This is a genomic window from Stenotrophomonas sp. YJH_SMC_133 (genome assembly GCF_059370655.1).
The window spans coordinates 283,916-339,180 of sequence record NZ_JCAFTW010000001.1; the positions used below are offsets into that span (position 1 = coordinate 283,916).

55 protein-coding genes and 6 tRNA genes (2 of these 61 running past the window's edge) are annotated in these 55,265 nt (G+C 66.1%); 34 read left to right on the forward strand and 27 right to left on the reverse strand.

Annotated features, from left to right (window positions below):
* The 12 genes from nuoL to pnp all read left to right on the forward strand — a co-directional run.
* A protein-coding gene (nuoL, locus tag AC5P78_RS01240) for an NADH-quinone oxidoreductase subunit L (RefSeq protein WP_138969936.1) crosses the window boundary here: on the forward strand, positions 1-2,034 show its 3' portion. The gene continues 126 nt to the left of window position 1, outside the view; only the last 2,034 of its 2,160 coding nucleotides appear in the window; its start codon lies off the left edge, out of view; the stop codon is at positions 2,032-2,034.
* A gap of 23 nt (positions 2,035-2,057) precedes the next feature.
* Entirely contained in the window at positions 2,058-3,566 is a 1,509-nt protein-coding gene (locus AC5P78_RS01245; RefSeq protein WP_005410452.1) for an NADH-quinone oxidoreductase subunit M, read from the forward strand.
* A gap of 15 nt (positions 3,567-3,581) precedes the next feature.
* Positions 3,582-5,042 carry an NADH-quinone oxidoreductase subunit NuoN gene (gene nuoN, locus AC5P78_RS01250; protein WP_005410451.1) on the forward strand — a complete coding sequence of 487 codons (1,461 nt, stop codon included), beginning with the start codon at positions 3,582-3,584 and terminating at the stop codon, positions 5,040-5,042.
* Between the two features lie 129 nt (positions 5,043-5,171).
* Positions 5,172-5,248 (forward strand) — tRNA-Met (locus AC5P78_RS01255).
* 82 nt (positions 5,249-5,330) lie between these two features.
* Positions 5,331-5,407: transfer RNA gene (locus tag AC5P78_RS01260), tRNA-Met, on the forward strand.
* A gap of 366 nt (positions 5,408-5,773) precedes the next feature.
* A complete protein-coding gene (gene rimP, locus AC5P78_RS01265) occupies positions 5,774-6,364 on the forward strand; it encodes a ribosome maturation factor RimP (protein WP_005410450.1) in 591 nt (196 codons plus the stop codon).
* A 4-nt stretch (positions 6,365-6,368) separates the two neighbouring features.
* On the forward strand, positions 6,369-7,880 hold the full coding sequence (nusA, locus tag AC5P78_RS01270; RefSeq protein WP_005410449.1) for a transcription termination factor NusA: 1,512 nt from the start codon (positions 6,369-6,371) through the stop codon (positions 7,878-7,880).
* Between the two features lie 92 nt (positions 7,881-7,972).
* A complete protein-coding gene (infB, locus tag AC5P78_RS01275) occupies positions 7,973-10,618 on the forward strand; it encodes a translation initiation factor IF-2 (RefSeq protein WP_005410448.1) in 2,646 nt (881 codons plus the stop codon).
* Between the two features lie 132 nt (positions 10,619-10,750).
* The gene (rbfA, locus tag AC5P78_RS01280) at positions 10,751-11,134 is read left to right on the forward strand and encodes a 30S ribosome-binding factor RbfA (RefSeq protein WP_005410447.1); all 384 of its coding nucleotides are present in this window, start codon (positions 10,751-10,753) and stop codon (positions 11,132-11,134) included.
* Positions 11,135-11,241: 107 nt separating this feature from the next.
* Positions 11,242-12,150, forward strand: a complete 909-nt coding sequence (gene truB / locus AC5P78_RS01285) for a tRNA pseudouridine(55) synthase TruB (protein WP_005410446.1) — start codon at positions 11,242-11,244, stop codon at positions 12,148-12,150.
* 172 nt (positions 12,151-12,322) lie between these two features.
* Positions 12,323-12,583 carry a 30S ribosomal protein S15 gene (rpsO, locus tag AC5P78_RS01290; protein WP_005410445.1) on the forward strand — a complete coding sequence of 87 codons (261 nt, stop codon included), beginning with the start codon at positions 12,323-12,325 and terminating at the stop codon, positions 12,581-12,583.
* Between the two features lie 151 nt (positions 12,584-12,734).
* Positions 12,735-14,843 carry a polyribonucleotide nucleotidyltransferase gene (pnp, locus tag AC5P78_RS01295; RefSeq protein WP_005410444.1) on the forward strand — a complete coding sequence of 703 codons (2,109 nt, stop codon included), beginning with the start codon at positions 12,735-12,737 and terminating at the stop codon, positions 14,841-14,843.
* A 127-nt stretch (positions 14,844-14,970) separates the two neighbouring features.
* Here pnp and AC5P78_RS01300 read toward each other — a convergent pair whose 3' ends face one another.
* Positions 14,971-15,957: a tetratricopeptide repeat protein gene (locus AC5P78_RS01300; RefSeq protein WP_223846433.1), complete on the reverse strand. Its 987-nt coding sequence runs from the start codon at positions 15,955-15,957 to the stop codon at positions 14,971-14,973.
* Positions 15,958-16,173: 216 nt separating this feature from the next.
* Here AC5P78_RS01300 and AC5P78_RS01305 point away from each other — a divergent pair, with 216 nt between their 5' ends.
* Positions 16,174-17,364 (forward strand): glycoside hydrolase family 18 protein, encoded by a 1,191-nt coding sequence (locus tag AC5P78_RS01305; RefSeq protein ID WP_012480874.1) that lies wholly within the window; start codon positions 16,174-16,176, stop codon positions 17,362-17,364.
* A gap of 90 nt (positions 17,365-17,454) precedes the next feature.
* Complete coding sequence (locus AC5P78_RS01310) at positions 17,455-17,847, forward strand: VOC family protein (protein WP_005410442.1); 393 nt, start codon at positions 17,455-17,457, stop codon at positions 17,845-17,847.
* Positions 17,848-17,976: 129 nt separating this feature from the next.
* Here AC5P78_RS01310 and AC5P78_RS01315 read toward each other — a convergent pair whose 3' ends face one another.
* The 3 genes from AC5P78_RS01315 to AC5P78_RS01325 are packed head-to-tail and all read right to left on the reverse strand — an operon-like array spanning position 17,977 to position 20,106.
* The gene (locus tag AC5P78_RS01315) at positions 17,977-19,536 is read right to left on the reverse strand and encodes a PepSY-associated TM helix domain-containing protein (protein ID WP_005414066.1); all 1,560 of its coding nucleotides are present in this window, start codon (positions 19,534-19,536) and stop codon (positions 17,977-17,979) included.
* Positions 19,537-19,546: 10 nt separating this feature from the next.
* Positions 19,547-19,810 (reverse strand): hypothetical protein, encoded by a 264-nt coding sequence (locus AC5P78_RS01320; RefSeq protein WP_033835141.1) that lies wholly within the window; start codon positions 19,808-19,810, stop codon positions 19,547-19,549.
* The gene (locus AC5P78_RS01325) at positions 19,810-20,106 is read right to left on the reverse strand and encodes a hypothetical protein (protein ID WP_099527107.1); all 297 of its coding nucleotides are present in this window, start codon (positions 20,104-20,106) and stop codon (positions 19,810-19,812) included. Before AC5P78_RS01325 ends, AC5P78_RS01320 begins: the two co-directional genes overlap by 1 nt.
* Before the next feature lie 429 nt (positions 20,107-20,535).
* On the opposite strand from AC5P78_RS01325, the gene thrS reads away from it, so the two are divergent.
* The 9 genes from thrS to AC5P78_RS01370 all read left to right on the forward strand — a co-directional run bounded on the left by thrS (position 20,536) and on the right by AC5P78_RS01370 (position 28,361).
* On the forward strand, positions 20,536-22,437 hold the full coding sequence (gene thrS / locus AC5P78_RS01330; protein ID WP_005410438.1) for a threonine--tRNA ligase: 1,902 nt from the start codon (positions 20,536-20,538) through the stop codon (positions 22,435-22,437).
* A gap of 48 nt (positions 22,438-22,485) precedes the next feature.
* Positions 22,486-23,028 (forward strand): translation initiation factor IF-3, encoded by a 543-nt coding sequence (gene infC, locus AC5P78_RS01335; protein ID WP_005410437.1) that lies wholly within the window; start codon positions 22,486-22,488, stop codon positions 23,026-23,028.
* Positions 23,029-23,293: 265 nt separating this feature from the next.
* Entirely contained in the window at positions 23,294-23,491 is a 198-nt protein-coding gene (rpmI, locus tag AC5P78_RS01340) for a 50S ribosomal protein L35 (RefSeq protein WP_005410436.1), read from the forward strand.
* Positions 23,492-23,502: 11 nt separating this feature from the next.
* Positions 23,503-23,862 (forward strand): 50S ribosomal protein L20, encoded by a 360-nt coding sequence (rplT, locus tag AC5P78_RS01345; protein ID WP_005410435.1) that lies wholly within the window; start codon positions 23,503-23,505, stop codon positions 23,860-23,862.
* A 192-nt stretch (positions 23,863-24,054) separates the two neighbouring features.
* Complete coding sequence (locus AC5P78_RS01350) at positions 24,055-25,050, forward strand: phenylalanine--tRNA ligase subunit alpha (protein ID WP_005417865.1); 996 nt, start codon at positions 24,055-24,057, stop codon at positions 25,048-25,050.
* Between the two features lie 120 nt (positions 25,051-25,170).
* Positions 25,171-27,552 (forward strand): phenylalanine--tRNA ligase subunit beta, encoded by a 2,382-nt coding sequence (gene pheT / locus AC5P78_RS01355; RefSeq protein WP_138969935.1) that lies wholly within the window; start codon positions 25,171-25,173, stop codon positions 27,550-27,552.
* A gap of 27 nt (positions 27,553-27,579) precedes the next feature.
* The gene (locus AC5P78_RS01360; RefSeq protein WP_005410432.1) at positions 27,580-27,879 is read left to right on the forward strand and encodes an integration host factor subunit alpha; all 300 of its coding nucleotides are present in this window, start codon (positions 27,580-27,582) and stop codon (positions 27,877-27,879) included.
* Positions 27,860-28,216 carry a MerR family transcriptional regulator gene (locus AC5P78_RS01365; RefSeq protein ID WP_005410431.1) on the forward strand — a complete coding sequence of 119 codons (357 nt, stop codon included), beginning with the start codon at positions 27,860-27,862 and terminating at the stop codon, positions 28,214-28,216. Before AC5P78_RS01360 ends, AC5P78_RS01365 begins: the two co-directional genes overlap by 20 nt.
* Before the next feature lie 68 nt (positions 28,217-28,284).
* Positions 28,285-28,361 (forward strand) — tRNA-Pro (locus AC5P78_RS01370).
* Between the two features lie 64 nt (positions 28,362-28,425).
* Here the strand turns inward: AC5P78_RS01370 and AC5P78_RS01375 are convergent.
* The 3 genes from AC5P78_RS01375 to AC5P78_RS01385 form a co-directional block, all read right to left on the reverse strand.
* Positions 28,426-28,866, reverse strand: a complete 441-nt coding sequence (locus AC5P78_RS01375) for a GNAT family N-acetyltransferase (RefSeq protein WP_012480872.1) — start codon at positions 28,864-28,866, stop codon at positions 28,426-28,428.
* The gene (locus tag AC5P78_RS01380; RefSeq protein WP_005414058.1) at positions 28,863-29,216 is read right to left on the reverse strand and encodes a DUF6713 family protein; all 354 of its coding nucleotides are present in this window, start codon (positions 29,214-29,216) and stop codon (positions 28,863-28,865) included. The genes AC5P78_RS01375 and AC5P78_RS01380 overlap by 4 nt, the downstream gene beginning before the upstream one ends.
* 86 nt (positions 29,217-29,302) lie before the next feature.
* Positions 29,303-29,812: a DUF3011 domain-containing protein gene (locus tag AC5P78_RS01385; protein WP_005410428.1), complete on the reverse strand. Its 510-nt coding sequence runs from the start codon at positions 29,810-29,812 to the stop codon at positions 29,303-29,305.
* A 243-nt stretch (positions 29,813-30,055) separates the two neighbouring features.
* On the opposite strand from AC5P78_RS01385, the gene AC5P78_RS01390 reads away from it, so the two are divergent.
* A complete protein-coding gene (locus tag AC5P78_RS01390; RefSeq protein WP_032965929.1) occupies positions 30,056-30,451 on the forward strand; it encodes a hypothetical protein in 396 nt (131 codons plus the stop codon).
* 24 nt (positions 30,452-30,475) lie between these two features.
* On the opposite strand, the gene AC5P78_RS01395 is transcribed toward AC5P78_RS01390, so the two are convergent.
* Complete coding sequence (locus AC5P78_RS01395; RefSeq protein ID WP_005410426.1) at positions 30,476-31,168, reverse strand: aspartate/glutamate racemase family protein; 693 nt, start codon at positions 31,166-31,168, stop codon at positions 30,476-30,478.
* A 156-nt stretch (positions 31,169-31,324) separates the two neighbouring features.
* Here AC5P78_RS01395 and AC5P78_RS01400 point away from each other — a divergent pair, with 156 nt between their 5' ends.
* Positions 31,325-31,966, forward strand: a complete 642-nt coding sequence (locus tag AC5P78_RS01400; RefSeq protein ID WP_005410425.1) for a LysE family translocator — start codon at positions 31,325-31,327, stop codon at positions 31,964-31,966.
* A 94-nt stretch (positions 31,967-32,060) separates the two neighbouring features.
* Complete coding sequence (locus AC5P78_RS01405; RefSeq protein ID WP_005410424.1) at positions 32,061-32,234, forward strand: DUF1328 domain-containing protein; 174 nt, start codon at positions 32,061-32,063, stop codon at positions 32,232-32,234.
* A 22-nt stretch (positions 32,235-32,256) separates the two neighbouring features.
* Here AC5P78_RS01405 and AC5P78_RS01410 read toward each other — a convergent pair whose 3' ends face one another.
* The 4 genes from AC5P78_RS01410 to AC5P78_RS01425 form a co-directional block, all read right to left on the reverse strand.
* The gene (locus AC5P78_RS01410; protein ID WP_138969934.1) at positions 32,257-32,589 is read right to left on the reverse strand and encodes an SMR family transporter; all 333 of its coding nucleotides are present in this window, start codon (positions 32,587-32,589) and stop codon (positions 32,257-32,259) included.
* Between the two features lie 13 nt (positions 32,590-32,602).
* Positions 32,603-33,175 (reverse strand): TetR/AcrR family transcriptional regulator, encoded by a 573-nt coding sequence (locus AC5P78_RS01415; RefSeq protein ID WP_138969933.1) that lies wholly within the window; start codon positions 33,173-33,175, stop codon positions 32,603-32,605.
* Positions 33,176-33,263: 88 nt separating this feature from the next.
* On the reverse strand, positions 33,264-33,497 hold the full coding sequence (locus AC5P78_RS01420; protein WP_005410421.1) for a DUF1653 domain-containing protein: 234 nt from the start codon (positions 33,495-33,497) through the stop codon (positions 33,264-33,266).
* Between the two features lie 12 nt (positions 33,498-33,509).
* Positions 33,510-33,794 carry a hypothetical protein gene (locus AC5P78_RS01425; protein ID WP_005410420.1) on the reverse strand — a complete coding sequence of 95 codons (285 nt, stop codon included), beginning with the start codon at positions 33,792-33,794 and terminating at the stop codon, positions 33,510-33,512.
* 404 nt (positions 33,795-34,198) lie between these two features.
* Between AC5P78_RS01425 and AC5P78_RS01430 the strand changes: the two genes are divergently transcribed.
* From AC5P78_RS01430 to AC5P78_RS01440, 3 genes are all read left to right on the forward strand, one after another.
* Complete coding sequence (locus AC5P78_RS01430) at positions 34,199-34,405, forward strand: hypothetical protein (protein ID WP_005410418.1); 207 nt, start codon at positions 34,199-34,201, stop codon at positions 34,403-34,405.
* A 131-nt stretch (positions 34,406-34,536) separates the two neighbouring features.
* Entirely contained in the window at positions 34,537-35,094 is a 558-nt protein-coding gene (locus tag AC5P78_RS01435) for a DUF3011 domain-containing protein (protein WP_049397303.1), read from the forward strand.
* 168 nt (positions 35,095-35,262) lie between these two features.
* Entirely contained in the window at positions 35,263-35,466 is a 204-nt protein-coding gene (locus AC5P78_RS01440; protein WP_005410416.1) for a hypothetical protein, read from the forward strand.
* 80 nt (positions 35,467-35,546) lie between these two features.
* Here the strand turns inward: AC5P78_RS01440 and dxs are convergent, their stop codons facing one another.
* From dxs to AC5P78_RS01475, 7 genes are all read right to left on the reverse strand, one after another.
* A complete protein-coding gene (gene dxs, locus AC5P78_RS01445; RefSeq protein ID WP_032964317.1) occupies positions 35,547-37,454 on the reverse strand; it encodes a 1-deoxy-D-xylulose-5-phosphate synthase in 1,908 nt (635 codons plus the stop codon).
* 105 nt (positions 37,455-37,559) lie between these two features.
* On the reverse strand, positions 37,560-38,225 hold the full coding sequence (locus AC5P78_RS01450) for an HNH endonuclease (protein WP_005410414.1): 666 nt from the start codon (positions 38,223-38,225) through the stop codon (positions 37,560-37,562).
* Positions 38,226-38,769: 544 nt separating this feature from the next.
* Positions 38,770-40,560, reverse strand: a complete 1,791-nt coding sequence (locus AC5P78_RS01455; protein ID WP_049395300.1) for an acyl-CoA dehydrogenase C-terminal domain-containing protein — start codon at positions 40,558-40,560, stop codon at positions 38,770-38,772.
* A 65-nt stretch (positions 40,561-40,625) separates the two neighbouring features.
* The gene (locus AC5P78_RS01460) at positions 40,626-41,102 is read right to left on the reverse strand and encodes an LEA/WHy family protein (protein ID WP_049395301.1); all 477 of its coding nucleotides are present in this window, start codon (positions 41,100-41,102) and stop codon (positions 40,626-40,628) included.
* A 169-nt stretch (positions 41,103-41,271) separates the two neighbouring features.
* Positions 41,272-41,823 (reverse strand): lipocalin family protein, encoded by a 552-nt coding sequence (locus tag AC5P78_RS01465; RefSeq protein WP_049395302.1) that lies wholly within the window; start codon positions 41,821-41,823, stop codon positions 41,272-41,274.
* Between the two features lie 194 nt (positions 41,824-42,017).
* Positions 42,018-42,093, reverse strand: a tRNA-Phe gene (locus AC5P78_RS01470).
* Between the two features lie 73 nt (positions 42,094-42,166).
* Positions 42,167-42,242: transfer RNA gene (locus AC5P78_RS01475), tRNA-Phe, on the reverse strand.
* Between the two features lie 337 nt (positions 42,243-42,579).
* Here AC5P78_RS01475 and curA point away from each other — a divergent pair.
* Positions 42,580-43,605, forward strand: coding sequence for an NADPH-dependent curcumin/dihydrocurcumin reductase (gene curA, locus AC5P78_RS01480; RefSeq protein WP_012480862.1), 1,026 nt, complete (start codon positions 42,580-42,582; stop codon positions 43,603-43,605).
* 73 nt (positions 43,606-43,678) lie between these two features.
* Here the strand turns inward: curA and AC5P78_RS01485 are convergent, their stop codons facing one another.
* Positions 43,679-44,521, reverse strand: coding sequence for a bifunctional transcriptional activator/DNA repair enzyme AdaA (locus AC5P78_RS01485; protein ID WP_049395564.1), 843 nt, complete (start codon positions 44,519-44,521; stop codon positions 43,679-43,681).
* A 132-nt stretch (positions 44,522-44,653) separates the two neighbouring features.
* Here AC5P78_RS01485 and AC5P78_RS01490 point away from each other — a divergent pair, with 132 nt between their 5' ends.
* Both AC5P78_RS01490 and AC5P78_RS01495 read left to right on the forward strand, forming a co-directional pair.
* Complete coding sequence (locus AC5P78_RS01490; RefSeq protein ID WP_049395563.1) at positions 44,654-45,415, forward strand: SDR family oxidoreductase; 762 nt, start codon at positions 44,654-44,656, stop codon at positions 45,413-45,415.
* Positions 45,416-45,519: 104 nt separating this feature from the next.
* A complete protein-coding gene (locus tag AC5P78_RS01495) occupies positions 45,520-45,693 on the forward strand; it encodes a hypothetical protein (protein WP_005414043.1) in 174 nt (57 codons plus the stop codon).
* A 61-nt stretch (positions 45,694-45,754) separates the two neighbouring features.
* Here AC5P78_RS01495 and AC5P78_RS01500 read toward each other — a convergent pair.
* From AC5P78_RS01500 to AC5P78_RS01515, 4 genes are all read right to left on the reverse strand, one after another.
* A tRNA-Ala gene (locus AC5P78_RS01500) sits at positions 45,755-45,830 on the reverse strand.
* 94 nt (positions 45,831-45,924) lie between these two features.
* Complete coding sequence (locus tag AC5P78_RS01505) at positions 45,925-46,851, reverse strand: alpha/beta hydrolase (RefSeq protein WP_049395562.1); 927 nt, start codon at positions 46,849-46,851, stop codon at positions 45,925-45,927.
* Complete coding sequence (locus AC5P78_RS01510; protein WP_049395561.1) at positions 46,841-47,734, reverse strand: alpha/beta fold hydrolase; 894 nt, start codon at positions 47,732-47,734, stop codon at positions 46,841-46,843. Before AC5P78_RS01510 ends, AC5P78_RS01505 begins: the two co-directional genes overlap by 11 nt.
* Before the next feature lie 21 nt (positions 47,735-47,755).
* Complete coding sequence (locus AC5P78_RS01515; RefSeq protein WP_138969930.1) at positions 47,756-48,811, reverse strand: sugar phosphate isomerase/epimerase family protein; 1,056 nt, start codon at positions 48,809-48,811, stop codon at positions 47,756-47,758.
* 101 nt (positions 48,812-48,912) lie between these two features.
* Here AC5P78_RS01515 and AC5P78_RS01520 point away from each other — a divergent pair, with 101 nt between their 5' ends.
* Together AC5P78_RS01520 and AC5P78_RS01525 are read left to right on the forward strand one after the other, a co-directional pair.
* On the forward strand, positions 48,913-49,494 hold the full coding sequence (locus AC5P78_RS01520; protein WP_099490306.1) for a TetR/AcrR family transcriptional regulator: 582 nt from the start codon (positions 48,913-48,915) through the stop codon (positions 49,492-49,494).
* Between the two features lie 208 nt (positions 49,495-49,702).
* Positions 49,703-52,033 (forward strand): TonB-dependent receptor, encoded by a 2,331-nt coding sequence (locus tag AC5P78_RS01525; protein WP_049395557.1) that lies wholly within the window; start codon positions 49,703-49,705, stop codon positions 52,031-52,033.
* An 88-nt stretch (positions 52,034-52,121) separates the two neighbouring features.
* Here the strand turns inward: AC5P78_RS01525 and AC5P78_RS01530 are convergent, their stop codons facing one another.
* The 3 genes from AC5P78_RS01530 to rnd form a co-directional block, all read right to left on the reverse strand.
* The gene (locus AC5P78_RS01530; RefSeq protein ID WP_099527711.1) at positions 52,122-54,194 is read right to left on the reverse strand and encodes a DUF4034 domain-containing protein; all 2,073 of its coding nucleotides are present in this window, start codon (positions 54,192-54,194) and stop codon (positions 52,122-52,124) included.
* Positions 54,195-54,439: 245 nt separating this feature from the next.
* Complete coding sequence (locus AC5P78_RS01535; protein ID WP_232092418.1) at positions 54,440-54,667, reverse strand: hypothetical protein; 228 nt, start codon at positions 54,665-54,667, stop codon at positions 54,440-54,442.
* A gap of 68 nt (positions 54,668-54,735) precedes the next feature.
* Positions 54,736-55,265 carry the 3' portion of a ribonuclease D gene (rnd, locus tag AC5P78_RS01540; protein ID WP_059034936.1) on the reverse strand. Its footprint extends 550 nt past the window's final position, so the window shows 530 of its 1,080 coding nt (coding positions 551-1,080); the start codon falls outside the window, past its right edge — the gene reads right to left on this strand; its stop codon occupies positions 54,736-54,738.

Sequence of the window (55,265 nt, forward strand, 5' to 3'; positions counted from 1 at the left end):
GGCGTCGCGGTAGCCTGCGGCCTGTCGATGTACACGTTCTACCAGCTGATGTGGGGCGGCGCGCAGCCGTTCAACCAGAACATCTACACGTTCTTCGAAGTCGGCCAGTATTCGGCGCACGTCGGCTTCATGGTCGACAAGCTGACCGCGATGATGATGGTGGTGGTGACCTTCGTGTCGCTGCTGGTCCACATCTACACGATCGGCTACATGCAGGACGACCCGGGCTACCAGCGGTTCTTCAGCTACATCTCGCTGTTCACCTTCTCGATGCTCACCCTGGTGATGAGCAACAACTTCCTGCAGCTGTTCTTCGGCTGGGAAGCGGTGGGCCTGGTGTCGTACCTGCTGATCGGCTTCTGGTTCAAGCGCCCGACCGCGATCTTCGCCAACATGAAGGCGTTCCTGGTCAACCGCGTCGGTGACTTCGGCTTCCTGCTGGGCATCGCCGGCGTGCTGTGGGTGTTCGGCACCCTGGACTATTCGCAGGTGTTCTCGCAGGCCGGCATGCTGGCTGACCCGCGCGCCCAGCTGCAGATCTGGGACGGCACGCTCCTGGGCATGCAGCTGCTGAACGAGCCGGTGATCTGGTCGATCGCCACCGTCATCTGCATCTGCCTGTTCATCGGCGCCATGGGCAAGTCGGCCCAGGTCCCGCTGCACGTGTGGCTGCCGGACTCGATGGAAGGCCCGACCCCGATCTCGGCACTGATCCACGCCGCGACGATGGTGACCGCCGGTATCTTCATGGTCACCCGCATGTCGCCGCTGTTCGAGCTGTCGCAGACGGCGCTGAACTTCGTGCTGTTCATCGGTGCCACCACCGCGTTCTTCACCGGCCTGATCGGCATCGTGCAGAACGACATCAAGCGCGTCGTCGCGTACTCCACGCTGTCGCAGCTGGGCTACATGACCGTCGCCCTGGGCGTGTCGGCCTACTCGGCCGCCGTGTTCCACCTGATGACCCACGCCTTCTTCAAGGCCCTGCTGTTCCTGGGCGCCGGCTCGGTCATCATCGCGATGCACCACGAGCAGGACATGCGCAAGATGGGCGGCCTGCGCAAGTACATGCCGATCACCTTCATCACCATGTGGATCGGTACGCTGGCCCTGGTTGGTACGCCGTTCTTCTCCGGCTTCTACTCGAAGGACACGATCATCGAGGCGGCCGAGATCCACGCCCACATGCAGAACAGCTGGGTGGCCACCTATGGCTACTGGGCGGTGCTGGGTGGCGTGCTGGTGACCAGCTTCTACAGCTTCCGCCTGCTGTTCATGACCTTCCACGGCAAGGAGCGTTTCCGCGACGCGCACGACGATCATGGCCACGGCCATGACGATCACCACGCCGCCGATGCCCACCATGGCGATGCCCATGACGACCACGGCCATGGCCACGGTCCGCATGAACCGCATGAAACCCCGTGGGTGGTGACCCTGCCGCTGATCCTGCTGGCCATCCCGTCGATCGCCATCGGTTTCTTCAGCATCGGTCCGATGCTGCACGGCACCGACTGGGCCGGCAACCATGCGCACGAGGCGATCAAGGGCCAGGCGCAGACGTTCTTCACCGGCATCGTCGACTTCTACGATCCGGCCAAGAACACCGTCGCGTTCCTGGGTGAAGAGTTCCATGGCCCGGTCGCGTTCGCGCTGCACGGCATGATGCTGCCGCCGTTCTGGCTGACCCTGGCGGGCTTCCTGCTGGCTGCGCTGTTCTACCTGTGGAAGCCGGACCTCTCGGGCAAGGCACGCAAGACCCTCGCCCCGATCGTTTCGGTGCTGGAAAACAAGTACGGCTTCGACAAGCTGTGGATCGATGGCTTTGCCGGTGGCAGCGTCAAGCTGGGCAAGGTCTCGCGCTGGATCGACAGCAACATCGTCGACGGTGTGGTCAATCTCTCGGCACGTGTTGTGGACGTTGCAGCCGGCGTGCTGCGTCGTACCCAATCCGGTTTCCTCTATCACTACGCCTTCGCGATGATCATCGGCCTGATTGCCCTGCTGGGCGTGCTGATGCATTACCTGCGTTGATGACCTGTACGGAATAAGAAGACGTGTCGAACTGGCCTCTACTCAGTGTCCTCATCTGGCTGCCGATCATCGGTGGCGCCCTGATCCTTGCGATCCGTGATGCACAGACTGCCCGCTGGGCGTCGCTGGGCGTCGCGGTGCTCACCTTCGTTGCAAGCCTCTCGCTGCTGAGCGGCTACAACGCGGGCATCGACGGCCTGCAGTTCGTCGAGACCCATGCCTGGATCCCGGCGTACAAGATCGGCTACAACCTGGGCGTGGACGGCATTGCCGTGGCGCTGATCCTGCTGACCACCCTGGTCAGCGTGCTTGCCCTGATCGGCGCCTGGAGCGCCATCGACAAGCGCGTCAACCAGTACGTGGCGGCCTTCCTGATCCTGGAAGGCGTCACCGTCGGCATCTTCGCCGCGACGGACGCGATGCTGTTCTACGTGTTCTTCGAAGCCATGCTGATCCCGATGTTCCTGATCATCGGTGTCTGGGGTGGCCCGCGCCGCATCTACGCAGCACTGAAGTTCTTCCTGTACACCTTCCTCGGCTCGGTGCTGATGCTGGTGGCGCTGATCTACCTGTACATGAAGGGCGGCAGCTTCCAGCTGGCCGACCTGTACGCGCTGCCGCTGTCGGCCAAGGAACAGACCTGGATCTTCTTCGCCTTCCTGATCGCCTTCGCGGTCAAGGTGCCGATGTTCCCGGTCCACACCTGGCTGCCGGACGCCCACGTGGAAGCGCCGACCGCCGGTTCGGTGATCCTGGCCGCCATCGCCCTGAAGATCGGTGGCTACGGCTTCCTGCGCTTCAACCTGCCGATCGTCCCGGACGCGTCGCAGGAATGGGCCTGGCTGGTGATCGCGCTGTCGCTGATCGCGGTGATCTACGTCGGCCTGGTCGCCCTGGTGCAGGACGACATGAAGAAGCTGATCGCCTATTCGTCGATCGCGCACATGGGCTTCGTCACCCTGGGTACCTTCATCGCCCTGTGGCTGGTGCGTGAAGCAGGCAACGCCGATGCTGCCCGCCTGGGCCTGCAGGGCGCCATGGTGCAGATGATCTCGCACGGCTTCGTGTCCGGTGCGATGTTCTCCTGTGTCGGCGTGCTGTACGACCGCATGCACAGCCGCCGCATCGCCGATTACGGCGGCGTGGTCAACGTGATGCCGTGGTTCGCCACCTTCGCCATGCTGTTCTTCATGGCCAATGCGGGCCTGCCGGGCACCAGCGGTTTCGTCGGCGAGTTCATGGTCATCCTGTCGGCCTTCCAGCGTAATCCGTGGATCGCACTGGGCGCGGCCACCACCCTGATCATCGGCGCCGCCTACACCCTGTGGCTGTACAAGCGCATCTTCTTCGGCGAAGTGGCCAACAGCCACGTGGCCGAACTGAAGGACATCAACGGCCGCGAATGGCTGGTGCTGGGCGTGTTCGCCATCGGCGTGCTGGCCCTGGGCATCTACCCCAAGCCGCTGACCGACCTGATGGAGCCCTCGATCGCGAAGCTGGCGATGCAGATCGCATCCAGCAAGCTGCTGTAATTCCAGGATTTGATGATGACCACCTCGCCGCTGCTGCCATTGACCGCCGCTGACCTGCCACCGCTCGCTCCCGAGCTGGTGCTGATCGGCAGCGCCTTCGCCCTGATGATCCTCGACCTGTTCGTCAGCAACCGGAACAAGATCGTCACCCACCTGTTCTCGCTCGCTGCGCTGGCCGTGGTGCTGTTCATGCTGGCCACCGGCGTGGGCGGGCAGGGCGAGGTCTTCCATGGCATGTTCGTGCGCGATACCGCCGCGGACGTGATGAAGACCGGGATCGTGCTGCTCAGCGGCCTGACCCTGGTCTACGGCTGGCGCTACCTGCGTGACCGCAACCTGTTCCAGGGCGAGATCCCGGTGCTGATCCTGTTCGGCACCGCCGGCATGATGATCCTGGTCTCGGCCGGCAGCCTGCTGATGGTCTACCTGGGCCTGGAACTGCTGGCGCTGTGCTCCTACGCACTGGTTGCCAGCAACCGTGAGAACGGTCTGGCCTCGGAAGCGGCGATGAAGTACATCGTGCTGGGTTCGCTGGCCTCGGGCCTGCTGCTGTACGGCATGTCGCTGATCTACGGCGCCACCGGCAGCCTGCACCTGGACGTCATCCGTGACGCCATCCCGCACTCGGAAGAGCGCGTGCTGCTGATCACCGGTGCGGTGTTCATGATCGCCGGCGTCGCCTTCAAGCTGGGCGCCGCACCGTTCCACATGTGGCTGCCGGACGTGTACCAGGGTGCCCCGGCACCGATCGCACTGTTCATCAGCTCGGCGCCGAAGCTGGCCGCCTTCGGCATGGCCTACCGCCTGCTGGAAATGGGCGTGGGTCCGCTGTCGACCGAACTGCAGCTGCTGATCGCCGGCCTGGCCGCGGTCTCGCTGGTCATCGGCAACCTGATGGCCATCGCGCAGAGCAACCTCAAGCGCATGCTGGCGTTCTCCACCGTCTCGCACATCGGCTTCCTGCTGATGGGCATCGCCGGTGGTGGCGCGCAGGGCTATGCCGCCGCGCTGTTCTACGCACTGGCCTACGCCATCATGTCCACCGCCGCCTTCGGCGCGATCATCGCGCTGTCGCGTGCCGGTTTCGAAGCCGAGAACATCGAGGACTTCAAGGGCCTCAATGCCCGCAACCCGTGGATGGCCGGCCTGGTGCTGTGCATCATGGCGTCGCTGGCCGGCATTCCGCCGTTCCTGGGCTTCTGGACCAAGCTGGCGGTGCTGGGCGCGGCCGTCAACGGGGGCCTGCTGTGGCTGGCCATCCTCGGCGTGCTGTGTGCCGTGGTCGGCTGCTTCTACTACCTGCGCGTCATCAAGGTCATGTACTTCGATGAGCCGGTGGGCGAGGCCATGCCGCGCAGCAACGACCGCGTGCTGGGCCTGGTGCTGGGCGTGAACGCGCTGGCGCTGCTGGCGCTGGGCCTGGCCTGGAACCCGATCATGGTCTGGTGCCAGCAGGCATTTGCGCATCTTGCATAAAAGTTGACACAAAGCTGCGCGATTCGTGTAATATGCGCAGCCTGAGTTGTCACTGCAGCGGTTCAGCCAGAACATCGTTGCGGTAGCCCTCCTCGAAAGCGAGCAGGGCAGCAGTTCAAACACTTCCGGTGCGGGGTGGAGCAGTCTGGCAGCTCGTCGGGCTCATAACCCGAAGGTCGCAGGTTCAAATCCTGCCCCCGCTACCAACTTCAGATCGGCGCCAACCGGTTTGATGAATGAGGGAAAGCTTGCATTTTTTGGAGCCAAAGCTCATAATTCCGCTTCTGATGCGGGGTGGAGCAGTCTGGCAGCTCGTCGGGCTCATAACCCGAAGGTCGCAGGTTCAAATCCTGCCCCCGCTACCAAGTAAAGAGATCGCCTTCGAAGTCCTGCTTCGAAGGCGTTTTTCTTTGGGTGGCTGCGTCGTTTCTGCGTGATCGGGGTCAGATCCCTTTTCCGCGGGAAAGGGATCTGACCCCAGGTCCGCACCTTGCACCAGCGCGGTGCAGCCGCTATCATCAGCGGCCTAGCAGTACCCCTGAAGGCGGCCTCCCGGCGGGAGTCCGGACCCGGAAGGAGGGCCGCAACCGGCAGGCACTGCAGGTTGCAACCGGAATCCAGTCACCGGAGTCTTTCCGGAAAAGGGGCCCAGCGGGCCCTTTGTCGTTTCCGGGGCGTCATGTTTTCACGCCGGCCAAGGCCGGCACCCAACCAAGAGATCAAGGCAGGCTGTGAGCGACAAGGCAACCGACATCGCGAATCTGCTCGCCCCGACCGTTGTGTCGCTGGGCCTGGAGCTGCTGGGCGTTGAGTATCTGCCGGCCCCCGGCGGTGCGACCCTGCGCCTTTACATCGACGTGCCGCTGGCTGAACAGCCCGAGCGCATCATCAATGTCGACGACTGTGAGCGGGTCAGCCGCGAAGTGTCGGCGCAGCTGGACGTCGAAGACCCCATCAGCGGCAATTACACGCTGGAAGTGTCCTCGCCGGGCGTGGATCGCCCGCTGTTCAACCTGGAGCAGTTCGCTCGCCACCAGGGCGAATCGGCCAAGGTCACGCTGAAGCTGCCGCAGGACAACCGTCGTCGCCTGCAGGGCCGTATCGAGGCAACCGACGAGGCCGCAGGCACCATCACCTTCATCGTCGACAAGACCGAAGTGGTGGTGTCGGCCGACAACATCGACAAGGCACGGATCATGCCCGACTGGGTGGCGCTGGGGCTGGCCCCGAGCAAGCCGACCGGTCCGGCGCCGAAGCGTCCGAAGCCGAACACGAATTCTTCTTCCAACGAGCCGGCGGCAAAGAAGCCGCGCGCGGAGTGAGCCAATGAGCAAGGAACTGTTGCTGGTAGTCGACGCGGTCGCCAACGAGAAGGGCGTGCCGCGTGAAGTGATCTTCGATGCCATCGAGGCCGCCCTGGCCTCGGCAGCGAAGAAGCGCTATCCCGACGAGGAAGTGCTGACCCGCGTGGTCATCGACCACAAGGATGGCAGCTACGAAACCTTCCGCCGCTGGGAAGTGGTGGCCGACGACGTGGTCATGGAATCGCCGGACCGCCAGATCCGCCTGATGGACGCCGTCGACGAAGCCGAAGGCGTGGACGTCGGCGACTACATCGAAGAGCAGATCGAGAACCCGGACTTCGGCCGCATCGCCGCCCAGGCCGCCAAGCAGGTCATCGTCCAGCGCGTGCGCGAAGCCGAGCGCCAGCAGGTCGTGGATGCGTGGAAGGATCGCGTCGGCGAACTGATCACCGGTGTGGTCAAGCGCGCCGAGCGCGGCAACATCTATGTCGACCTCGGTGGCAATGCCGAAGGCTTCATTCCGAAGGACAAGGGCATTCCGCGCGACGTGCTGCGCGCTGGTGACCGCGTGCGCGGCTACCTGGCCGAAGTCCGTTCGGAACCCCGTGGCCCGCAGCTGTTCATCAGCCGCGCCGCCCCGGAATTCATGATCGAGCTGTTCAAGCTGGAAGTGCCGGAAGTCGGCCAGGGCCTGGTGGAAATCAAGGCCTGCGCCCGTGATCCGGGCGACCGCGCCAAGATCGCCGTGCTCGCCCACGACCAGCGCACCGATCCGATCGGTGCCTGCATCGGCATGCGCGGTTCGCGCGTGCAGGCCGTGTCCAACGAGCTCAATGGCGAGCGCGTGGACATCGTGCTGTGGAACGACAACCCGGCCAACTTCGTCATCAACGCGATGGCGCCGGCCGAAGTGCAGTCGATCATCGTCGATGAAGACAAGCACTCGATGGACCTGGCCGTTGCCGAAGACCGCCTGGCCCAGGCGATCGGCAAGGGCGGCCAGAACGTGCGCCTGGCCAGCCGCCTGACCGGCTGGCAGCTCAACGTGATGACCCAGGACCAGGTCACCGCCAAGTCGGAGGCCGAGCAGGCTTCGGCCCGCCAGCTGTTCATGGACAAGCTGGAAGTGGACGAGGAAATCGCCGGCATCCTGGTCAGCGAAGGCTTCGGCACCGTCGAGGAAATCGCATATGTCCCGGTCGGCGAACTGCTGGCCGTGGAAGGTTTCGACGAAGACATCGTCGAAGAGCTGCGCGCTCGTGCCCGCGATGCGCTGCTCAATGAGGCCCTGGCAGTCGAAGAAGGCCTTGAAGACGGCCAGCCGGCGCAGGACCTGCTGTCCCTGAAGGGCATGGACGAAGCCACCGCATATGCGCTGGCCGGCCACGGCGTGCGTACCAGCGAGGACCTGTCCGACCTGGCCGCCGACGAGGTCATGGACTTTGGCATCGAAGGACTGGATCAGGCGCGCGCCGCTGCGCTGATCCTGGCCGCCCGTGCCGAAGAGATCGCCCGACTGGAACGCGGCGAATGAGCCGGCAATGAACAGGGCCCTGAGCCGCTCAGGGCGTAGAATCCGCGCCACCTCCAGATGCGGGGGGGCGCCCACAAGATCATAGGATCCGAATGTCGCAGCAAACCACCATCCGCAAGCTTGCCGAACTGGTCAACACGCCGGTCGAAAAACTGCTGGAACAGCTGGCCGGTGCCGGCATGAAGTTCAGCGGTCCCGACCAGGTCGTGACCAGCTCCGAGAAGGTGAAGCTCCTGGGCTTCCTTCGTCGTTCGCACGGCAAGCCCGAGCAGGCCCCGGAAGAGAGCGATCAGTCTGCAAAGAAGATCACGCTCAACCGCCGGAAGCAGCAGGAAGTGACGGTCAATTCCGGTCGCAGCAAGACGACCGTGAATGTCGAGGTGCGCCAGAAGCGCACCTACGTCAAGGATGGTGCGCGCGCCATGACGCCGGACGAAGAGCGCGCCGACATCCTGCGCAAGCTGGAAGAGTCGCGCGCCCGCAACCTCGCCGAACAGCAGGCCCTGGCCGAGAAGGATCGTCTGCGCGACGAAGCCATCGTCCGTGCCCGTGAGGAAGAGATTGCGGCCAAGGAACGCGCAGAGGCCGAGAAGAAGGCTGCCGAGGAAGCTGCGGCCGCCGCCAAGGCTGCCGAGGCACTGGCTGCCACCAAGCCCAAGCGCGCTCCGATCGATGAAACCGCGCCGCGTCCGCCGCGCACGCCGGCCGCCGCTCCGGCTGCGCCGCGCAGTGCGCCGCCGCCGCCGCGCAACGACGACCGCAACAACCGCAGCGCGCCGCGCAACGAGCGTGGCCCGGGCGACCGTTTCGCCGGCCAGATGCACCTGTCGGCTGCCGACCGTGCGCGTCGTGGCAACAGCAACAACAGCAACACCCGTGGTCGGCCGGGCGGCCGTAACCAGGCCGGTGGCCGTCGCGACATGTCGCGCGGTGGCAACAATGCCGGCCCGCACGCCTTCGAGCGTCCGACCGCACCGGTGGTGCGTGAAGTGGCGATCGGCGACACGATCACCGTGGCCGACCTGGCGCAGAAGCTCGCGCTGAAGGGCGGCGAGGTGGTCAAGGCGCTGTTCAAGATGGGCGTGATGGCCACCATCACCCAGTCCATCGACCACGACACCGCCGCGCTGGTGACCGAAGAACTCGGCCACAAGGCGATCCGTGCCAACGACAACGACGCCGAAGACGCACTGCTGGCCTCGACCGGTGAAAACCAGGGCGAAGCCACCCAGCGTCCGCCGGTGGTCACCATCATGGGCCACGTCGACCACGGCAAGACCTCGCTGCTGGATTACATCCGCCGCACCAAGGTCGCCACCGGCGAAGCCGGCGGCATCACCCAGCACATCGGTGCTTACCACGTTGATACGCCGAAGGGCGTGATCAGCTTCCTGGATACCCCGGGCCATGCTGCCTTCACCTCGATGCGTGCCCGCGGCGCCAAGCTGACCGATATCGTGGTGCTGGTCGTGGCCGCCGATGACGGCGTCATGCCGCAGACCAAGGAAGCGATCCAGCACGCCCGTTCGGCGGGTGTGCCGCTGATCGTGGCGATCAACAAGATCGACAAGTCCGACGCCGACCCGATGCGGGTCAAGAACGAACTGCTGTCCGAGCAGGTCGTGGCCGAAGATTTCGGTGGTGACACCCAGATGGTGGAGATCTCGGCCAAGACCGGCCTGGGCATCGACGACCTGCTGGACGCCATCTCGATCCAGGCCGAACTGCTGGAACTGAAGGCCGTCGACGAAGGCCGCGCCTCGGGCGTGGTGATCGAATCGTCGCTGGACAAGGGCCGCGGCCCGGTCGCTACCGTGCTGGTGCAGCAGGGCCGCCTGAAGAAGGGCGACTACCTGGTGTGCGGCATCCAGTACGGCCGCGTGCGTGCGCTGTTCGACGAAACCGGCAAGCAGCCGGAATTCGCCGGCCCGTCCATCCCGGTGCAGGTCCTGGGCCTGTCCGGCGTGCCGGAAGCCGGTGACGACTTCGTGGTGGTCGAGGACGAGCGCCTGGCCAAGGACGTTGCCCAGCAGCGTGAGACCAAGCGCCGTGAATCGCGCCTGGTCGCCACCGCCGGCAGCCGCATGGAAGACATCATGGCGACCCTGGGCAAGGGCGAGGGCCAGCAGGTCCTCAACCTGGTCATCAAGGCCGACGTGCAGGGTTCGGTGCAGGCCCTCAGCCAGGCGCTGGTGGCGCTGTCCAACGAAGACATCCGCATCAACGTGATCCACTCCGGCGTGGGCGGCATCACCGAATCGGACGCCAACTCGGCGGCCGCTTCGAAGGCCACCGTCATCGGCTTCAACGTGCGTGCGGATGCTTCGGCCCGTCGCATCATCGAATCCAACGGCGTGGACCTGCGCTACTTCTCGATCATCTATGACGTGATCGATCAGGTGAAGCAGGTGGCCTCCGGTCTGCTGGGCGTGGAGATCCGCGAAGAGATCATCGGTATCGCCGAGGTCCGCGACGTGTTCCGCAGCTCCAAGCTGGGCGCCGTTGCCGGCTCGATGGTCATCGAGGGCGTGGTCAGGCGCAACAAGCCGATCCGCGTGCTGCGCGACAGCGTGGTGATCTTCGAGGGCGAGCTGGAATCGCTGCGTCGCTTCAAGGAGAACGTCGAGGAAGTCCGCAACGGTACCGAGTGCGGTATCGCGGTGAAGGCCTACAACGACGTCAAGCCGGGTGACCAGATCGAGTGCTTCGAGCGTATCGAAGTGCCGCGCACCCTGTAATGCTGCAAGGTGGCCCGACCAACGGTCGGGCCCCACCATGGACCTGTAGCGCCCGACGGTTGGTCGGGCGACAATCGAATCAAAGGTAGCGCCCGACCGTTGGTCGGGCGACAACTGAACGAAGAGCTCCTCGTGCCCAAGACTTTCCATCGAACCGACCGTGTCTCCGCCCAGCTGCGCCGTGAACTCGGCACCCTGGTGCACAACGCCGTGCGCGAGCACGGGTTGCCCTCGGTGAGCGTGTCCGACGTGGAAATCACCCGCGACATGGCCCATGCCAAGGTGTTCGTCACCGCGCTGATGCCGGAACGTTCGGCCGAAGCCGTGGCCGGCCTGAAGGAGCTGGGCTACCGCCTGCGCATGGACCTGGCACGCGCGATGAAGCTGCGCCACGTGCCGGAGCTGCATTTCCACTACGACGACTCGGTCGACCGTGGTGAGCACATCGACAACATCCTGCGCGACCTGCCCGATACGCTGGCCGCGGAGAAGCGTCGCGAGAGCGACGAAGAATAACCGCGTGGCGCCGGGTATGCCCGGCGTTGTTGCATTCCGGCTGCGCGATGTCTGATGCAGACCGCGCTGCGGCAGTCGAGCATGGCTCGACCCTACAAAATTCTGCCATGACCCGAATTCAGTTCCGCCGCCTGGATGGCATCCTGCTGCTCGACAAGTCGACCGGCATGAGTTCCAACGCCGCCCTGCAGGTAGCCCGCCGCCTGTTCCGCGCCGAGAAAGGGGGGCACACCGGCAGCCTTGACCCGCTGGCCACCGGCCTGCTGCCGCTGTGCTTCGGCGAGGCAACCAAGATCGCCGGCCTGCTGCTCGGCTCGGCCAAGGCCTACGACGCCGAGATCGTGCTGGGCCAGACCACCGATACCGACGATGCCGAAGGCCAGGTGCTGCTGCAGCGCCCGGTGCCGGCCATCAGTGCCGAAGCGCTGCAGGCCGCACTGGCGGCGCTGACCGGCAACATCCGCCAGCGTGCCCCGATCTATTCGGCGCTGAAGCAGGGCGGTGAGCCGCTGTATGTGAAGGCCCGCCGCGGCGATGTCATCGAAGCGCCCGAACGCGAGGTGCAGGTACACGCCATCGAGGTGCTGGAGCAGCAGCCGGAACGGTTGCGGCTGCGCGTGACCTGCGGCTCCGGCACCTACATCCGCAGCCTGGCCCGCGACCTGGGCGAGGCGCTGGGCTGTGGTGCCCACATCAGCGCACTGCGTCGGCTCTGGGTCGAGCCGTTCCGTGAGCCGGTGATGGTCACCCTGGACCAGTTGCGGGCGATGGTCGAGGCGGGTGACGAGGCGGGCATGGACGCGCTGCTGCTGCCGCTGGCGGCCGGCCTGGCCGAGTACCCGCGGGTCGACCTGGATGCCGACCAGGCCCACCGCTTCTGCGTCGGCCAGCGCCAGCGCGATCTGTCCTGGCCGCGTGGCCTGGTGGCGGTGTTTGGTCCGGACGACGCTGTCCAGGGCCTGGGCCAGGTCGACGAAAGCGGCCTGCTGGCCCCGCAGCGTCGTTTCAACCTCTGACCGGGCCCGGGCGGTTCAGCCCCGGTCCTTGTCCCGGAAGCCCCCGACCGTTACAATTTCGCGGCCGTTTTCCGGCAGCCTGCCTGGCGCAGGTTTCATCCTCGTAGTCCACGGCGAGCCTGGCGGTGCGCGAAGCGCGTTCCTGCCGGCCACGCATCACAGAGAAAAAGAAATGTCGATCGACACCCAGAAGGTCATTGAAGACAACAAGCGCAGCTCGGCTGACACCGGCTCCCCGGAAGTCCAGGTTGCGCTGCTGACCGCCCGCATCGAACTGCTGACCGGCCACTTCAAGACCCACAAGAAGGACCACCACAGCCGCCGCGGCCTGCTGCAGATGGTCAACCGCCGTCGCAGCCTGCTCGACTACCTGAAGAAGAAGGACGTCGAGCGCTACAAGGCCCTGATCGAGAAGCTTGGCCTGCGTCGCTAAGCAACGAATCCCCCGCGGCGCAGCGATGCGCCGCGGTTTTGTTTTGTAGTACCGCAATCCCCGATTCAGGCCGGAACGATCCGGCCACCCGCTGGCGGCAAGGGTCGCCGACGGTCCAAATTCGCAGACAGCATCCCCAAGGACACCCTCCGTGGCAAAAATCACCAAAACCTTCCAGTACGGCAAGCACACCGTCACGCTTGAGACCGGCGAAGTTGCCCGTCAGGCCAGCGGCGCCGTCATCGTCAAGATGGACGACACCGTACTGCTGGTCACCGCCGTCGCCGCCAAGAGCGCGCGCGAAGGCCAGGACTTCTTCCCGCTGACCGTCGATTATCAGGAAAAGTTCTACGCCGGCGGCCGTATCCCGGGTGGTTTCTTCAAGCGTGAAGGCCGTGCGACCGAGAAGGAAACCCTGATCTCGCGTCTGATCGACCGTCCGATCCGTCCGCTGTTCCCGGAAGACTACAAGAACGAAGTGCAGATCATCGCCACGGTCATGTCGTTGAACCCGGACGTGGACGGCGACATCCCGGCCCTGATCGGTGCCTCGGCTGCCCTGGCCCTGGCCGGCACCCCGTTCATGGGTCCGATCGGCGCTGCCAAGGTCGGTTACAAGAACGGCGAGTACATCCTGAACCCGACCGTCAGCGAACTGGCTGACTCGCAGCTGGAACTGGTCGTCGCCGGTACCTCCAACGCCGTGCTGATGGTTGAATCCGAAGCCGCGCTGCTGTCCGAAGAAGTGATGCTGGGCGCTGTGACCTTCGGTCACCGCGAAATGCAGAAGGTCATCAACGCGATCAACGAGCTGACCGTCGAAGCCGGCACCAAGCCGTCGACCTGGGAAGCCCCGGCCAAGAACGACGCGCTGATCTCCGCCCTGAAGGAAGCCATCGGCCCGCGCCTGGGCGAAGCCTTCCAGGTGCGTGACAAGCTGCAGCGCCGTGACGCCATCTCGGCAATCAAGAAGGACGTGTTCGAAACCCTGGCTGGCCGCGTGGCCGCCGAAGGCTGGAACCCGGCCGAGCTGTCGAAGGAATTCGGCGAGCTGGAATACCGCACCATGCGTGACTCGGTGCTGGACACCAAGGTCCGTATCGACGGCCGTGCGCTGGACACCGTCCGCCCGATCGCCGTGAAGACCGGCGTGCTGCCGCGTACCCACGGTTCCTCGCTGTTCACCCGTGGCGAAACCCAGGCCATCGTGACCATCACCCTGGGCACCGCCCGTGACGGTCAGGTCATCGACGCCGTTGCCGGTGAGTACAAGGAAAACTTCCTGTTCCACTACAACTTCCCCCCGTTCTCGGTGGGTGAGTGCGGCCGCATGATGGGCCCGAAGCGCCGCGAAATCGGCCACGGTCGCCTGGCCAAGCGCGGCGTGCTGGCTGTCATGCCGTCGCTGGAAGCCTTCCCGTACACCATCCGCGTCGTCTCGGAAATCACCGAGTCGAACGGTTCCTCGTCGATGGCCTCGGTCTGCGGCTCGTCGCTGGCCCTGATGGACGCCGGCGTGCCGGTGAAGGCTCCGGTGGCCGGTATCGCCATGGGCCTGGTCAAGGAAGGCGAGCGCTTCGTCGTCCTGTCCGACATCCTGGGTGACGAAGATCACCTGGGCGACATGGACTTCAAGGTCGCCGGTACCGCTGAGGGCATTTCCGCCCTGCAGATGGACATCAAGATCGAAGGCATCACCGAAGAGATCATGAAGCAGGCCCTGCAGCAGGCGAAGGCTGGCCGTCTGCACATCCTGGGCGAAATGGCCCACGGCCTGACCGCTCCGCGTGAAGAGCTGTCGGACTACGCGCCGCGCCTGCTGACCATCAAGATCCACCCGGACAAGATCCGCGAAGTGATCGGCAAGGGTGGTTCGACCATCCAGGCCATCACCAAGGAAACCGGCACCCAGATCGACATCCAGGACGACGGCACCATCGTCATCGCTTCGGTCAACGCCATCGCTGCGCAGGCCGCCAAGGCCCGCATCGAGCAGATCACCTCGGACGTCGAACCGGGCCGCATCTATGAAGGCAAGGTCGCCAAGATCATGGACTTCGGTGCGTTCGTCACCATCCTGCCGGGCAAGGACGGTCTGGTCCACGTGTCGCAGATCTCCAGCGATCGCGTCGAGAAGGTCGGCGACGTGCTGAAGGAAGGCGATGTGGTCAAGGTCAAGGTGCTGGAAGTCGACAAGCAGGGCCGTATCCGCCTGTCGATGAAGGCCGTGGAAGAAGGCGACGCCGCCAGCGCCGAATAATCGGTATTGCTGATTGTGCGGTGGGTGAGGACCGTTGGTCCTCACGCTTTCGCAAATGAAAAAGCGGGCTTCGGCCCGCTTTTTCTTTGCCTGGAATCCTGTGGATGAGGACCGTTGGTCCTTGCACTTACGCGCCTTCTTCGTCCTCCCCCAGCCACCAGACCTGGCCTGGCTCCGGGGCGCTCATCGGGTGCTCGCGCTGTTCGATGGCCTCCAGCACCCGGCTGGGGGCTGCAGCGCCCCACACCGCCATGAGCTTTTCCACCGCAGCCCGGCCCTGTGCGGCCACGCCGAGGTCACGTTCGCGTCTCCATTGGTCTTCATCTGGCGCCTCATCACCATGCTGGTGCGGCGTGCCGTAGCTGCAGCGGCGGCACAGCCGGCGCACGGTGGCCGTCCAGTCCTCGACCATGCCGATGCCTGGCAGCGTGATGGCCTCCAGGGCAGCGATGTCATCGGCCGAATCACACTGCACGAACACGGTGAAGGTCGTCATGTCCGATGCCTGCAGGCGCTGTATCGCGTTGAACACCGGCACCTGGCGCTCGCCGTAGGTGCGATGGCCGGTTGATGCGCCGTCGTGCAGCACGATGTCGCCGAAGCGGAAGCCGCTTTCGGGCAGCGGTACGTTGTCGATGCGTGCACGCACCGGATCAATGCGGCTCATATACACCACTTCGGCATCGGACCACGGTGCCAAGCGCACACAGGCCACGCCGAAGTTGCCCTCGATCGGACCTTCGCCCTCGGGCAGGGTGATGCCACAGCGGGCCCATTGGCGGCGCGCTTCGGCCCAGTCACCGGCGCCGGTGGCGGCGATACCGGCATTCCACGCGGTGGCTTCATCGAACTCGCCGCGCAGCTGTTCTGATTGCCGGTTGTCCTGCAGCGAGGCAGCCCAGTCGCGCAGGTATTTGTGCGCCAATCCGCGCATGTAATGCAGATACGGCACTTCGGGAGCGAGTGCGATCAGCTCGCCGAACAGAGCCACTGCCTGCTGCAGGTCGCCCTCGCGGAAAACGGCGTAGGCGCGTGCCTCCAGTGCCTGGTGTTCGTCGAGGATTTCGTCGTCCAGCAGGTCGCCGTCGTCAATGTCGTTGTGGTCGGTGCTCATGTCCATGCACGGTTGGAGGTCCGCGGCTACCTTAGCCGATGCATGGGAGACCGGCGTCGGTGTGTGTCCTGCTGCAGTGCATGACGGCAATCGCATGTCTGCCCCGATGTCGTCAAGGGATGCGGCGTGCCTGTCCACTGGACGACATGCCGCGACAACCGTCCCACAGCCCCATCCGTTTGCTAACGTGGCTGCGCCTTCGAACCGGGAGATCCCATGTTCCGCCAGACCGTGGCTGTCCTTGCCGTGCTGATTGCCGGTGCCTTGCCCATTGCCGTGCATGCGGCGCCCGCGCAGCCACCGATCTTCGGTGCCTACTACCCCGGTGGTTCGGCCGAGCGCTACCCGGTGTCGAGCATTCCGGCCGAGCGCCTCACCCATCTGTTCTACGCGTTCTCCACCATCGAGGACGGGCGCTGCACGATCGGTGCCGAAGCGCCGAAGAATTTCGCGGCGCTGGCCGAGCTGAAGAAGGCGCACCCGCATCTGCGCACGCTGATCTCAATTGGCGGATGGGGCGCAGGTGGGTTCTCCGATGCAGCGCTGACCGAGGCCAGCCGCAAGCGCCTGGTCGACTCGTGCATGGCACTGTTCTTCGATCGCCATGCCGGCAGCTTCGATGGCGTGGATATCGACTGGGAATTTCCTGTCAGTGGCGGCCCGAAGGAGCTGGCGCACCGCCCGCAGGATCGCGCCAATCTGACCAGGCTCGCGCAGGCGTTCCGCGTGGCACTCGACGCGCACGGGCGCAAGGAGCGACAGCCGATGCTGCTGACCGCCGCACTGGCCGCCGGTCGCCTGCAGACCGATGGCCCCTACGATCCGGCCGCCAGCTACGACCTGCCGGCGTTGGCCAAGGTGTTCGATTTCATCAACCTGATGAGCTACGACATGGGCACCGGTTTCTCTGCGGTGTCGACCTTCAATGCGCCGCTGCATGAAGTGCCGGCCGATCCGCTGGCCCCGGAGCTGCGGCGCTGGAACAACGTGGCCGGCGCGGTGCAGTACTACCGCGAGCACGGCGTGCCGGCCGAGAAGCTGGTGCTGGGCGTACCGTTCTACGGGCGCGGCTTCAAGGTCACCGGCGATGCAGCGGATGGTCTGTACCAGTCCTACAGTGCGCCGGCCGATGCCGGCGACTGGCGGGTGATCAAGGCGCGCTATCTCGATCAGCCGGGTTGGACGAAACACTGGCAGCCGCAGGCGCAGAGCCCGTGGCTGTACAACGCCGGGCAGAAGATCTTCATCAGCTATGAAGACCCGCGCTCGATCGGCCTGCGTGCGCAGTTCGCCCGCGAGCAGGGCCTGGCCGGGGTGTTCATGTGGGAGCTGACCGGCGACGACGAACAGGCCAGCCTGCTCAACGCCATGCTGGGCCCGTGGCAGAAGGCGCGCATCGGCGATTGAGCTGCATCAGGCGATGCCCGGCGCAATGCCGCAACGCCATTGGCCCAACCCCGCACAGCATGGCCACGCCCGCAGCGTTACGCTGCGGGCATGATCCATCTTGAACGCCTGGACCACCTGGTCCTCACCGTCGCCGACATCGACCGCAGCTGTGATTTCTACCAGCGCGTGCTCGGCATGCAGGTCGTGCGCTTCGGCGCGGGTCGTACCGCGTTGCAGTTCGGCCAGCAGAAGATCAATCTGCATGCGGCCAGTGCCCCGCTGCAGCCGCATGCGCTGCGGCCCACGCCGGGCAGTGCCGACCTGTGCCTGGTCACGCGCATGGCGACAGTCGATGTGCTGTCCCACCTGCAGGCGCAGTCCGTTGCAGTGGAGGAGGGGCCGGTTGCGCGCACCGGTGCGCTGGGGCCGATCGAATCGGTGTATTTCCGCGACCCGGATGGCAACCTGATCGAAGTGAGTCGTTACCCCGGCGAGGCATGATCCTGCTCGGGTAGCGTCGAGCTTGCTCGACGGTGCTTGGCGCGAAATCAACAGCTGTCGAGCAAGCTCGACGCTACAGGGGGCGTTGCGCGCAATGGCAGGTAGCGCCGGGGCATGCCGGGCGAAGGTTCAGTTGGCCCAGACGCTGTTGGGATCGCCGTTGCGGGCGCGGCGCTGGCTGGCCACTGCCAGGCGGGCAAAGCCGAAGGCCATGGCCAGCGCGATGGCGTCGACCCAGAACAGCGGCCAGTGGCCACGCGCGGCGGCGCGCCACAGCCAGTCACCATTGAGTGCGCCGTGCAGCACCGGTACCAGCGCGGTACTGATCGCCGCCGCCCACAGCAACTCGCGTGCGGCCTGCGCCGGGCGTCGCAGCGCGGCCCACAGCGCACAGGCCGCCCAACTGCCAAAGCAGGCCCAGCGGATGCCGCGATCGACCGCTGTCGGCGCCAGCCGCTCCAGCACCAGCGCGGTGACGAACGCGACCGAGATCGCCACGCACAGGCCGATGCACACGCCGACCGTCGCCCGCGCCATGTTCACCCCGGCGCGCGGCTGCTGCGGCTGGCGACGCTTGCGCCGCGACTCGATCCACAGCAGGTTGCCCGAATAGAACAGGAACGCACCGCCAAGGCCGAGCAGGAAGTACAGCCAGACCACCACGCCGTTGCCGAATTCGCCGAAGTGCAGCGCGTAGGCGGCGCTGAGCGTGGCGTGGTTGGCGTCGCGCTGGCCCGGCAGCTGCGAGGCCAGAACGTCGCCGGTGGCCACGTCCAGCGCCACCGCGCCAAGCGGGCCGAGCGTGCCGGTGGATTCGCCGGTGATCTCGATGGTGGCATTGGCATCGCCGGCATTGGCCAGCTTCAGGTAGGCCGGTTCGAAGTTGGCCACGCCCTGTGCGCGGGCGACTTCAAGCGCGCGCGCATGCAGCACGCGCAGGCTGCCCGGCGGTGCCGGAATGCCACTGGCATCGCGCACGGGCGCGGTGTCCATCGCCGTCGGCACCGCCTGCAGCGCCTTGCCGTCGTAGATCAACGGGTTGAGCAGGGCCATCTGCACGAACACCAGGCAGAGCAGGGCACCGGTCACCGCGAACATCAGGTGGAAAGGCAGGCTGAGCACGCCGATCACGTTGTGCGCGTCCTGCCACAGCTGCTTCAGGTTGCGGCCCGGACGCAGCGCGAACAGGTCGCCGAGCAGCTTCGGCAGATGGATCACCAGGCCGCTGAGCAGTGCCATGCCGTACAGCAGGCTGACAATGCCCATCACGTAGATCCCGGCCACGGGCAGGCCGAGGCTGTAATGGAGCTCGTTGACCAGTTCGGCCAGTCCGGTCTGCGGTGGTGTGGGGCTGCCGGCGATCTGGCCGGGCCAGGCATAGCGCCAGCTGCCGTCATCGGCCTGCCAGTACGCAAGCGGCTGCGGGTGTTCGGCGCCGGGGAAGGTCATGCCGACGTGGCGGCGTGCCTCCGGATGCGCAGCCAGCACGTCTTCCAGCAGGTACTGCGCATCGTCCAGCCCGGCGGGCAGTGCGGTGGCGGCTCCCGGGGTCTGCCACAGTGGCAGGTCGTGATGGAACAGGGTCAGCGCACCTGCGTAGAAGGCCACGAACAGGCCGAAGCCGGCCACCAGGCCGACCCAGGTATGCAGGGTGGTGAACGTGCGCAGGGTCTGCGAACTGAACTTCATGGGAGAGGTCTCATTGCACCGCGCCGGTCAGGCGCAGCAGCCCGAGCATGGCGAAGCCGGCAGCGGCGCTGCCACCCAGCACCAGCCAGGCGCGCAGCGCGCTGCGGAAACTGAACGCCCACAGGGCGGCCAGCATCCACAGCGGGATGAAAGCGATCAGGGTCGGCACCAGCGCCCGCTGCCAGGGGCCGGGCGGTACCCATGCCAGCAGGCCGGTCGCGGCTGCGGCCAGGAAGAAGCCGGCCACGACGCCAGCGAAGGCGCGCGGCCACATCAGGGCGACTCCGTGCCGGGACGGTGCCAGGCGGCCAGCGCCGGCAACAGCATCGCGGCCAGCATCCAGGTGCACAACATCGCCACCAGGCCGGCGGCAAAGCCGAGCTCGGCCATCCACAGCCACAGCGCGGCGGCAGCGGCGACCAGGCCGATCTGGCGGCCCAGGCGGCCGGCGCGGCGCAGGCGCGGCCAGCGGCAATGCGGCGAAGTGGCATAGAAGGCCAGCGCCGAGAACATCGCTGCCAGCATGCCCAGGCTGCAGAAGCCGAGCGTGGAAAGGCCGACGGTGATCATTGCGGGCGGCCGGCGCGGCAGCGGGCCGGCGAACGCGGGGCACGGGCGGGGCCGGCGGAAGCCGGTCGGAGCGGGTGGCGCATCACGGGGTCCTGGGGGAAAGCGGGCAGGCTGGCACGGAGCGGCCTGCGCCGACATGGTAATCATTGCAATTTCACGCCGCCAGCGAGGCACATTCAGCCGACCGTACGGTAGTCCTTGGGCTTTCCGGTGCGCTGGTTTAAGATCATCGTAGAACCCTGACTGGAACAAGGTGGCCCGCGTCCAGCGCCGGCCGAGCGTGCGACATGAGCACTACCACCGCCCACTGTTGACCTGCCCCCGAAGGCCCTGTGTTCCAGGCGCCCTCGCGGCGCTTTTTTATTGCCCGGGCGCCGCCCCGGGAACGCTTTCCAGCCCGCCCAGCGGGCCCCGCACGAAGCCACTGCGATGATCAACATTACTCTTCCCGACGGCAGCCGCCGCGAATTTGAAAACCCCGTCAGCGTCATGGAGGTCGCCCAGTCGATTGGCGCCGGCCTGGCCAAGGCCACCATCGCCGGTGCCGTGGATGGCGTGCTGGTCGATGCCAGCGACGTCATCGACCACGATGCCAGCCTGCGCATCATCACCGCCAAGGACGAGGAGGGCGTGGAGATCATCCGCCACTCCTGCGCCCACCTGGTCGGCCACGCCGTCAAGCAGCTCTACCCGGACGTGAAGATGGTGATCGGCCCGGTGATCGCCGAAGGCTTCTATTACGACATCTACTCCGAGCGCCCGTTCACCCCGGACGACATGGCCGCGATCGAGAAGCGCATGGGCGAGCTGATCGCCCAGGACTACGACGTCATCAAGAAGATGACCCCGCGCGCCGAAGTGATCGAGATCTTCAAGGCCCGTGGCGAGGACTACAAGCTGCGCCTGATCGAGGACATGTCCGACGACATCCAGGCGATGGGCATGTACTACCACCAGGAATACGTGGACATGTGCCGTGGCCCGCACGTGCCGAACACGCGCTTCCTGAAGGCCTTCAAGCTGACCCGCATCTCCGGCGCCTACTGGCGCGGCGACGCGCAGAACGAGCAGCTGCAGCGCATCTACGGCACCGCCTGGGCCGACAAGAAGCAGCTCGAGGCGTACATCAAGCGCATCGAAGAAGCTGAAATGCGCGACCACCGCCGCATCGGCAAGCAGCAGGACCTGTTCCACCTGCAGGAAGAAGCACCGGGCCTGGTGTTCTGGCACCCGAAGGGCTGGGCGCTGTGGCAGGTGGTCGAGCAGTACATGCGCAAGGTCTACCGCAACAGCGGCTATGGCGAAGTGCGCTGCCCGCAGATCCTGGACGTGAGCCTGTGGAAGAAGTCCGGTCACTGGGACAACTACCAGGACAACATGTTCTTCACCGAATCGGAGAAGCGCACGTACGCGGTCAAGCCGATGAACTGCCCGGGCCACATCCAGGTGTTCAACCAGGGCCTGCACAGCTACCGCGACCTGCCGATCCGCTATGGTGAGTTCGGTTCGTGCCATCGCAACGAGCCGTCCGGCGCGCTGCACGGCATCCTGCGCGTGCGTGGCTTCACCCAGGACGACGGCCACGTGTTCTGCACGGAAAACCAGATCGAGTCGGAAGTGACGGCCTTCCACCAGCAGGCGCTGGCGGTCTACCAGCACTTCGGTTTCGACGAGATCCAGATCAAGATCGCGCTGCGCCCGGAATCGCGCCTGGGTGACGACGCCACTTGGGACAAGGCCGAAGGCGCGCTGCGCTCGGCGCTGACCGCCTGTGGCGTGGAATGGCAGGAGCTGCCGGGCGAGGGCGCCTTCTACGGCCCGAAGATCGAGTACCACCTGAAGGATGCCATCGGCCGTACCTGGCAGCTGGGCACCATGCAGGTGGACTTCATGATGCCGGGCCGCCTGGGCGCCGAGTACGTGGACGAGAACAGCCAGAAGAAGCACCCGGTCATGCTGCACCGCGCCATCGTCGGCTCGATGGAGCGCTTCCTGGGCATCCTGATCGAGCACCATGCCGGCCAGTTCCCGGCTTGGCTGGCGCCGACCCAGGTGGTGGTGGCCAACATCACCGACGCCCAGGCCGACTACGTCTCGGGCGTGACCAAAACCCTTGCGGAGCAAGGCTTCCGCGTCAGCTCGGATTTGCGTAACGAGAAGATCGGCTATAAAATCCGCGAGCATACGTTGCAGCGCGTGCCCTACCTGCTGGTCATCGGTGACCGCGAGAAGGAAAATGGGGCTGTGGCGGTGCGTACGCGTTCTGGCGAAGACCTGGGCAGCATGAGCCTGCAGGCCTTCATCGAGCGGCTCCACGCCGAGGGCGCGTAAGCAAAGGTCCGGTCCGGGCGCACAGGCACCCGGACCGGTTCGATACCCTTGGGAGAACGTAATATCAGCACCCCTGACAACAAACAGAACCGCAAGAATCAGGAAATCCGTGTGCCGCGCGTCCGCGTGATCGGCAGTGACGGAGAAATGATCGGCGTGTTGTCGCGCGACGAAGCGCTGTCCATGGCCGAAGATGAAGGCCTGGACCTGGTCGAGATCCAGCCGCAGGCCGATCCGCCGGTCTGCAAGATCATGGACTTCGGCAAGTTCAAGTTCGAAGCGCAGAAGAAGGCCAGCGAGGCCAAGAAGAAGACCAAGCAGGTCGAGATCAAGGAAGTGAAGTTCCGTCCGGTCACGGACGAGGGCGACTACCAGATCAAGCTGCGCAAGATGCGCGGGTTCCTCGAAGATGGTGACAAGATCAAGGTCAACATCCGTTTCCGTGGCCGTGAAATGAGCCACCAGGAACTGGGCCGCGAAATGGCCAACCGGATCGAGACCGATCTGGGCGAGGACATCGTCATTGAATCCCGTCCGCGCCTGGAAGGGCGTCAGATGGTCATGATGATCGCGCCGAAGAAGAAGACCTGAGGCCTGACGGGCCGCCTTCCGGGGCGCCTGGCTGAAGGGTTCAGGGTAAGGGGACGCCGCTGGCGTCCCTTTGCTTTTGCAGGACGCCGGTGAATCGCCGGTAAAGGGTTGCAGGGGCTGGTGGCAGGGCGGTTTTGCCTGTATCATGCCCGGCTCGACCCACCCAGGACGGGTCGTACGCCGATCATGGCAGGACGGAAAGAGCGGCCCAGGCCGCCGCCAGATCAGTCAGAAACCAGGGTCATATCCCATCAAGGACATTGCAATGCCCAAGATCAAGACCAACCGGGCAGCGGCCAAGCGTTTCCGCAAGACCGCCTCGGGCAAGTACAAGTGCGGCCACGCCAACCGTAGCCACATCCTCACGAAGAAAGCGACCAAGCGTAAGCGTAATCTGCGTCAGACGGGCCATGTCCGTGCAGAAGACGCAGGCCGTCTGGACCGCATGCTCCCTTACCTCTGAGGAACTGAAAAATGGCACGAGTTAAGCGTGGCGTACAGGCGCGTCGCCGCCACAAGAAAATCCTGGATCTCGCCAAGGGCTATTACAACGCCCGCCGTAAGGTCTTCCGCGTCGCCAAGCAGGCGGTCATCAAGGCACAGCAGTACGCCTACATCGGCCGTAAGCAGAAGAAGCGCAACTTCCGTTCGCTGTGGATCACCCGTATCAATGCGGCTGCCCGCATCAACGGCCTGAGCTACAGCCGCTTCATGAACGGTCTGCTGAAGGCCGGCATCACCCTGGATCGCAAGGTCCTGGCTGACATCGCCGTGCACGACGCAGCCGGTTTTGCTGCGCTGGCCGAAAAGGCCAAGGGCGCGCTGGCGGCATAAGTCCTTCCCGATGCCGTAACCGTTCACTCGGACGGTGTCAGGTCAAGGCAATGCATGGGGAAGGGCGCAAGTCCTTCCCCATTCTTTTTTGGGTCCCGGCGAGGCCACGACGGCAGCGCGGGGACGGCGGTGGCGACAGGGGTCGGCCCTTCGCGCATCGCGATGGCAGATCGACTGGAGTTCCAGCCCCCCATGAGCGACATCCAATCCCTCACCACCCAGGCGCTGGCCGATGTGGCCGCCGCACAGAGCCCCGACGTGCTGGAACAGCTGCGCGTGGCCCTGCTTGGCAAGAGTGGCAGCATCACCTCGCAGCTCAAGCAGCTCGGCGCCCTGCCGGCCGACGAGCGCAAGGCCGCCGGTGAAGCGATCAACCAGGCCCGCGACGCGCTGACCCGCGCGCTGGGCGAGCGCAAGGCGCTGCTGGAAGACGCGGCACTGGATGCGCGCCTGGCCGCCGAAGCCATCGACATCACCCTGCCGGGCCGCAATGGCGACCGTGCCGGCCTGCACCCGATCACCCGCACCCTGGAGCGCATCACCGGCATCTTCGGCCGGCTGGGCTACGAGCTGTCGGAAGGGCCGGAGATCGAGGACGACTGGCACAACTTCGAGGCGCTGAACTTCCCGCCGCACCACCCGGCGCGCGCCATGCACGACACCTTCTACTTCGGCGACGGCCGCCTGCTGCGCACGCATACCTCCGGTGTGCAGGTGCGCTACATGGGCGACCACGCGCCGCCGCTGCGCATGATCGCCGCCGGCAAGGTGTACCGCAGCGACAGCGACCAGACCCATTCGCCGATGTTCCATCAGGTGGAAGGCCTGCTGGTGGACGAGCATTCGACCTTCGCCGACCTGAAGGGCACGCTGGCCGAGTTCGTGCGTGCGTTCTTCGAGCGCGACTTCGAGATGCGCTTCCGCCCCAGCTACTTCCCGTTCGTTGAACCGGGTGCGGAAGTGGACATCGCCTGGCAGCAGCCCGATGGCAGCACCCGCTGGCTGGAAGTGCTCGGTTGCGGCATGGTCCATCCGAACGTGCTGCGCAATGTCGGCATCGATCCGGAGCGCTACACCGGCTTCGCCTTCGGCATGGGCGTGGAGCGTTTCGCGATGCTGCGCTACGGCGTCAACGACCTGCGCGCGTTCTTCGAGAACGATGTGCGGTTCCTGAAGCAGTTCGCGTAAGCCGCAACCGTGTAGAGCCGAGCCCTGCTCGGCTGCTTTCTGGATGGACGCCTGCTTGCGCATGCGCTGGGCGACCCCAAAAACCGCAACGGGAGGCACGCCTCCCACCAGGGTGACACCATGAAATTCTCCGAAAACTGGCTGCGCAGCCACGTCCCGACCTCCGCCTCGCGCGATGAGCTGAGCGCGGTGCTGACCGCCATCGGCCTGGAAGTGGAAGAAGTAACCGCGCTTGGCGAAGGCCTCGATCACGTGGTCGTGGCACGCATCGTTGAAGCCGTGCGCCATCCGGAAGCCGACCGCCTGCAGGTGTGCAGGGTCGATGCCGGGCAGGGCGAACTGCTGCAGATCGTGTGTGGCGCACCGAACGCACGCCCGGGCCTGGTCGCGCCGCTGGCGATGGTTGGTGCGCAGATCGGCGAGCTGAAGATCAAACCGGCCAAGCTGCGTGGCGTCGAGTCCAACGGCATGCTGTGCTCGGCCAAGGAGCTGGGCCTGGACAGCGATGCGTCCGGCCTGCTGGAACTGCCGGACGATGCCCCGATCGGCCAGACCCTGGTCGAGTACCTGGGCCTGCCGGACGCCAGCATCGAGATCAAGCTGACCCCGAACCGCGCCGACTGCTTCAGCCTGCGCGGCATCGCCTACGACGTCGCCGCCGCCACCCGCAGTGAAGTGCTGGACTTCGCGGCCGACGCCATTCCGGCAGTCGGCAGCCGTGAGCTGGCCATCCAGCTCGACGCCGGCGCCGAAGCGCCGCGTTACCTGGGCCGTGTCATCGAAGGCGTCAATGCTGCCGCCAGGACCCCGCTGTGGATGGCCGAGCGCCTGCGCCGCAGTGGTGTGCGTCCGGTCTCGCTGCTGGTCGACATCACCCAGTACGTGATGCTGGAGCTGGGCCAGCCGATGCACGCGTACGACCTGGGCACCCTGCAGGGCAGCATCGCCGTGCGCCGTTCGCGCGCGGGCGAGACGCTGAAGCTGCTGGACGGCCGCGATGCTGCGCTGGACGACAGCTTCCTGGTGGTCACCGATGCTGACCGTGCGGTCGGCCTGGCCGGCCTGATGGGCGGCTTCGACACCCGCGTCACCGACGCGACCACCGCCGTGTTCCTGGAAGCCGCGCACTTCGCGCCGGCCGCGATCATGGGCCGTGGCCGCAAGCTGGGCCTGCACACCGATGCCGGCCATCGCTTCGAGCGCGGCGTCGATCCGGCGCTGCCGCGCACCGCGATCGAGTACGCCACCCGCCTGGTGCTGGACCTGGCCGGCGGTACACCGGCACCGGTCACCGAGGCCGTGCGTGAAGCCGATCTGCCGCAGCCGGCGACCATCGTGCTGCGCCGCGCCCGCATCACCCGCGTGCTCGGCATCAGCATCGACGATGCCGAAGTCGAGCGCATCCTGCGCGCGCTGGGCATGGACGTGGTTGCCACCGCCGAGGGCTGGCAGGTCACGGCGCCGAGCCGCCGCTTCGACATCGCCATCGAAGAAGACCTGATCGAAGAGCTGGCCCGCATCCACGGTTACGAGCAGATCCCGACCACGCTGCCGGGTGGTGCCTCGCGCGTGGCGATGCCGAGCGAGACGCAGCTGGACGCGCTGAGCGTGCGCCGCCAGCTGATCGCCCGTGACCAGCAGGAAACCGTCAACTTCGCCTTCGTCGACGACGCGCTGCTGACCCAGTGGCAGCTGCGCGACGGTCTGGTGCCGCTGGCCAACCCGCTGTCGGCGGAACTGGCGGTGATGCGTCCGTCGCTGCTGCCGGGCCTGGTCGCCACGCTTGGCCGCAATGCCGCGCGCCAGCTGGGCCGCGTGCGCCTGTTCGAGATCGGCCGTGTGTTTGCCCAGCAGGGCGGAGACGGCCAACCGGCGCCGCTGGAAACCCCGCGCGTGGCCGCTGCGGTCTGCGGTGAGGCGCAGGCGGTGCAGTGGGGCCTGCCGACCCGCAAGGTCGATTTCCATGACCTGAAGGGCGACCTGGAATCGCTGGCGGCTGCCAGTGGCGCGCAGCTGGAGTTCCGTCCGTCGGCCCGCGCCTACGGCCACCCGGCGCGTTCGGCCGAGGTGCTCCGCGATGGCGTGGCCATCGGCTGGATCGGCCAGATCCATCCGCGCCTGGCGCGTGCGATGGAGATCGAGGCCGACGTGTACGCCTTCGAGCTGGACCTGGAGCCGCTGACCGCCCGTCGCCTGCCGCGTGCCGGCGAGCTGTCGCGCTTCCCGGCGGTGCGCCGCGACCTGGCGTTCCTGGTGCCTGAGCAGGTGGCCTGGGCCGACCTGGCGGCGACCGTCCGCCAGGCCGCCGGCCCGCTGCTGCGCGACCTGAACCTGTTCGACCGCTATGTTGGCCAGGGCGTCGAGCCGGGCTTCAAGAGTCTCGCTATGGGCTTGATTTTGCAGGACAAGTCGCGCACTCTGACGGACCGCGACGTGGATGCGGTGGTGGCCGAGGCGGTCACTGCCATCGAGCGTGAACACCACGCCCGGATCCGCGGCTGAGCGGGCAGCACTCGGGGGTAGCAGGCAATGGCATTGACCAAGGCGGAGATGGCGGAAAAGCTGTTCGACGAAGTCGGTCTGAACAAGCGTGAAGCCAAGGAATTCGTCGACGCGTTTTTCGATGTGCTGCGTGAAGCATTGGAACAGGGACGTCAGGTGAAGCTGTCGGGCTTCGGTAATTTCGATCTGCGGCGCAAGAACCAGCGCCCGGGTCGCAACCCCAAGACCGGCGAGGAAATTCCGATTTCCGCCCGTACGGTGGTCACCTTCCGTCCGGGCCAGAAGCTCAAGGAGAGGGTGGAGGCTTATGCTGGATCCGGGCAGTAACCGCGAACTACCGCCGATCCCGGCCAAGCGCTACTTCACCATTGGTGAGGTCAGCGAGCTGTGCGACGTCAAGCCGCACGTCCTGCGCTACTGGGAAACCGAGTTTCCCAGCCTTGAGCCGGCCAAGCGCCGAGGCAACCGCCGCTACTACCAGCGCCATGACGTGCTGATGGTGCGGCAGATCCGCAGCCTGCTGTACGAACAGGGCTACACCATCGGTGGTGCCCGCCTGCGCCTGGATGGCCCCGATGCCCGCGAGGAATCGGCGCTGAGCAACCAGATCATCAAGCAGGTGCGCATGGAGCTGGAAGAAGTGCTGCAGTTGTTGCGCCGCTGATCCCATTTCCATCGTAATCCGCTATACTTCACGGCCCGCCGCACTGGCGGGCACATCGCAGCATCAGTCGGGGCGTAGCGCAGCCTGGTAGCGCATCTGCCTGGGGGGCAGAGGGTCGTCGGTTCGAATCCGGCCGTCCCGACCACTGTGATGAATCAAGGAGCCTGCGCAGCAATGCGCGGGCTTTTTTGTGCGTTCTGCAGATCTGATCAGTTTTCCGCGAAGCGGTAGATGAGTTCCGGATCGCCTTCATCCAGGCCATGCACGATGCCGCTGCCCACGAAGCCGGCGGCAGCGAGCAGGCGTTGCATGCCCGTGTTGGAGGCATTGGTCGAAGTGAACAGCTTGCCGCCACCGCGCCACCTGATCGCGTGCCGCAGCAGGATGGCGCCGATGCCCTGGCTGCGCTGTTCGCGCGCCACCATCAACATTTCAATGAAGGCTTCGCCAAAGAAGTGGTGATGGATGACCAGGTAGCCGACGATCTTGCCGTCCTGCTCGGCGACCTGCACGACGCCGTGCGCCAGCCAGTCGGCAATCTGCATGATCCGCCGTGGATCAGTGGCTGCCACGCTGTCGAGCGCGATCAAGGCATCTGCGTCCTGCGGAATGCCGTCGCGCAGGTGCGGAGAAGAGGACGCCCGGTTCATCGCGGGCGCAGCTTCAGCAACAGGCCGCCACCCGACACAAAGCAGGCGAGCAGGACGGCAATCGACAGCGGCAGGTGGAATTCACTGCGACCGAACAGGGCAAAGGCCAGATGGATCAGTGCCGTGCCAAGGCCGAGCCCCCCGCAAGCCAGTGCATAGCTGCGCGCCGTGGATGTGCCCAGCACGATCTGGCGATAACCCCAAAGCACGGCGCCGACTGCGAACAGGTTGAACAGCAGGAAGCCCTGGATGCCACCGGGGACATGGAACATGGCCCATTCCTGCCAGAACGCAGCGTCGATCTGATGCAGGATCAACGCCAGCAGCGTCGCCAGATACCATCGTTCCATGTCGTGCTCCCTGCCGTGCAGGCCATAGTCTATCGACTCCGCCTGGCACGCACGCCTGCTCGATGCAGCCAGCGCGCGGCCGGCAGTCAATACACACGGAACTCGGCACGGCAGCCGTCGCTGACCCACACCCCGCGGCGGTCCCAGCCCCAGTTGCGGTCCTCGATGCAGGCTGTCACCGATTTCTGCCTGACCAGCCGTACCTCATGGCGCACGCGAATCCGGCACTCCTTGTCCTTGTTCTCGTAGGACTCGCAGACCAGGCGTTCGCCCTCGTTGTCGCGATCACGGCTGCGGCCACGTCCCGGCCAGCGGCCGTGTTCGTCGGCAACGAACTCGGCGCGGCAGCCGTCGGTCACCCACAGCATGCGCCGGCTCTGGCCCCAGTTCTGGTCTTCCACGCAACGGGTCACCGACAGCTGCCTGGCCAGGCGCATCGGTCCCTCGATGGGGCATTGCTCGGTCTTGTTGAACTGGGATTCGCAGCGCAGCGCTGGAATGTGATCAGTGTCGTAGTCCTGGGCGGCCACGGCGGTGGCGGCCAGCAGCAGGGCAAGGGCGGCGCCGGTGATCGGCAGCAGCGGGCGAAGGGTCATGGGGGAGCCTCGGGCGGGGATTCGGGCGGCAAGAATGACCCAGCACGGGGCCGTCGGAACGCATCGTTCCGGAAGCGGCTCAGGAGGGATTTAGTAGTGCGCACCAGCCCATGCAGAGGCTTACATCCCGTATCATCGCTGCACATCCGATCGCATCGGTTTACACCTTCTTACATGTCTTCCACGCCTGTCGGCGCAGCCTGTGGCTGCCGTCACTGGTGTGCGGGCGGCCTGCGGGGGAGGATGCGCGGACCACGACGACCACAGGGGGTTGCGTTGATCAGCAGTACCGTCATTCATCGCTCGGCCGACGCAGGTGGCGCCGAGGTGCGGGTCCTGGACACTACGTTCAAGGGCAAGCATGTGTTCGTTGCCTGGGGGCTGCGCGGGCCGGAACTGACCCGCAGCGCGGACCCGGCAGCCACTGTGGCTGCGCGCAAGGCATTGCATGCCGTTGCCGGGCATAGTGAAGGGCCGCGCAGCCCGGAAGTGTTCATCGCCAACCAGTCGGCGGTGGCGATCACGGTCTATCGGCTGCTTACCGACGCACGCTCCGGTGACGCCATCTTCTTCCTGTGCGATTCACCGGCGGTGGTCGAGTGGCTGATCACCGCGCTGGAGGTGCAGGGCGCGGACTGATTCCGCGCTCCGGCGCGCATTGATTCAAGCCAGGGCCGTGTCCACGGCGGCCCGCGCATGCAGGGCGGTGGTATCGAACAGCGGCACTGCACTGTCCTCCGGGCGTACCAGCAGCATGATCTCGGTGCAGCCAAGAATGATTGCTTCGGCACCGCGCGCCACCAGTCGCGCGATCACGCCGGCATAGACCTGCCGTGAGTGCTCGCTGACCACACCAGCGATCAACTCCTGGTAGATGATGTCGTGCACGCTGCGACGATCATCGGCTTCGGGTACCAGCACCTCCAGTCCGAAGCGATCCTGCAGCCGGCCGCGGTAGAAGTCCTGTTCCATGGTGAAGGCGGTGCCGAGCAGGCCCACCTTGCGTGCGCCTGCCTGCACGATGGCCTGGGCGGTGGGGTCGGCGATATGCAGCAGCGGCAGCGTGCAGGCCGCCTCGATGCGATCGGTCAGCTTGTGCATGGTATTGGTGCAGATCAGCAGCAGGTCGGCGCCGCCCGCCTGCAGGCGCCGCGCGCCATCGACCATGTGGTCACCCAGGGTGTCCCAGTCGCCTTCGTGCTGCAGCTGCTTGATGCCGGCGAAATCCACCGACCACAGCAGCAGCTGTGCCGAGTGCGCACCGCCGAGCCGCCGCCGTACCTCCTCGTTGATGAGCCGGTAGTACTGGGCCGAGCTTTCCCAGCTCATGCCACCAATCAGGCCAAGGGTCTTCATGCGCCGCTCCGTGCCAGGAGCCCTCATTGCAGCACAGATGGTGCCCGGTTGCCGATGGCGGCGATCTGTAACCACCACATCCATGCTGCGCTGTGTGTGCCGCGGCAGGCCCGGCGCACTCTATGCTGGTTGGATCTTCTGAAGTGGATGTGCGCTATGGCCCTGCATACCTGGTGGTGGTTCCTCGCCACGGTGTTCGTTCTGTGTGGTACGCCGGGGCCGAACATGCTGCATATCCTCGGTCGCAGCGTCGGGCTGGGGTTCCGTGGCAGTGTGCCGGCGATGGCCGGCTGCCTGCTGGCGATGCTGCTGGTGCTGGCGGCCTCCGCAGCAGGCCTGAGTGCGCTGCTGCATTCGTCGCCGATGCTGTTCGAGGTGCTGCGTTATCTGGGCGTGGCCTATCTGGCCTGGCTGGGCCTGAAGGCATGGCGTGACAGTTGCCGGCCGGCACCGCCGGTGACGGTCGATGCTACGCCGCCGGTTGCGGCCTCGCTGGGCGCGTGGAAGGTGTTCCGTGGTGGCCTTCTGGTGGGCCTGAGCAATCCCAAGCTGCTGCTGTTCGCGGCGGCGTTCCTGCCGCAGTTCGTCGACCCGTCACGCGGCCAGGCGCTGCAGTACAGCGTGCTGGTGGCCACCTTCGCCGCGTGCGAACTGTTCTGGTACGTGATGTATGCGGCCGGTGGCCATGGCCTTCGCCGCTGGTTGGCCAAGCCGTTTGCGCGACGCTGGTTCGAGCGCCTGGTGGGCAGCGTGTTCCTGGCGTTTGCCGTCGCGCTGCTGCGCTTCCGTCCGCGCTGATTCACGCCGCGCACGCGGCCTGTTCACGATTGCCGCATCGGCCACGGCCTAGCCTGATCATCCAGTACGCAGTCCCCGCAGGGAAAGGTTTGACATGATCAAGTGGGCCATCATCTTCGCCGTCATCGGTGTGATCGCAGGCGTGCTCGGCTTCGGTGGCATTGCCGGTGCCGCGGTCGGTATCGCCAAGTTCCTGTTCTGGGCCGGCATCATCATCGCCGTGGTGCTGTTCCTGCTCGGCATGACCGTAGCGAAGAAGGTCAGCTAGCGTTGATCGCGCAGCAGCGTGCTCAGTGCGCGCTGCTGCGCGAGAACAGGTTGATCACCAGTACGCCGGCGCAGATCAGGCCGATGCCGGTCAACGCCGGTGCATCCAGGCGCTGCTTGAACACCGCCAGCCCGATCAGTGAGATCAGCACGATGCCGACGCCGGACCAGATTGCGTAGGCGATGCCGGTCGGGATCGACTTCATGGTCATCGACAGCAGGTAGAAGCACAGCCCGTAGCCGACCAGTGCGCCCAGTGTCGGCGCCAGCCGGCTCATGCCGTCGGATGCCTTCAGCAGTGATGTGGCAATCACTTCCAGCACGATGGCAGCGGCAAGGTAGAGGTAGGGATTCATCGAGCGCTCCAGCTCACTGCGGGTCGCACAGTTTCAGGGCCTGTTCGGCCATGGCCAATGCATTGGCACGTTCTTCCTCGTCCAGCGGACGCCCATAGGCCGTGGCCCAGTAGCCATCGGCAGCGCAGCGCGCCGCGTACAGCCGTGGGTCGCCGGCTTCGCCAGGGAACTCGGCCAGCATCGCGCGCTTCCAGTTGCGCCAGTGCGCAAGCAGGCCCGGTTCCATCAGGTTGCCCAAGGTCAGGCCGATGTCGTTGTCCTGCTCCTGCTGCAGCAGATGCTCGAAGTTGGCCTGCACATAGGCGCGGCTGAAACGGCCATGGCCTTCGGGGTTTTCCTGCAGCAGGGCGCGCACGCGCGTTTCGAATTCTCCAATCAGCGCTCCGATGGCTTCATCCACCAGCACCTGCTTGCTGCTGAAGTGATGGAACAACGCACCCTTGCTGACACCGGCGGCCTGCGCGACGTCCTGCACGGTCAGCGCGGCCAGGCCGTTACGGCCGATCACTTCAATGGTGGCCTGCAGCAGTGACTGGCGCACGCTGTCGGGCGCCTTGCGGCGCGAACGGGAGGGGGATGCGGACATGGCGGGAAGAAACCGACTGGACGGTACGATTGTAACGCAGGCCCGCCGCGTTACCGCGCGCTGCCGGCCATGGCCGGCAGCGGAACCCTCATGCGTCGACGCGGGCGAAACGCGGTTGCGGTCCGTGCTCGCCGGGCACCTGCTCGACGAACATGGCGTACGGGCGTACCCACAGGCCACCTTCGCCATACAGCGCGCGGTACAGCACCATCGGCTGCAGGGTCTCGCTGCTGCGGACGATGTCGAGCACTTCGTACTCGCCGCCCTTGAAGTGGCGGTAGCGGCCTGGGGCCAGGGTGGGGAGCGGACTCAGCTCAGCCATGGGCGGCGCGACTCACTTGCGCGCCGGGCTGGCCGGCTTCGCGCAGTAGGCATCGATGGCTTCGGCGGTGTTGGCCAGGCCCTGTGCCTGCGCCAGTTCCCACGGACGTTCGCAACGCTGGCTGTGCTCGCACCACTGGTAGCCGGCCGAACCGATGCAACCGTGGGCATCGCGGTCGCCACCGACCTTCGGCGTGGCAGGCGAAGTGGCCGCCGTATCGGCACGCGCAGCGGCCTGATGCTGGTTGGCACAGGCGGACAGCACCAGCAGGGCTGGAATCAGAAGAAGCGCTTTCATCGGGCGGGCTCCGTGCCTAAAGCGACAGTGTCTGTCGCAAATAGCCCTGCAGCAAGCGCTCAGTGCATGGCGGCGCGGATCAGTTCCTCGATCAGCACGAGGTAGCTGGCCACGAAATAGAACTTCAGCAGCGTCCAACGCTGCTGCGAGAAGAAGGTGCGCATGTGGAAGGGGCCCCTGTTGATGACGGTAGTGTGAAGCCCGGCTGACTCCGTGACAAGAATCACGGAATGAACAGGCTAAATGGACTCAGGGATGTGAGGGCAGGCAAAGGGCTGACCGGAGGGCGCGGCATTTTCGTACAAATCTGATGGGCTACCCCTGAGGTGATCGCTAGCCTGAAGGTGTACCGGCACGTGGACCGTCCGCCTGCCGTCGCATCCTTCCATCCGCAGGAGCCCCTCATGGTCATTACCGTTCAACGCAACGCCCGGCACTGGTCCGTGCTGGATCCGCAGGTGCATGACGCAACCCGATATGCGCGGGGCGCCGAGGCTTTCGATGTCGCCGCGGCGCGGGCCCTCGAGCACCACCGTCGCACCGGCCAGCGCAGCACGGTGCGGGTCGAGGCGCTCGGCAGCGCGGTGGATGCCCTGCACGTAGGAGACTGACGCCGGTCGTTGCGGTGCAGTCAGCTACGGTTGCGTTGTTTGAATGGGGAAAAACCGGCGTCACGCGCCCCCCTGTGCGCCGTGCCGCGAATCCCGGATGCTTGCGCCATCGTATTCATCTGGAGATCTCGATGGGCAAGGCACTCACCTGGCGTACCCTGGCCTGCACCCTGCTGCCGATGCTGGCGGCGGGTAGCGCCCAGGCGCAGAGCTATGGCTACGGCTATGACGACGACCGCTACGGTGGCCGCGAAGGCAGCGGCATCGTGCGCTGCGAGTCGATCAAGAACCGTAGCAACGAGTGCCGTCTGGAGGGCCGCGCGCGGATGATCCGCCAGTTGTCCGGCTCGCCGTGCGTGGAAGGTGAGACCTGGGGCCAGTCGCGCTATGGCGTCTGGGTGACCCAGGGCTGCCGCGCCGAGTTCGTCGGCGAGTACCGTCGTGGCGGTGGCTGGGGCAATGGGGGGGGCTGGGGCAACGGCAACGGCAACGGTTGGGGCGGCGGTGAGGTGATCACCTGTCATTCCAATGGGCATCGCCAGGAGTACTGCGACGCCCGCATCCGCCGCGGCGTGCGCCTGGTTCGCCAGGATTCGCGCAGTGCCTGCATCGAGGGCCAGACCTGGGGCTGGGATCGTCGTGGCATCTGGGTCAGCGACGGCTGCCGGGCACAGTTCCAGGTGAACTGAGCGTGCCCCTCTAAAATCAGAAAAATCTGATACAGCTCACATTTTGAATTGCCGTATCTTCTGCGATCAGGGCATCTCTGTGTGTCCCTGATCTGTTGCGACGATGCCTGCCGTGATCGGCAGGAATGTCCCGCTACCGTCGATACGCTGCCTCAAGGAGTGAGCCGCATGTTGATCCGCCTGCAATGCGAACAGCGCCAATGGCGCGTGCTGCATCCGGACCGGCCGGAGCCGATCGATTTCCGCGACGGTGCCCGCGCGTTCGACTTCGCTGAAACCCTGGCGCGCCTGCACTTTGTCGATACCGGGCAGCGCGCTGCCGTGCGCGTGGAAGCCAGCGGCGCCTTCGTGGAAGCGGTCAGCTACGGCTGAGGGCGGGGGTTTCCGGCCAGGTCCTGTTTCCTGGCCCCGCTATCCACGCCATGCGCGGATCCACTGGGTGGCAATCGGTCTCAGCCCGCCGCGCTCAGCGGCGGGGTACCTGTGGCCAGCTGCGGCCAACGCTTGAGCACGGCCGCACGGATGCCCGCGGCGTCGATACCTGCTTCGGCCAGCAGGTCCTCGCGGCTGGCATGGTGCTGGTAGCTGTCGGGCAGGCCCAGGTGCAGGATCGGGCGCAGCACGCCTTCGGCATTGAGCAGCTCGCCGACGCCTGAACCGGCGCCACCGGCCACCACGTTGTCTTCGATCGTCACCAGGCCCTCGTGCTGGGCGGCGACAGCCAGCACCAGCTCGCGGTCCAGCGGCTTGATGAAACGCATGTTGACCACGCTCAGGCCGAGTTCGCGGCCGACCTGCTCGGCGGCGGCCACGGTGCTGCCGAAGGCGAGCAGGGCAATGCGGCTGCCCTGCAGGCGCAGTTCGCCCTTGCCGATCGGCAGGGTGGACAGGTCGGTGCCGGCTGCAACGCCGGTGCCGGTGCCGCGCGGGTAGCGCACGGCGGCCGGGCCCGGGTGCTGCAGGCCGGTGCTGAGCATCTGCCGGCACTCGGCTTCGTTGGACGGTGCCATCACCACCAGGTTGGGCACGCAGCGCAGGAAGCTCAGGTCGAGGTTGCCGGCATGGGTCGCACCGTCCGGGCCGACCACGCCGGCGCGATCGATCGCGAACAGCACGTCCAGGTCCTGGATCGCCACGTCATGTACCAGCTGGTCGTACGCGCGCTGCAGGAAGGTCGAGTAGATCGCCACCACCGGCTTGCCACCCTGAGTGGCCATGCCGGCGGCGAGGGTGACCGCATGCTGTTCGGCAATCGCCACGTCGAAATAGCGCTGCGGGTATTCCTTGCTGAAACGCACCAGGCCGGAGCCTTCGCGCATCGCCGGGGTGATGCCGTACAGGCGGGGCTCGGCGGCGGCGGCATCGCACAGCCAGTCGCTGAACACATCGGTATAGGTCGGCTTCTTGGCACCGGCCTTGGCCACCAGGCCCTTGTCCGGATCGAACGGGCCCACGGCGTGGTAACCGATCTGGTCGCCTTCGGCCGGCTCGTAGCCCTTGCCCTTGGTGGTCATCACGTGCAGCAGCTTCGGGCCCTTGGAGGCGCGCAGCGTCTTCAGCGTGGACAGCAGGGCGGGCATGTCGTGGCCGTCGATCGGGCCGGTGTAGTGGAAGCCCATCTCCTCGAACATCGTGGACGGCACGAACATGCCCTTCCAGTGTTCTTCCCAGCGCTTCACGAAACGCGCCGGGTTGTTCTTCTTGTCACCGAGGATCTTCTTGCCGCCTTCGCGCAGCGCATTGAGCGTGCGGCTGCCGGTGGCACGGCCTAGCATCTTGGTCAGGCCGCCGACCGCCTCGGAGATCGACATGTTGTTGTCGTTGAGGATCACCAGCAGGTTCGGTTCCGGGTCCATGCCGCCGGCGTGCATCAGCGCTTCGAAGGCCATGCCGGCGGTCATCGCACCGTCACCGATCACCGCCACGATCTTGCGGTCGTCGCCTTCGGACTGGCGGGCAATGGCCATGCCGAGTGCCGCCGAGATCGAGGTGGAGGAGTGGCCGACGCCAAAGGTGTCGTATTCGCTCTCCTCGCGCTTCGGGAATGGCGCGACGCCGTCCTTCTGCTTGACGGTGTGGATCTGGTCGCGGCGCCCGGTCAGGATCTTGTGCGGGTAGGTCTGGTGACCGACGTCCCAGACCAGCTGGTCGACCGGAGTCTGGTACAGGTAGTGCAGGGCCACGGTGAGTTCGATCACGCCCAGGCCGGCGGCGAAGTGGCCACCGCTCTTGCCCACCGATTCGATGAGGTAGGCGCGCAGTTCGTCGGCAACCGCCCTCAGTTCGGATTCGTCGAACGTGCGCAGGTCATCCGGCGTCTGGATGCGCGCGAGGCGGGGATAGCGGGCAGAGTCGATCATCATGTTCGCACTTTTTCTGAATGCCCATTTTCGCCCTCAAACGGGGGTGGGGCAAGCAAACGCCGCCGTCCGTGACAGGACGGTGAGGGTTGCATTTTCAGGCGTTCAGGTGCTCAGTTTCGATCGCTTGGGCAATTGCGCCTTCAGGAAGGCCATCTGGTCGGCCAGGATGTTGCGGTTGGACAGGATCAGGTGCTCGATCCAGCTGGGCCGGTAGGGCACGGCCAGCAGCGGCATTCCGGCCTGCTGCGGGGTGCGGTCGCTCTTGCGCGAGTTGCAGTGGAAACAGGCGGTGACCACGTTTTCCCAGCAGTCCAGGCCGCCCTTGGACAGTGGCACGACGTGGTCGCGGGTGAGCGTGGGGCGGTTGAACTGCTGGCCGCAGTACATGCACAGGTGGGCGTCGCGGGCGAACAGGGCCGGGTTGGTCAGGTTCGGCGTGGGGTCGATCGCGCGGGAGCGGGCATGGCCGCGCGCGGCGATGATCGGGTGCAGGTCCATGCCGCTCTGCAGGCCGCTGAAGCGATTGGTGCCGCCGTGGATGTGCAGGCAGGGATCGCCCAGCGTCCAGGCCACCGCTTCGCGGGCGTAGAGGCACGCCGCATCCTGCCAGGTGATCCAGTCCAGTACGCGTCCGTGGGCATCAAGCGAGAGCAGCCGGACCGAACCGGGGCGATGCAGCGTCGTGGCGTTGGGCGATGCTTCGGCGCCCGGAGCAGAAAACGGAGCTCCGGCTTCGATCAGACCCAAGCGTGTAGTGTCTGTCTCCATCGGGAGAACAGCTTATACCTGAATGTTGACGATTTGTGTATCGCCTGTCGGCGATACGCAAATCGCAACGATTCAGGTCCGCGCATTCCTCCTAATCCCCGCGCGTGTCGGCGCGCCCCCTTTAGCAACCCAGCCCGCCGTTGGCGCGCTGGGTTGCCCGCGCATTCTTCCTAATCCCCCGCACCTGTCGGTGCGCCCCCTTTAGCAACCCAGCCCGCCGTTGGCGCGCTGGGTTGCCCGCGCATTCTTCCTAATCCCCGCGCCTGTCGGCGCGCCCCCTTTAACAAAAGGGGGCTCTTCTCCAGAGGGATTTAGGGGGTTCTCATCCACGCGTGGCGTGGATCTGCAGCAGCGGAAATCTGTCGAAGGCGGGGTGGGTCCGGTTGCGGGGGCGTGAGCGCCATGGATGGCGCGATCGAGGCTAAAGGAACGTATTTGCGCCGTCCCCCGCAATTGGACCCACCTCGCCATCCCGCAGGAAGCCAGCTATTGCGGTTGCCGGCCAGCGGCCGGCACTACCGCGGGTGCCGGGCGGCAGCCCGGCTCAGGCGCCGAAGCGCTCGTCGTCCATCGCCATCAGCGGGGCGGCGCCGGCCTGGATCGCGGCGGCGTGGCTGAGGGTGCGCGGCAGCACACGGGCGAAGTAGAAGCGAGCGGTTTCGCGCTTGCCCTTGGCGAAGGCGGCGCCGTGCGCGCTGGCGTCGGCGGCGGCCACGCTGCGGGCCCACCAGTAGGCCAGCACCACGTAGCCCGAATAGAACAGGTAGTCGTAGCTGGCTGCGCCCAGTTCGTCCGGATTGCCGGCCGCGCGCTGCAGCACGTCCAGGGTCAGCTTGCCCCATTCGGCGGACTTGGCGCGCAGCGGGCCGATGAACTCGGCCAGCGCTTCGTTGCCCTCGTGTTCCTTGGCGAAGGCTTCGATCTCGGCCAGCATCAGCTTCAGGCCGGCGCCCTGGCTGGAGGCGGTCTTGCGGCCGATCAGGTCCAGCGCCTGGATACCAGTGGTGCCTTCATACAGCGTGGTGATGCGCGCATCGCGGGCCAGCTGCTCCATGCCGTGTTCGCGGATATAGCCGTGGCCACCGAAGCACTGCAGGGCGTTGTAGGTGTTCTCGATGCCCCATTCGGTCTGGCAGGCCTTGGAGATCGGGGTCAGGAAGCTCACCAGGGTATCGGCGCGCTCGCGCTCGGCGGCGTCCTCGGCGTGATGGGCAACGTCGATCAGGGTGGCGGCGTGCAGGGCCAGCAGGCGGCTGCCCTCGACCAGCGACTTCACCGTCAGCAGCATGCGGCGCACATCCGGGTGCACCAGGATCGGGTCGGCCGGCTTGTCCGGGAATTTCGCACCGCTCAGGGCACGCGACTGCAGGCGTTCACGGCTGTACTTCAGTGCGTTCTGGTAAGCGCGCTCGGACAGGCCGATGCCCTGAAGGCCGACGCCCAGGCGCGCGGTGTTCATCATGGTGAACATGGCCTGCAGGCCCTTGTGCGGCTGGCCGACCAGGTAACCCTGCGCACCGTCGAAGTTCATCACGCAGGTGACCGAACCCTTGATACCCATCTTGTGCTCGATCGAGCCGCAGCGCAGTGCGTTGCGCTCGCCGACATTGCCCTCGCGGTCGACCTTGAACTTGGGCGTGACGAACAGCGAGATGCCCTTGGCGCCCGGAGGGGCGTCGGGCAGCTTGGCCAGCACCAGGTGCACGATGTTTTCGGTCAGGTCGTGTTCGCCGGCGGTGATGAAGATCTTGGTGCCGGTGATCGAGTAGCTGCCATCGGCGTTCGGCTCGGCCTTGGTCTTCAGCAGGCCCAGGTCGGTACCGCAGTGCGGCTCGGTCAGGCACATGGTGCCGGTCCAGCGGCCCTCGATCAGCGGCTTGAGGAAGGCCTCGTGCTGCCAGGCCTCGCCGTGCTGCTTCAGCGCTTCGATGGCGCCGTGCGAGAGCAGCGGGAAGTTGCCCCACGCCAGGTTGGCGGCGTTGATCATTTCGTTGAGCGGCACGCCAAGGGTGTGCGGCAGGCCCTGGCCACCCAGTTCCGGCGAGGCGGTCAGGCCGGTCCAGCCGCCATCGACGAACTGGTCGTAGGCCTGCTTGAAGCCGGGCGGGGTGGTCACTTCACCGGTGGCCTGGTCGAGCACGCAGCCGATCTCATCGCCAACGCTGTTGAGCGGGGCCAGCACGGTGGCGCTGAAACGGCCAGCTTCTTCCAGCACGGCATCGACCACGTCGGCGGTGGCGTCGGTGAAGCCCAGGCGGGCGAACAGGGGTTCGACCTTGAGCACGTCGTGCAGGGCGAAACGGAGGTCGGAAAGCGGGGCGGTGTAGCTGCTCATCGGTACGTCTCGATTTGATCAGGGCAGGGGAGAGCGGCGCCAGGCGCCGCGACGGAAGGTGGAAATCAGCGCAGCACGCCCGGCAGGCCCGGGGCCTGGTTGAGGGTGCTGCGGCTGCTGATATCGAAGCTGCGCTGCTTCTTTTCCTGCGGCGTGGCCGCGACCGTTCCCTTCAGGCCATAGGCCAGGGTGCGGTTGCCGGCCAGTGCATCGGCCACCACCAGGCGTGCGGCCGAACTGGGCACCAGGTCGACATTGATGACATCCGCGGAGGTGCCGCCGATGGAGATACCGGGCTTGGCCTGCAGGGTGCCGGCGTCGCTGTCGCCGACGGTCAGTGCCAGCGAGACGTCATCGAAGGTCATCGGCATGGAGCTGTAGTTCTGCAGGCGCAGGGCCACGGTCCAGTTGCCGTCGGCGCGTACGGTCAGCTGCTGCAGGCTGGCCGCCGGTTCCGAAACACGCTTGACGATGCCGTTGCCGCAGGCGGCAAGGGCGAGGGTGCTCAGGACGATCAAGGCGATACGGAAGCGGTGGAGCATGGGCGCAGGTCCTCTGGAGGCGGTGCGTTGGAATAAGCATACTACGGCGTATGGTCGTTTGGATCGCCTGTGGCGAGCCGTCGCAGAGGGTAGCGCGTGAAGATGGCGGCGGGGCGTGCGCAGCGCTGGATCTTCGGGCGCACGGTGCGCGTACGGATTGAACTGCGGCTCAATCGGCGGGCGTATCGCGAAGCGGGGCCATCAGGCGCAGCGGGCGCAGGTCGTAGCCCATGGCTTCGGCTTTTTCCTTCAACTGCTCGAACCGGGCGCGATCCATTTCCGGCAGGCGCGAGAGGATCCACAGGTACTTACGGTCCGGTTCACCGACCAGGGCCCACTGGTAGTCCGGGTCCAGCGCCAACACCCAGTAGTCGGCCCAGACCAGTGGCACCCAGCTCAGCCAGTCCGGAACGAAGCGCACCTGCAGTTGGCCGGGATGGCCAGCCACCGGGCGTGCAACGCCTTCGGCGATCACGCGTTCTCCGTTGGCGTTGCGGCAGGCATTGGTGACACTGATGCGTCCATCGCGGCGCAGCCCGTAGTTGGCGGTGATCTCGCCGACGCACTGCTTCTGGAATGACACCGGCAGGTGAGCGATCTCGTGCCATTGGCCTGCATAACGGTCGATGTCCAGCGTGTCGACTGCACGCAGCGGTTCGGCGGCAATCACCGGGGCGGCGGCCAGCAGCAGGCAGGCGAGCAGGGTGGGGCGCAATTGCATCGGCAGGCTCCGGCAGGAATCTGCAGCGTAGGTGCCGCGGCGGGTACCGGTGTAAATGTTTCGTCAACCAGACGGCGGTGGCCCGGCATGGATCGAGGGCATGGAAGGGGCCAGCGCCAGGTAGATCCACGCCATGCGTGGATGGCAGGCCGCACGCAAAAAAAAAGACCTGCATTTCTGCAGGTCTCTGAAGATGGTGGCCGAAGACGGAATCGAACCGCCGACACGGGGATTTTCAATCCCCTGCTCTACCAACTGAGCTACTCGGCCAAATTGTGTGGCAACCGTGATCAAACCCGGTTTCCGGAAAAAAAAGACCCGCATTTCTGCAGGCCTTCGAAAGTGGTGGCCGAAGACGGAATCGAACCGCCGACACGGGGATTTTCAATCCCCTGCTCTACCAACTGAGCTACTCGGCCACATGTTTCGTTGCAGCGAGGTCGCTGCCAAGGACGCGTATATTACGGAGGTCGGCTGCCTTCGGCAAGCGTTTTGCCAAGATTTCTTCACATTGCCGTCTGCGGGCTCGCAAGTGCTTGATCCTCCGTTGTGGGACGGGGGCGTGGTCAGTCGATCATCGTCTGCGGTGGAAATCAGCAGATCGCCGCGATCGCCAAAGCTGCAAGGCCAAGGGCTGCGCCCGGACCCGCGCCGCGCTGGTCCATGGAACGCTGTTTTCATGGCCGTTGCCGGCGATCGTTGCAGCGTAGTGTCGGCATTCCTTTCCTGATGCTGGCAACAGCAGAGCCGGTCACCATGTCCGATTCCCTCGCTACCTCCCGTATCGTGCTGGCCTCGCGTCCGCAGGGCGCACCAAGCGCGGCCAACTTCCGCCTGGAACAGGCTGCGCTGCCGGCATTGGGGGATGGCGAAGTGCTGCTGCGCAACCGCTACCTGTCGCTGGACCCGTACATGCGTGGACGCATGGACGAGGGCCCGTCGTACGCCGCGCCGGTGGCGGTGGGCGCGGTGATGGAAGGGCAGACCGTGGCCGAGGTGCTGCAGTCGAACGCCGAGGGCGTAACCACAGGTGAGTTGGTGCTGGCGCCGGGTGGCTGGCAGACCCATGCGGTGCTGCCGGCCAAGGCGCTGGGGCGTCGGCTGGATCCGGCCGGCCTGCCGTTGAGTACCGCGCTGGGGGTATATGGCATGCCCGGCTTCACCGCCTATTCCAGCCTGCACGAAATCGCCCGTTTGAAGCCGGGTGAGACGCTGGTGGTGGCTGCCGCGACCGGGCCGGTGGGCGCGACCGTCGCCCAGCTGGCCAAGCTGCAGGGCGCGCGCGTGGTCGCCATCGCCGGTGGCGAAGCCAAGCGTGCCTACCTGCAGACGCTGGGCGTGGACGTGGCGCTGGATCATCGTGCGGCCGACTTTGCCGAACAGCTGCGCGCGGCGGTGCCCGCGGGCATCGACGTGTATTTCGAGAACGTGGGCGGGCACGTGCTGGATGCGGTGCTGCCGCTGCTCAACGACTTCGCCCGCATTCCAGTGTGCGGCACCATCGCCACCTACAACGAGCGGGGCATCGAGCAGCCCGGCCCGGACCGGTTGCCCGCACTGTTCAGCCAGATCCTGCGCCAGCGCCTGACCGTGCGTGGTTTCATCGTGCACGACTTCAACCACCTGTGGCCGGACTTCGAACGCGAGATGCGGCAGTGGCTGCGCGAAGGTCGCATCCAGTACCGCGAGGATGTGGTGGAAGGGCTGGAGAATGCGCCGGAGGCGTTCTTTGGGCTGTTGCAGGGGCGCAACTTCGGCAAGCTGGTGGTGAAGCTGGATTGAGGGCTTGGCGGCGTGCCGACCAAGGTCGGCACCTACCGGAAGCTGAGCGTGCCGATCAAGGTCGGCACCTGCTTCAGGCAGTCGAGGCCTTTTCCCGGCGCAGCAGTTCGCGCTTGCGCGCTACGCCCCACGCATAGCCGGACAGGTCGCCGTCGCGGCGCACCACGCGGTGGCAGGGCACCGCCACCGCCAGCGGGTTGCTCGCGCATGCGCGGGCCACCGCACGGCTCGAGCGCGGGGCGCCGATGCGCGCGGCGACATCCGCATATGAGGCGGTCTGCCCGCGCGGAATCTGCTGCAGTGCCTGCCACACCCGTTGCTGGAACGCGGTGCCGCGGATATCCAGCGGCAGCGTGGCGCCGCGCGAAGGATCCTCGACCAGGCCTACCACCTGTGCCACCAGTTGCTCATAGCCCTGGTCGGCACCGACCAGTTCGGCCTGGCGGAAGCGTTGCTGCAATGACTGCAGCAGTGTCTCCGGATCGTCGCCGAGCAGGATCGCAACCACGCCGGTGGCACTGCTGGCCACCAGCACGCTGCCCAGTGAGCTTTCGGCAAGCGCGAAGTGGATGACTTCGCCGCGACCACCTGCGCGCCATTGCTTGGGCGTCATGCCCAGCAACTTCGGTGCGTTCTCGTAGAAGCGCCCACTGGAACCGAAGCCGGCATCGTGGAAGGCATCGGTGATGCGCTCCTGTTGTTCCAGTCCGGTGCGCAGGCGGTCGGCGCGCAGCGCGGCGGCGTATTGCTTGGGGGTCAGCCCGGTGGCCTGCTTGAACATACGATGCAGGCGCGTCGGGCTGCAGCCGGCGATGTCGGCCAGCTCCTGCAGCGAAGGTTCGTCGAGGCTCGCCTGAAGGTGGCGGCAGACCCGTTCGACGCGGGCATCGAAGGCGGTGGTGGCGGTACTGTCCATGGCCGGATTCTGGCACGTGCCGGTTCTGCGGAAACTCCGTTTCCTGCACCGACGGGCCAGGCCCGGAAACGGAGTGTCGGCAGGGGAGAGGCGCGGCATCGTGGCGGCCACTTCACAACCGGTACTGCCACCATGCGCCTGAACAACAAGATCGCCCTCATCACCGGAGCCAGCGCCGGCATCGGCCGCGCCAGCGCGCTGCGCTTCGCCGCCGAAGGGGCGAAGCTGGTGCTCAACGCACGGCGGCCGGAGCCGCTGCAGGCGCTGGCCGAGCAGATCCGTGCCGCCGGCGGCGAGGTGGTGGTGCATGCCGCCGACGTGGCGGATCCGGCCACGGCCCCGGCACTGGTCGATCTGGCCCGGCAGTCATTTGGTGGCCTGGACATCGCGCTCAACAATGCCGGCATGCTCGGGCCGGGCGTGCCGGCAGCGGAGTTCCCGGTGGACGCCTGGCGCGAGGTGATGGCGACCAATCTGGATGCCGCGTTCCATGCCGCACGTGCGCAGTTGCCGGCACTGCTGGCGCGCGGCGGCGGCTCGCTGGTGTTTGTTGGCACTTTTGTCGGCCACACCGTGGGCTTCCCCGGCATGGCGGCCTATGCGTCGAGCAAGGCCGGGTTGATCGGCCTGAGCCAGGTGATCGCCGCCGAATACGGTGCGCGCGGCGTGCGCAGCAACGTGCTGCTGCCCGGTGGCACCGATACCGAGATGGGCCGGCAGGCGGCACCGACCGGCGATGCGCGCGACTTCGTGCGCTCGCTGCACGCACTGAAGCGCATGGCCGAGCCGGAGGAGATCGCCAACGCGGCGCTGTTCCTGGCCAGCGACGAAAGCAGTTTCGTTACCGGCACCGCGATGCGCGTGGAGGGCGGGGTGTCGATCACGCGGACCTGAGTGCGCGGCTGCACGCGGCGTTGGCGGCAGGTTGACCTGCGGCTTACCCGGCAGTCTCTAGCGTGGAGGCCAGCGCGGGCTTTCCGCCGGCGAGGGAGTGTTCGATGAACGTGCGCAGCAACCGCCAGAACGATCCGAAGCAGGGCGTGCAGGAAAGCCGCCAGGACAGGAAGCAGGACGATGTGGCCAGGCAGCGGCCGGGGCAGCGCGATCAAGAGGTGCGCGATACGCATTCGCGCAGCCCGCAGCGCAAGGATGGCGGCCAGGAGCCTGCCTGAGCCAGCACCCGGAAAAGAAAAAACCCGCAGATCGCGAGGATCTGCGGGTTCTTCTGAAAAGTGGTGGAGCCAAGGAGGATCGAACTCCTGACCTCGTCATTGCGAACGACGCGCTCTCCCAGCTGAGCTATGGCCCCACGGCAGGGTTTCAGTGTAGCGCTGCCTGCCGGGCTTGCCAAGCGCCGGGCCGGGACGGTGGTCGCGCCGCGTCGGCTACCGCCCCTGACTGGTTCAGGACAGGGCCCGGCGCAGCAGCGCGCCGGCACAATGTGCCGCCACGTCGGTGCTGGCACTGACCGCGTGCAGGTGGATGCAGGCATGGATCATCCCCGGCAGCCGCTCGAGCGTGCAGTCGACACCTGCCGCCTGCAGCCGCCGTGCGTACTGTTCGGCCTCATCACGCAGCGGGTCGTGCTCGCAGCTGAGTACCGAGGCTGGTGCCAGTCCATGCAGATCCGTTGCATGGGCAGGCGAGGCCAGTGCCGGCGGTGTGGCAGGATCACCGAGATAGGCCTGCCAGCAACGCTGCATCAGTTCGGCGCTGAGGTAGTAGCCACTGGCGTACTCGCGATAGGAGTCGCTGCCCATGCCGGCATCCAGTGCCGGGTACATCAGCAACTGGTGGCGTGGCTGCGGCAGGCCGAGATCGCGCAGCCGCAGGCAGCAGGCGGCTGCCAGATTGCCGCCGGCACTGTCGCCACCGATCGCCAGCCGCTGTGGGTCCAGCCCGAGGCGCCTGGCGTTGTCCTGCAACCAGTGCCAGGCGTCGGCGACGTCATGCAGTGGAACCGGGAACGGATGTTCCGGCGCCAGCCGGTAGCCCACGGCGACAATCACGCAGCCGCCGGCATTGGCCAAAGCGCGACAGGGACCGTCGTAGACCGCCAGCGAACACTGGAACCAGCCGCCGCCATGCGCGAACAGCAGGGCCGGCGCCGGTCCATCGGGCAGCCCTTCCGGTGTGTAAAGGCGGACTTCCAATGCATGCCCGTCGCGTGCGATCACCGCATGTTCGATCACATGCGCAACCGGCTGCGGCGCGCCCTGCAGCTGGGGCAGCGCGCTCTCGCTGATCGCACGCAGTTCCCGCAGGTCGTCGGGCAATGGCTGCGACGCCACGGCGTCGACGAACTGCTGCAGCGCCGGTTCAAGCTGCATGGTGTGCCTCCTGCAGGAACGGCAGCAGCTGTGCAAGGAATGCCTGCGGCGCTTCTTCCATGATGAAATGGCCGCAGCCCGGCACGATGCTGCCGCGCACGTCATCGGCATGTGGCTGCAGGGTGAGCATCGGCGCATCGGCGGTGGCGTGCTCGGCGCCGATGGCCAGCACCGGCATCGCCAGCCGGCGCTGCGCACGTTCCTTGTTCTGGCGGATGGTTTCCGGAATCGCGCGGTACCAGGCGAAGCCGGCCCGCAGTGCGCCGGGGCGGCTGTAGGCGGCGATGTAGGTATCGGCAGCCACCGCGTCGCGGCGGTACGACCAGCGGTCGAACATGAATTCCAGGTAGGCGCGCTCGCGACCGCTGATGAGTGCCTCGGGCAGGTCGGCCACCTGGTTGAACATGAAATGCCAGAGGAAGATGTTGTCGGCCGGTGCGGCGAAGATGCCCGGTTCCGGCGCCAGGCCGGGAATCACCGCTTCGGTGACCGCCAGTTGGCGCACCGCCTGCGGCTGGTCGCTGGCCAGTGCATAGGCGATCCACATGCCGATGTCATGGCCGACCACCTGGTAGCGCTCGTGGCCCAGCGCCCGCATGGTCTGGTGCAGGACGGCGGCGGCACTGCCGGTGTCGTAGCCGTGGGCAGGGCGGTCAGATTCGCCGATGCCCGGCGGATCAACCGCGATGGCTTCGAAACCGGCCTGGGCCAGGGCGTGCAGCACATGGCGCCAGGCATACCAGGTCTGCGGCCAGCCGGGAATCAACAGCACCGGTTCGCCGTGGCCGGCGGAGACGCAATGCACGCGCTGGCCATCGATGCGCAGGTAGTGGTGGCGCAGGGCGTCGTCGCCGGCAGCGCCAGCGGGAAGGGAAGGGGTCATGGGGGAGTGCTCCGTGGGGGCTCAGGCGATGCCGAGCATGTGCTGCATCTGCGCGATGCTGATCGGAGCACCGGCGAAGTCGTCGAAGATCTTGTCGGTGACCGGAATGATGTGGTCGCGGATGAATGCAGCGCCTTCGCGTGCACCGGCTTCCTGGTCCTTCAGGCAGCACTCCCACTCCAGCGTCGCCCACCCCTGGTAGTCGTACTGGGCCAGCTTGGAGAAGATCGACTTGAAGTCGACCTGGCCATCGCCCAGCGAGCGGAAGCGACCTGCACGTTCGGTCCAGTCGGCATACCCGCCATAGATGCCTTGGCGGCCGCTGGGGCGGAACTCCGCATCCTTGACGTGGAACATGCGGATCAGCGGGTAGTAGATGTCCAGGTACTCCAGGTAGTCCAGCTGCTGCAGCACGAAGTGGCTGGGATCGAACAGGATGCGGCAGCGCTGGTGCTGACCGACGCGCTCGAAGAAGCGCTCGAAGCTGGTGCCGTCATGCAGGTCTTCGCTGGGATGGATCTCGTAGCAGAGGTTGATGCCGTTGTCCTCGCAGGTATCGAGGATCGGCCGCCAGCGTCGTGCCAGCTCATCGAAGGCCGCGTCGATCAGGCCCGGCGGGCGCTGCGGGAACGGGAACAGGTAGGGCCAGGCGAATGAGCCGGAGAAGGTGCCCATGTCCTGCAGGCCCAGCCGGCGGGAGGCACGGGCGGCCAGGTGCAGTTGCTGCTGCGCCCATTCGCTGCGCGCCTTCGGGTTGCCGCGCAGTGCTTCCGGCGCGAAGCCATCGCAGAGTTCATCGTAGGCCGGATGCACGGCCACCAGCTGGCCGAGGATGTGGGTGGTGAGCTCGCTGACCTGCAGACCGTGCTCAGCCAGGGTGCCGCGGATGTCGTCGCAGTAGTCCTGGCTGTCGGCGGCGGTGGCCAGGTCGAACAGGCGTGCATCCCAGGCCGGGATCTGCAGTGCCTTGAAACCGTGGCCAGCGGCCCACTCGGCAATGCTGGCAAGTGAGTTGAACGGGGCCTGGTCGCCGGCGAACTGCGCCAGGTGCAGGCTGGGGCCCTTGAGGGTCTGCATGTGTTGCTCCAATTGTTTGTCGGTCGACAAAGAATAGGCGCGACCCTCGCGATGGTCAACACCCGCGTTACACTGCGCGCCTCACTGGAGCAGGCAGGCAGATGGCAGGGCGACCGCGCGAATTCGACAGGGACCAGGCGTTGCGCAAGGCGATGCTGCTGTTCTGGCAGCACGGCTATGAAGGCACGTCGATGTCGGCACTGGTCGAAGCACTGGGCATCGCCTCCGCACGCATCTACGCCGCGTTCGGCAGCAAGGAGCAGTTGTTCCGCGAAGCCGTCGCGCTGTACGAGGAAGGCGAGGGCGGCTTCGCGCCGCGCGCGCTGGAGCAGGCCACGCTGCGTGAGGCGATCGGCTCCATGCTGCGCGAAGCCGTGCTGACCTACACCCGACGTGGGCGGCCGCACGGCTGCCTGGTGGTGTCCTCGGCCAGCAGCGTCTCGCCCGATGGCGAAGGCGTGCGGGACTGGTTGGCCAGCCATCGTCGCCAGCGTACGGCGGCGATCATCGCGCGCCTGCAGCAGGCGCAGTCCGAAGGGGAGCTGGCCGGCGATGTGGCGGTGCAGGCACTGGGCGATCACTTCGCTACGGTGCTGCACGGCATTTCGGTGCAGGCCCGTGACGGCATCAGCCGCGAGCGCCTGCTGGCGATGGTCGATGTCGCGTTGACCCCGTTGCCCTGAGATCCGGGGTCAGATCCGTTCTCCCTTGGGAAACGGATCTGACCCCAGGCGGTGCTGGCTGACTGTGCCGAAACCGCTTGTTTCGCCGGGTTTGGGGGTCGCGCAACGAAATCGTAACAATTTGGGGGATAATGGCCGCTTGCGCAGTTTTCCCCCTTTTTGCCGCCCGGCCCGCGCAGGCCGCACGGACGCCTCCTCAGAGCATTTCATGCCCTCCCATTCCGATTCCCGCCGCCTGTCGGGTATGTCGTCTTCCTTCGTTTCCTTCCGCCGCCATCCGCTGGCCCTGGCCTGTGCCGGCCTGGCTCTGGTCGGCAGCTTCGGTGCCGCCGCGCAGGACAGCGCGCCGACCCCGACCGGGCTGGACACGATCACCGTGACCGCCGAACACCGCGAGCAGAACCTGCAGGAAGTGCCGGTCTCGGTGGGCGTGGTGCAGGGCGAGCGCATGCGCGACTTCACCGCCGGCGGCGATGACACCCTGCTGGCGCTGTCCGGCCGCGTGCCGAGCCTGTATGCGGAAACCACCACCGGCCGCATCTTCCCGCGCTTCTACATCCGTGGCCTGGGCAACATCGACTTCTACCTGGGTGCCTCGCAGCCGGTGTCGATCATCCAGGACGACGTGGTGCTGGAGCACGTGGTGCTGAAGTCCAACCCGGTCTATGACGTCGACCAGGTGGAAGTGCTGCGCGGCCCGCAGGGTTCGCTGTTCGGCCGCAACACCACCGCCGGCATCGTCAAGTTCGACACCCTGAAGCCGACCCAGGATTACACCGGCCGCGTCAGTGCCAGCTATGCGACCTATAACAGCGTGTCGATCGACGGCGGCTTCGGCGGCCCGATCAACGACATCGCCTCGTTCCGCGTGTCGGCCCTGTACCAGCACCGCGACGACTACGTCGACAACACCTACCGCGGCCCGAGCGCCGACGGCACGGTCAGCCCAAAGAAGAACGCCATGGGCGGCTTCGATGACCGCAACGTACGCGCGCAGCTGCTGCTGACCCCGAGCGACCAGTTCTCGATCCTGGCCTCGGCCCACGCCCGTGATTACGAGGGCACCTCGACCCTGTTCCTGCGCGGTGCGCTGACCAAGGGCTCGAACAAGACCGACGTGCCGCGTGACAAGGTCGCCTACGACGAAGCCGACAACAACCCGCAGGCCTACAAGACCTACGGCGGTTCGGTGAAGGCGCGTTATGACTTCGGCGCGATCGACTTCACCTCGATCACCGCCTACGAAACCACCTCCGGCTACAGCCGCGGCGACACCGACGGCGGCGCCGCGGTGAACTTCCCGGTCAACGGCGTGCCGAACGGCTACGGCCAGTCGATGGGCCGCATCCGTGACCTGGACCAGTGGACCCAGGAATTCCGCCTGGCCAGCCATGATGACAGCGCCCTGCAGTGGCAGGCCGGTGCGTTCTACTTCAACGGCAGCGACACCACCGACTTCTACCAGCGCGCGTGGTTCCTGCAGGGCGCGGCCCGCAATCCGAACAACTGGGTGCGCCTGCGCAACAAGAACACCTCGTGGGCCGGTTTCGGCCAGCTGAGCTACGCCTTCACCGACAAGTTCACTGTCACCGCCGGCCTGCGCCAGACCAAGGACGAAAAGCACACCCGCCTGCTGAAGACCGCTGACACTGCCGCTGGCGTGGTCACCTACAAGGGCCGCACCGACGTCAGGATGTCCGACACCACCCCGAGCTGGGATCTGAGCGCGATGTATCAGATCACGCCGGACGTGAGCGTCTACGCCAAGGTCGCGCGTGGCTTCCGCGGCCCGACCATCCAGGGGCGTTCGGCGGTGTTCAACGCCGATTTCACCACCGCCGATTCCGAGACCATCCTGTCCTGGGAAGCGGGTGTGAAGAGCAGCCTGTGGGACAACCGCCTGCGCCTGAACGCTACCGCGTTCACCTACACCGTCAACGACATCCAGCTCAACGGCAACGATTCGGACGGCAATGGCGTGCTGTTCAATGCCGACAAGGCCAAGGCCTACGGTTTCGAAGCGGACATGGAGCTGCGCCCGATCCCGAACCTGACCCTGAGCGCCGGCCTGAGCCTGCTGCACAGCGAGATCAAGGACAAGCGCGTGTATGCGCAGGTCTGCGGCCTCAACGGCCAGGTGGTCTGCACCGTCGGTGACCCGACCATCAAGGTCGGTGCCAACACCTTCGCCCAGATCGACGGCAACCCGCTGCCGAACGCGCCGAAGTACAACGTCAACCTAGCCGCCCGCTACGACTTCCCGGTCAGCGACGCGGGCACCATGTTCGTGTCCACCGACTGGAACAAGCAGGGTTACACCAGCTTCGTGCTGTACGACAGCAAGGAGTTCAACTCCAAGGGTGACTTCGAGGGTGGCCTGAAGATCGGCTACTCGGGCAACTACGGTGCCTACGAAGTGGCGCTGTTCGCGCGCAACATCACCAATGAGAAGAACCTCAAGGGCGTGATCGAGAACTACATGGCCGCGGTCTACAACGAACCGCGTACCGTCGGTGTCTCGCTGAACATGAACTGGTAATGCGCTGTCGCGATGGCGGGGCATCCCGCCATCGCACTGCTGGAATGCAAAGGGCGGCCCGGTGATCCGGGCCGCCCTTTTCGTTGCTTCAGACTGCAGTGAGGTTGCTGTCCTGGCTGCGCTGGCCGAAGGTCAGGGCCCAAGTGGCGCTGTCCACCTGCTGCCGGTCCTGTTCCTGCTGCTTGCGTGCGCGGCTGGCACCGAACCAGCGGCCTTCGCCGTTGATCAGCGGTGCCATGCGTACCACGTCCACATACTCCGGATCGATCTCGCTGGCACGCTGCAGCCAGGTCAGAGCGAGGAATGCATTGGCCGGGACGCCGTTACCGAAGTGGTAGATGTCGGCCAGATAGCCGGCAGCCCACAGCTTGTCGTCGTCGTCGCCGCGCCACCACAGTGGAATCAAGGCGCGTTCGACCGCTTCGCGCTTGTGCGCGTCGTTCCGGCCATCGAATGCCAGGCAGGCCAGGTTGCGGCAGGTTGGGCCCCACACGCGCTCGCCGGCCTCGGCCTCATCCAGGCAGCGCAGGTACAGCTCGCGCGCACGCGCTTCATTCTCCGCGCCGCCTGCGGCGACGAGGCGTACGGCCAGGTTGTAGGTGGCGATCAGGTCGCCGCCTTCCACCGCACGCTCCTGCCAGTAGGCGGCCTTTTCCACATCGGCGAACTGCGGTTGGTCGCGGCCACCGAGGCGGCCCTTGTACAGGTCGCACAGCGCCGACATCGCGCCGGCGTCGCCATCGTCCGCCATGCGCTGCAGCAGCGACAGGCCTGCGGCTTGCGAAACATCACAGAACAGATTGGCGGCGAACGTCACCGCCGAGGTGTCGTCCTGCTGCGCAAGCTTCAACGCGCGCTGCAGCAGGACACTGGCGCGTGTCGGGTCGCTGGCCTGGCCGAGCAGGCCATGCTCGATGGCGGTGGCGGCCCAGAGCAGGCCGATCGCCGAATCGCCTTCGCGCGCGGCATAGTCCACCACCTGTGCGAACAGTGCTTCGGCACCGTCGACATGGGCGAACCAGGTGCAGGCCTCCAGGTTGCTGAGCCCCTCATGCAGGACCACATCGCGGTCCAAGGTCCATGCCTGCTGCAGATCTTCAAGCACCGCCTGCATGTGGTCCGGATCCCACTGCACGACGCCTTCGCTGTCTTCAACGCGGCCAAGCCGGTAGCGCAGCCCGGCGCGCTGGGCCAGCACCTGCGCGCGCAGGTGGCGGTCCAGGTGCCAGTCGAGGATCTGCGTGTAGGCGCGCTCGTGCGCGGCCACGGCCTCAGCATCCTCACGGTGGGGCAGATCGCCCATCCAGTCCTGCTCCTTGTGCCACCGCAGCGCGTTGCTCTGCGCCAGTTCCAGGCCACGGCACCAGCCACCCTCGATGAAGTTCTCCATCGCCTCATGGCTGCCGCCCCAGCGCGGGTACAGGAAGTACAGGGTGTCTTCCAGCGTGGCCAGATCGTCCGGGCGCTGCTCCAGCACCAGGCGCATCCAGTACGCCAGTGGTGCGTCGAAATCGTCCTGGCTGCGCTCGCGCAGCAACGGGGGCAGCGTATCCGGCAGCGTCTGCAACGGCGTGCCGAAGCGCGACAGCAGCTGCAATGCCTTTGGCCAGGCTTGAGGGTAGTGCTCGGCCAGCGTGGCGTCATCGGATGCGGCGGGTTCCCCGGCCTGCAGCGCACGCAGCCAGTTCGGTTCGCGCAGGTAGCTGGTGATGCGCTTGATGCCATCCAGCGCCAACGCAGGTCGTGGCGACAGCGGCATCGCCTGCAGGTAGGCGTGCACGGCATGGTCGCGGGCCAGCTGCGCCGCCAGCCACTGGCTGTCTTCGACCAGTGCGGCAACATCGGCGCTGCGCAGTTCGCCGGCAGCGTCCTGCCAGCAGGCGCCCAGGCAAAGCCAGGCGTAGTAGCTGCCGGGGGCGGCCGAGGCCCACTGCTGGGCCTGTTGCAGGCGGGCTTCCAGCGTCACCGTAGCGTCGTGCAGGTTGCGCAGCCGCCAGCGGATGCCGGGCAGCGCATTCTCTCCCTGCAGCCAGGCCAGCTCATGTGGAGCAAGCAACGCATCCAGTTCGGCATAGCGCCGTTCCTGCAGCGCAGTGCGCGCCTGCACGCGCCAGGCAAGGTCTTCGGGGGAAAGCCCGTCTTTTGCAAATCCGTTTGTCATTGCTGCAATCCGGCGAGTACGAGGCTGGACATTAGAAGCGCGGTCGTTAGAGGCGGCAAGCAGGACATGCGGCTGCCGTGCCGGTGGCATTCAGCAGGAGGCTTGAAGGTGAATCCCGTCACCCGGAACAGGCGTTCGCGTTGGGATCGTCCATGTGCAGCGGAAAGGCAAGCAGCAGCTCGGGCCGGTAGGCGAGTGTGCCCTGGCCCTGTCTCTACGCCTCGATTCCGGGAAATAGCCGTGCATCAGGCGTGCGGATGCAGCCAGGGTTCGAGCTTGTCCTGCTCGCTGGCAGCGGGGGCCTGTTCGATCAGGCGTGCCGAAAGCGCGAGGTAGTGAACCGAACGGGCCAGATCCAGCCCGCCCGTCAATGCCGCGTAGGCGTTGAGCTGGCTGCTGCGATCCATGCAGGGGTGCTGCTGGCCAGCAGCAGCGAGCCGATCATCCATCGTGACATGCAGGAAGAGGGCCATGCAGGCACGCAGCAATGTCCTTGTCGAGCATTGGCAGGGCCGCCCCGTGAGGCGGCCGATGCGGGTTGCTAGTTCCCCGGCAGCAGCGCCTGCAGGCGCGACTCCAGTTCCTGCTGGCGCCAGCCGGCCAGTGCGGCGGGCCACTGGCGACGTTCCAGATAGCTTTCCAGGTGCTTGCGCGAGGCAAGGATGCCATCTGGCAGTCCCAGTTCGCGGCTGCGTTCGGCCACGGCATCCTGCAGTTTCTTCAGCGCCTGCTTGTTGCTGTCGTTGGCCGGCAGCGCCAGCGGCGCGTCGGCTTCGTCGGCCAGCGGCGTGGACAGCGCCTGCCACACGGCGCCGGCCAGTTTGCGCGGTGCCTTTGGGAATTGCTCGAACAGCTTGCCCAGCGCTGCCTCGTCGGCCGGAGGCGTGCGCGCCAGAGTGGCGGCCAGTTCGTTGTCCAGGATCCAGCTTCGCGGGCGGTCGCTGCTGCGTGCCTGCACATCACGCCAGCGCAGCAGGCGCAACAGGCGGTGCTGCGCGGAGGCATCGAGGAACTGTGCCGAGCGCATCGCCAGGTGCGGCCAGCGATCTTCATCGTTGGCGACGCTGGCCA

Coding starts and splice junctions, on each gene's coding strand:
- AC5P78_RS01410 (WP_138969934.1), bottom strand. CDS start 32,589: ATGAATCCCTACCTCTACCTTGCCGCTGCCATCGTGCTGGAAGTGATT.
- AC5P78_RS01455 (WP_049395300.1), bottom strand. CDS start 40,560: ATGAGCAGCTACACCGCCCCGCTTTCCGACCTCCGTTTCGCCCTGCAC.
- AC5P78_RS01505 (WP_049395562.1), bottom strand. CDS start 46,851: ATGCAGCTTGAACCGGCGCTGCAGCAGTTCGTCGACGCCGTGGCGTCG.
- AC5P78_RS01430 (WP_005410418.1), top strand. CDS start 34,199: ATGGTCATTACCGTTCAACGCAACGCCCGGCACTGGTCCGTGCTGGAT.
- AC5P78_RS01300 (WP_223846433.1), bottom strand. CDS start 15,957: ATGAGCACCGACCACAACGACATTGACGACGGCGACCTGCTGGACGAC.
- AC5P78_RS01425 (WP_005410420.1), bottom strand. CDS start 33,794: ATGAAAGCGCTTCTTCTGATTCCAGCCCTGCTGGTGCTGTCCGCCTGT.
- AC5P78_RS01495 (WP_005414043.1), top strand. CDS start 45,520: ATGAACGTGCGCAGCAACCGCCAGAACGATCCGAAGCAGGGCGTGCAG.
- AC5P78_RS01440 (WP_005410416.1), top strand. CDS start 35,263: ATGTTGATCCGCCTGCAATGCGAACAGCGCCAATGGCGCGTGCTGCAT.
- rpsO (WP_005410445.1), top strand. CDS start 12,323: ATGTCGATCGACACCCAGAAGGTCATTGAAGACAACAAGCGCAGCTCG.
- AC5P78_RS01350 (WP_005417865.1), top strand. CDS start 24,055: ATGAGCGACATCCAATCCCTCACCACCCAGGCGCTGGCCGATGTGGCC.
- AC5P78_RS01375 (WP_012480872.1), bottom strand. CDS start 28,866: ATGAACCGGGCGTCCTCTTCTCCGCACCTGCGCGACGGCATTCCGCAG.
- AC5P78_RS01365 (WP_005410431.1), top strand. CDS start 27,860: ATGCTGGATCCGGGCAGTAACCGCGAACTACCGCCGATCCCGGCCAAG.
- AC5P78_RS01385 (WP_005410428.1), bottom strand. CDS start 29,812: ATGACCCTTCGCCCGCTGCTGCCGATCACCGGCGCCGCCCTTGCCCTG.
- AC5P78_RS01465 (WP_049395302.1), bottom strand. CDS start 41,823: ATGCAATTGCGCCCCACCCTGCTCGCCTGCCTGCTGCTGGCCGCCGCC.
- rpmI (WP_005410436.1), top strand. CDS start 23,294: ATGCCCAAGATCAAGACCAACCGGGCAGCGGCCAAGCGTTTCCGCAAG.
- AC5P78_RS01450 (WP_005410414.1), bottom strand. CDS start 38,225: ATGGAGACAGACACTACACGCTTGGGTCTGATCGAAGCCGGAGCTCCG.
- rplT (WP_005410435.1), top strand. CDS start 23,503: ATGGCACGAGTTAAGCGTGGCGTACAGGCGCGTCGCCGCCACAAGAAA.
- nusA (WP_005410449.1), top strand. CDS start 6,369: ATGAGCAAGGAACTGTTGCTGGTAGTCGACGCGGTCGCCAACGAGAAG.
- pheT (WP_138969935.1), top strand. CDS start 25,171: ATGAAATTCTCCGAAAACTGGCTGCGCAGCCACGTCCCGACCTCCGCC.
- AC5P78_RS01360 (WP_005410432.1), top strand. CDS start 27,580: ATGGCATTGACCAAGGCGGAGATGGCGGAAAAGCTGTTCGACGAAGTC.
- curA (WP_012480862.1), top strand. CDS start 42,580: ATGTCCGATTCCCTCGCTACCTCCCGTATCGTGCTGGCCTCGCGTCCG.
- nuoN (WP_005410451.1), top strand. CDS start 3,582: ATGACCACCTCGCCGCTGCTGCCATTGACCGCCGCTGACCTGCCACCG.
- AC5P78_RS01315 (WP_005414066.1), bottom strand. CDS start 19,536: ATGAAGTTCAGTTCGCAGACCCTGCGCACGTTCACCACCCTGCATACC.
- AC5P78_RS01390 (WP_032965929.1), top strand. CDS start 30,056: ATGCGCGGACCACGACGACCACAGGGGGTTGCGTTGATCAGCAGTACC.
- thrS (WP_005410438.1), top strand. CDS start 20,536: ATGATCAACATTACTCTTCCCGACGGCAGCCGCCGCGAATTTGAAAAC.
- AC5P78_RS01525 (WP_049395557.1), top strand. CDS start 49,703: ATGCCCTCCCATTCCGATTCCCGCCGCCTGTCGGGTATGTCGTCTTCC.
- AC5P78_RS01530 (WP_099527711.1), bottom strand. CDS start 54,194: ATGACAAACGGATTTGCAAAAGACGGGCTTTCCCCCGAAGACCTTGCC.
- AC5P78_RS01420 (WP_005410421.1), bottom strand. CDS start 33,497: ATGGCTGAGCTGAGTCCGCTCCCCACCCTGGCCCCAGGCCGCTACCGC.
- AC5P78_RS01435 (WP_049397303.1), top strand. CDS start 34,537: ATGGGCAAGGCACTCACCTGGCGTACCCTGGCCTGCACCCTGCTGCCG.
- AC5P78_RS01325 (WP_099527107.1), bottom strand. CDS start 20,106: ATGATCACCGTCGGCCTTTCCACGCTCGGCTTCTGCAGCCTGGGCATG.
- AC5P78_RS01395 (WP_005410426.1), bottom strand. CDS start 31,168: ATGAAGACCCTTGGCCTGATTGGTGGCATGAGCTGGGAAAGCTCGGCC.
- AC5P78_RS01535 (WP_232092418.1), bottom strand. CDS start 54,667: ATGGCCCTCTTCCTGCATGTCACGATGGATGATCGGCTCGCTGCTGCT.
- AC5P78_RS01405 (WP_005410424.1), top strand. CDS start 32,061: ATGATCAAGTGGGCCATCATCTTCGCCGTCATCGGTGTGATCGCAGGC.
- truB (WP_005410446.1), top strand. CDS start 11,242: ATGACCCGAATTCAGTTCCGCCGCCTGGATGGCATCCTGCTGCTCGAC.
- AC5P78_RS01485 (WP_049395564.1), bottom strand. CDS start 44,521: ATGGACAGTACCGCCACCACCGCCTTCGATGCCCGCGTCGAACGGGTC.
- AC5P78_RS01490 (WP_049395563.1), top strand. CDS start 44,654: ATGCGCCTGAACAACAAGATCGCCCTCATCACCGGAGCCAGCGCCGGC.
- AC5P78_RS01380 (WP_005414058.1), bottom strand. CDS start 29,216: ATGGAACGATGGTATCTGGCGACGCTGCTGGCGTTGATCCTGCATCAG.
- AC5P78_RS01510 (WP_049395561.1), bottom strand. CDS start 47,734: ATGACCCCTTCCCTTCCCGCTGGCGCTGCCGGCGACGACGCCCTGCGC.
- infB (WP_005410448.1), top strand. CDS start 7,973: ATGTCGCAGCAAACCACCATCCGCAAGCTTGCCGAACTGGTCAACACG.
- AC5P78_RS01520 (WP_099490306.1), top strand. CDS start 48,913: ATGGCAGGGCGACCGCGCGAATTCGACAGGGACCAGGCGTTGCGCAAG.
- AC5P78_RS01415 (WP_138969933.1), bottom strand. CDS start 33,175: ATGTCCGCATCCCCCTCCCGTTCGCGCCGCAAGGCGCCCGACAGCGTG.
- AC5P78_RS01460 (WP_049395301.1), bottom strand. CDS start 41,102: ATGCTCCACCGCTTCCGTATCGCCTTGATCGTCCTGAGCACCCTCGCC.
- AC5P78_RS01400 (WP_005410425.1), top strand. CDS start 31,325: ATGGCCCTGCATACCTGGTGGTGGTTCCTCGCCACGGTGTTCGTTCTG.
- AC5P78_RS01305 (WP_012480874.1), top strand. CDS start 16,174: ATGTTCCGCCAGACCGTGGCTGTCCTTGCCGTGCTGATTGCCGGTGCC.
- AC5P78_RS01310 (WP_005410442.1), top strand. CDS start 17,455: ATGATCCATCTTGAACGCCTGGACCACCTGGTCCTCACCGTCGCCGAC.
- AC5P78_RS01320 (WP_033835141.1), bottom strand. CDS start 19,810: ATGTGGCCGCGCGCCTTCGCTGGCGTCGTGGCCGGCTTCTTCCTGGCC.
- AC5P78_RS01515 (WP_138969930.1), bottom strand. CDS start 48,811: ATGCAGACCCTCAAGGGCCCCAGCCTGCACCTGGCGCAGTTCGCCGGC.
- dxs (WP_032964317.1), bottom strand. CDS start 37,454: ATGATCGACTCTGCCCGCTATCCCCGCCTCGCGCGCATCCAGACGCCG.